56 protein-coding genes, 1 pseudogene and 1 other annotated feature (2 of these 58 cut by a window edge) are annotated in these 57671 nt (G+C 53.3%); of the genes and pseudogenes, 9 read left to right on the top strand and 48 right to left on the bottom strand.

What is annotated here, in order from left to right; all coding sequences use genetic code 11:
- From dnaG to ccpN, 4 genes are all read right to left on the bottom strand, one after another.
- Positions 1–626, bottom strand: the 5' portion of a protein-coding gene (gene dnaG / locus CHM34_RS09405; protein ID WP_094264357.1) for a DNA primase. 1204 nt of this gene lie to the left of the window's left edge; only the first 626 of its 1830 coding nucleotides appear in the window; its start codon is at positions 624–626; its stop codon lies beyond the left edge, outside the window.
- A 483-nt stretch (positions 627–1109) separates the two neighbouring features.
- The gene (gene ppdK, locus CHM34_RS09395; protein ID WP_094264355.1) at positions 1110–3785 is read right to left on the bottom strand and encodes a pyruvate, phosphate dikinase; all 2676 of its coding nucleotides are present in this window, start codon (positions 3783–3785) and stop codon (positions 1110–1112) included.
- Entirely contained in the window at positions 3782–4609 is an 828-nt protein-coding gene (locus CHM34_RS09390) for a pyruvate, water dikinase regulatory protein (protein ID WP_094264354.1), read from the bottom strand. Before CHM34_RS09390 ends, ppdK begins: the two co-directional genes overlap by 4 nt.
- 17 nt (positions 4610–4626) lie before the next feature.
- Positions 4627–5265, bottom strand: coding sequence for a transcriptional regulator CcpN (gene ccpN / locus CHM34_RS09385; RefSeq protein ID WP_094264353.1), 639 nt, complete (start codon positions 5263–5265; stop codon positions 4627–4629).
- A 245-nt stretch (positions 5266–5510) separates the two neighbouring features.
- Between ccpN and CHM34_RS09380 the strand changes: the two genes are divergently transcribed.
- A complete protein-coding gene (locus CHM34_RS09380; RefSeq protein ID WP_094264352.1) occupies positions 5511–6431 on the top strand; it encodes an apurinic/apyrimidinic endonuclease family protein in 921 nt (306 codons plus the stop codon).
- Between the two features lie 226 nt (positions 6432–6657).
- Here the strand turns inward: CHM34_RS09380 and CHM34_RS09375 are convergent, their stop codons facing one another.
- From CHM34_RS09375 to CHM34_RS09275, 21 genes are all read right to left on the bottom strand, one after another.
- Positions 6658–7233 (bottom strand): MerR family transcriptional regulator, encoded by a 576-nt coding sequence (locus CHM34_RS09375; protein WP_094264351.1) that lies wholly within the window; start codon positions 7231–7233, stop codon positions 6658–6660.
- 144 nt (positions 7234–7377) lie between these two features.
- Complete coding sequence (gene glyS, locus CHM34_RS09370; RefSeq protein ID WP_094264350.1) at positions 7378–9465, bottom strand: glycine--tRNA ligase subunit beta; 2088 nt, start codon at positions 9463–9465, stop codon at positions 7378–7380.
- Entirely contained in the window at positions 9462–10346 is an 885-nt protein-coding gene (glyQ, locus tag CHM34_RS09365) for a glycine--tRNA ligase subunit alpha (RefSeq protein ID WP_094264349.1), read from the bottom strand. The genes glyS and glyQ overlap by 4 nt, the downstream gene beginning before the upstream one ends.
- A 626-nt stretch (positions 10347–10972) precedes the next feature.
- A complete protein-coding gene (gene recO / locus CHM34_RS09360; RefSeq protein ID WP_094264348.1) occupies positions 10973–11719 on the bottom strand; it encodes a DNA repair protein RecO in 747 nt (248 codons plus the stop codon).
- A gap of 12 nt (positions 11720–11731) precedes the next feature.
- The gene (locus CHM34_RS09355) at positions 11732–11869 is read right to left on the bottom strand and encodes a YqzL family protein (protein ID WP_094264347.1); all 138 of its coding nucleotides are present in this window, start codon (positions 11867–11869) and stop codon (positions 11732–11734) included.
- Positions 11870–11961: 92 nt separating this feature from the next.
- Complete coding sequence (gene era, locus CHM34_RS09350; protein ID WP_094264346.1) at positions 11962–12861, bottom strand: GTPase Era; 900 nt, start codon at positions 12859–12861, stop codon at positions 11962–11964.
- Positions 12848–13303 carry a cytidine deaminase gene (locus CHM34_RS09345; RefSeq protein WP_276207693.1) on the bottom strand — a complete coding sequence of 152 codons (456 nt, stop codon included), beginning with the start codon at positions 13301–13303 and terminating at the stop codon, positions 12848–12850. Before CHM34_RS09345 ends, era begins: the two co-directional genes overlap by 14 nt.
- A gap of 33 nt (positions 13304–13336) precedes the next feature.
- On the bottom strand, positions 13337–14002 hold the full coding sequence (locus CHM34_RS09340) for a DUF502 domain-containing protein (protein ID WP_094264344.1): 666 nt from the start codon (positions 14000–14002) through the stop codon (positions 13337–13339).
- Positions 14003–14030: 28 nt separating this feature from the next.
- Positions 14031–14720: a diacylglycerol kinase family protein gene (locus tag CHM34_RS09335; RefSeq protein ID WP_094264343.1), complete on the bottom strand. Its 690-nt coding sequence runs from the start codon at positions 14718–14720 to the stop codon at positions 14031–14033.
- Positions 14721–14725: 5 nt separating this feature from the next.
- The gene (gene ybeY, locus CHM34_RS09330) at positions 14726–15175 is read right to left on the bottom strand and encodes an rRNA maturation RNase YbeY (protein ID WP_240511967.1); all 450 of its coding nucleotides are present in this window, start codon (positions 15173–15175) and stop codon (positions 14726–14728) included.
- 14 nt (positions 15176–15189) lie between these two features.
- On the bottom strand, positions 15190–17313 hold the full coding sequence (locus CHM34_RS09325; RefSeq protein ID WP_094264341.1) for an HD family phosphohydrolase: 2124 nt from the start codon (positions 17311–17313) through the stop codon (positions 15190–15192).
- A 28-nt stretch (positions 17314–17341) separates the two neighbouring features.
- Positions 17342–18301: a PhoH family protein gene (locus tag CHM34_RS09320; protein ID WP_439116319.1), complete on the bottom strand. Its 960-nt coding sequence runs from the start codon at positions 18299–18301 to the stop codon at positions 17342–17344.
- 5 nt (positions 18302–18306) lie between these two features.
- Positions 18307–19515 (bottom strand): sporulation protein YqfD, encoded by a 1209-nt coding sequence (gene yqfD, locus CHM34_RS09315; RefSeq protein ID WP_169713670.1) that lies wholly within the window; start codon positions 19513–19515, stop codon positions 18307–18309.
- A 13-nt stretch (positions 19516–19528) separates the two neighbouring features.
- On the bottom strand, positions 19529–19807 hold the full coding sequence (gene yqfC / locus CHM34_RS09310) for a sporulation protein YqfC (RefSeq protein ID WP_094264338.1): 279 nt from the start codon (positions 19805–19807) through the stop codon (positions 19529–19531).
- Between the two features lie 214 nt (positions 19808–20021).
- On the bottom strand, positions 20022–20222 hold the full coding sequence (locus CHM34_RS09305) for an alpha/beta-type small acid-soluble spore protein (protein WP_094264337.1): 201 nt from the start codon (positions 20220–20222) through the stop codon (positions 20022–20024).
- 432 nt (positions 20223–20654) lie between these two features.
- A complete protein-coding gene (locus tag CHM34_RS09300) occupies positions 20655–21080 on the bottom strand; it encodes a hypothetical protein (RefSeq protein ID WP_094264336.1) in 426 nt (141 codons plus the stop codon).
- Positions 21081–21114: 34 nt separating this feature from the next.
- The gene (gene floA, locus CHM34_RS09295) at positions 21115–22095 is read right to left on the bottom strand and encodes a flotillin-like protein FloA (protein WP_094264523.1); all 981 of its coding nucleotides are present in this window, start codon (positions 22093–22095) and stop codon (positions 21115–21117) included.
- Positions 22096–22155: 60 nt separating this feature from the next.
- Positions 22156–23502 (bottom strand): NfeD family protein, encoded by a 1347-nt coding sequence (locus CHM34_RS09290; RefSeq protein WP_094264335.1) that lies wholly within the window; start codon positions 23500–23502, stop codon positions 22156–22158.
- A gap of 112 nt (positions 23503–23614) precedes the next feature.
- Positions 23615–24058, bottom strand: coding sequence for a GatB/YqeY domain-containing protein (locus CHM34_RS09285; protein ID WP_094264334.1), 444 nt, complete (start codon positions 24056–24058; stop codon positions 23615–23617).
- A gap of 16 nt (positions 24059–24074) precedes the next feature.
- Complete coding sequence (gene rpsU / locus CHM34_RS09280) at positions 24075–24245, bottom strand: 30S ribosomal protein S21 (protein WP_094264333.1); 171 nt, start codon at positions 24243–24245, stop codon at positions 24075–24077.
- A gap of 246 nt (positions 24246–24491) precedes the next feature.
- Positions 24492–24836, bottom strand: coding sequence for a histidine triad nucleotide-binding protein (locus CHM34_RS09275; protein ID WP_094264332.1), 345 nt, complete (start codon positions 24834–24836; stop codon positions 24492–24494).
- Between the two features lie 156 nt (positions 24837–24992).
- Here CHM34_RS09275 and CHM34_RS09270 point away from each other — a divergent pair, with 156 nt between their 5' ends.
- Both CHM34_RS09270 and CHM34_RS09265 read left to right on the top strand, forming a co-directional pair.
- Complete coding sequence (locus CHM34_RS09270; protein WP_094264331.1) at positions 24993–25298, top strand: hypothetical protein; 306 nt, start codon at positions 24993–24995, stop codon at positions 25296–25298.
- A 106-nt stretch (positions 25299–25404) separates the two neighbouring features.
- Positions 25405–26391 (top strand): Na/Pi cotransporter family protein, encoded by a 987-nt coding sequence (locus CHM34_RS09265; protein WP_094264330.1) that lies wholly within the window; start codon positions 25405–25407, stop codon positions 26389–26391.
- Here the strand turns inward: CHM34_RS09265 and deoC are convergent.
- The 16 genes and pseudogenes from deoC to gpr all read right to left on the bottom strand — a co-directional run bounded on the left by deoC (position 26360) and on the right by gpr (position 44317).
- A complete protein-coding gene (deoC, locus tag CHM34_RS19820; protein ID WP_240511966.1) occupies positions 26360–27031 on the bottom strand; it encodes a deoxyribose-phosphate aldolase in 672 nt (223 codons plus the stop codon). The two genes, CHM34_RS09265 and deoC, sit on opposite strands and share 32 nt — an antisense overlap.
- Before the next feature lie 111 nt (positions 27032–27142).
- Positions 27143–27496, bottom strand: a pseudogene (locus CHM34_RS19815) (NUDIX hydrolase); the annotation flags it as partial.
- A 129-nt stretch (positions 27497–27625) separates the two neighbouring features.
- Positions 27626–28132: a hypothetical protein gene (locus tag CHM34_RS09255; protein WP_094264328.1), complete on the bottom strand. Its 507-nt coding sequence runs from the start codon at positions 28130–28132 to the stop codon at positions 27626–27628.
- A 209-nt stretch (positions 28133–28341) separates the two neighbouring features.
- Positions 28342–29685 carry a tRNA (N(6)-L-threonylcarbamoyladenosine(37)-C(2))-methylthiotransferase MtaB gene (mtaB, locus tag CHM34_RS09250; RefSeq protein ID WP_094264327.1) on the bottom strand — a complete coding sequence of 448 codons (1344 nt, stop codon included), beginning with the start codon at positions 29683–29685 and terminating at the stop codon, positions 28342–28344.
- The gene (locus tag CHM34_RS09245) at positions 29682–30428 is read right to left on the bottom strand and encodes a 16S rRNA (uracil(1498)-N(3))-methyltransferase (RefSeq protein WP_094264326.1); all 747 of its coding nucleotides are present in this window, start codon (positions 30426–30428) and stop codon (positions 29682–29684) included. Before CHM34_RS09245 ends, mtaB begins: the two co-directional genes overlap by 4 nt.
- A gap of 21 nt (positions 30429–30449) precedes the next feature.
- Positions 30450–31385, bottom strand: a complete 936-nt coding sequence (gene prmA, locus CHM34_RS09240) for a 50S ribosomal protein L11 methyltransferase (protein WP_094264325.1) — start codon at positions 31383–31385, stop codon at positions 30450–30452.
- 49 nt (positions 31386–31434) lie between these two features.
- The gene (dnaJ, locus tag CHM34_RS09235) at positions 31435–32568 is read right to left on the bottom strand and encodes a molecular chaperone DnaJ (RefSeq protein ID WP_094264324.1); all 1134 of its coding nucleotides are present in this window, start codon (positions 32566–32568) and stop codon (positions 31435–31437) included.
- Between the two features lie 100 nt (positions 32569–32668).
- Positions 32669–34519: a molecular chaperone DnaK gene (gene dnaK, locus CHM34_RS09230; protein WP_094264323.1), complete on the bottom strand. Its 1851-nt coding sequence runs from the start codon at positions 34517–34519 to the stop codon at positions 32669–32671.
- Positions 34520–34565: 46 nt separating this feature from the next.
- Positions 34566–35276: a nucleotide exchange factor GrpE gene (gene grpE / locus CHM34_RS09225; RefSeq protein WP_094264322.1), complete on the bottom strand. Its 711-nt coding sequence runs from the start codon at positions 35274–35276 to the stop codon at positions 34566–34568.
- Complete coding sequence (locus CHM34_RS09220; RefSeq protein ID WP_094264321.1) at positions 35273–36790, bottom strand: TCP-1/cpn60 chaperonin family protein; 1518 nt, start codon at positions 36788–36790, stop codon at positions 35273–35275. The genes grpE and CHM34_RS09220 overlap by 4 nt, the downstream gene beginning before the upstream one ends.
- A gap of 127 nt (positions 36791–36917) precedes the next feature.
- Positions 36918–37946: a heat-inducible transcriptional repressor HrcA gene (gene hrcA / locus CHM34_RS09215; RefSeq protein WP_094264320.1), complete on the bottom strand. Its 1029-nt coding sequence runs from the start codon at positions 37944–37946 to the stop codon at positions 36918–36920.
- Positions 37947–38047: 101 nt separating this feature from the next.
- Positions 38048–39196 carry a radical SAM family heme chaperone HemW gene (gene hemW / locus CHM34_RS09210; protein ID WP_094264522.1) on the bottom strand — a complete coding sequence of 383 codons (1149 nt, stop codon included), beginning with the start codon at positions 39194–39196 and terminating at the stop codon, positions 38048–38050.
- An 88-nt stretch (positions 39197–39284) separates the two neighbouring features.
- Positions 39285–41111 carry a translation elongation factor 4 gene (gene lepA, locus CHM34_RS09205; protein ID WP_094264319.1) on the bottom strand — a complete coding sequence of 609 codons (1827 nt, stop codon included), beginning with the start codon at positions 41109–41111 and terminating at the stop codon, positions 39285–39287.
- 251 nt (positions 41112–41362) lie between these two features.
- The gene (locus CHM34_RS09200) at positions 41363–41734 is read right to left on the bottom strand and encodes a DUF3679 domain-containing protein (protein WP_094264318.1); all 372 of its coding nucleotides are present in this window, start codon (positions 41732–41734) and stop codon (positions 41363–41365) included.
- Positions 41735–41772: 38 nt separating this feature from the next.
- On the bottom strand, positions 41773–42945 hold the full coding sequence (gene spoIIP, locus CHM34_RS09195) for a stage II sporulation protein P (RefSeq protein WP_094264317.1): 1173 nt from the start codon (positions 42943–42945) through the stop codon (positions 41773–41775).
- Positions 42946–43195: 250 nt separating this feature from the next.
- Positions 43196–44317, bottom strand: a complete 1122-nt coding sequence (gene gpr / locus CHM34_RS09190; RefSeq protein ID WP_094264316.1) for a GPR endopeptidase — start codon at positions 44315–44317, stop codon at positions 43196–43198.
- Between the two features lie 184 nt (positions 44318–44501).
- Between gpr and rpsT the strand changes: the two genes are divergently transcribed.
- The gene (gene rpsT, locus CHM34_RS09185) at positions 44502–44768 is read left to right on the top strand and encodes a 30S ribosomal protein S20 (RefSeq protein WP_094264315.1); all 267 of its coding nucleotides are present in this window, start codon (positions 44502–44504) and stop codon (positions 44766–44768) included.
- A 64-nt stretch (positions 44769–44832) separates the two neighbouring features.
- On the opposite strand, the gene trpS is transcribed toward rpsT, so the two are convergent.
- Positions 44833–45819 (bottom strand): tryptophan--tRNA ligase, encoded by a 987-nt coding sequence (gene trpS, locus CHM34_RS09180; protein WP_094264314.1) that lies wholly within the window; start codon positions 45817–45819, stop codon positions 44833–44835.
- 39 nt (positions 45820–45858) lie between these two features.
- Positions 45859–46080 (bottom strand) — a binding site (T-box leader).
- Between the two features lie 206 nt (positions 46081–46286).
- Here trpS and CHM34_RS09175 point away from each other — a divergent pair.
- Both CHM34_RS09175 and CHM34_RS09170 read left to right on the top strand, forming a co-directional pair.
- Positions 46287–46811 (top strand): CcdC family protein, encoded by a 525-nt coding sequence (locus tag CHM34_RS09175; protein WP_094264313.1) that lies wholly within the window; start codon positions 46287–46289, stop codon positions 46809–46811.
- A gap of 92 nt (positions 46812–46903) precedes the next feature.
- Entirely contained in the window at positions 46904–48046 is a 1143-nt protein-coding gene (locus CHM34_RS09170) for a M1 family metallopeptidase (protein ID WP_094264312.1), read from the top strand.
- Positions 48047–48430: 384 nt separating this feature from the next.
- Here CHM34_RS09170 and CHM34_RS09165 read toward each other — a convergent pair whose 3' ends face one another.
- Positions 48431–48880 carry a 2-thiouracil desulfurase family protein gene (locus CHM34_RS09165; RefSeq protein ID WP_094264311.1) on the bottom strand — a complete coding sequence of 150 codons (450 nt, stop codon included), beginning with the start codon at positions 48878–48880 and terminating at the stop codon, positions 48431–48433.
- 155 nt (positions 48881–49035) lie between these two features.
- Here CHM34_RS09165 and CHM34_RS09160 point away from each other — a divergent pair, with 155 nt between their 5' ends.
- Positions 49036–50328: a phytoene desaturase family protein gene (locus CHM34_RS09160; RefSeq protein WP_240511951.1), complete on the top strand. Its 1293-nt coding sequence runs from the start codon at positions 49036–49038 to the stop codon at positions 50326–50328.
- Positions 50329–50365: 37 nt separating this feature from the next.
- Here CHM34_RS09160 and holA read toward each other — a convergent pair whose 3' ends face one another.
- From holA to CHM34_RS09140, 4 genes are all read right to left on the bottom strand, one after another.
- Positions 50366–51421 carry a DNA polymerase III subunit delta gene (holA, locus tag CHM34_RS09155; protein ID WP_169713669.1) on the bottom strand — a complete coding sequence of 352 codons (1056 nt, stop codon included), beginning with the start codon at positions 51419–51421 and terminating at the stop codon, positions 50366–50368.
- 8 nt (positions 51422–51429) lie between these two features.
- Positions 51430–52203: a zf-HC2 domain-containing protein gene (locus CHM34_RS09150; RefSeq protein WP_094264308.1), complete on the bottom strand. Its 774-nt coding sequence runs from the start codon at positions 52201–52203 to the stop codon at positions 51430–51432.
- Positions 52200–52751 carry an RNA polymerase sigma factor gene (locus CHM34_RS09145; RefSeq protein WP_206093781.1) on the bottom strand — a complete coding sequence of 184 codons (552 nt, stop codon included), beginning with the start codon at positions 52749–52751 and terminating at the stop codon, positions 52200–52202. The genes CHM34_RS09150 and CHM34_RS09145 overlap by 4 nt, the downstream gene beginning before the upstream one ends.
- A 433-nt stretch (positions 52752–53184) precedes the next feature.
- The gene (locus tag CHM34_RS09140; protein WP_169713668.1) at positions 53185–54291 is read right to left on the bottom strand and encodes an ADP-ribosylglycohydrolase family protein; all 1107 of its coding nucleotides are present in this window, start codon (positions 54289–54291) and stop codon (positions 53185–53187) included.
- A gap of 338 nt (positions 54292–54629) precedes the next feature.
- Between CHM34_RS09140 and CHM34_RS09135 the strand changes: the two genes are divergently transcribed.
- Positions 54630–56864 carry an immune inhibitor A domain-containing protein gene (locus tag CHM34_RS09135; RefSeq protein ID WP_094264305.1) on the top strand — a complete coding sequence of 745 codons (2235 nt, stop codon included), beginning with the start codon at positions 54630–54632 and terminating at the stop codon, positions 56862–56864.
- A 219-nt stretch (positions 56865–57083) separates the two neighbouring features.
- Complete coding sequence (locus CHM34_RS09130) at positions 57084–57620, top strand: manganese efflux pump MntP (RefSeq protein ID WP_240511965.1); 537 nt, start codon at positions 57084–57086, stop codon at positions 57618–57620.
- Here the strand turns inward: CHM34_RS09130 and CHM34_RS09125 are convergent.
- Positions 57579–57671 carry the 3' end of a DNA internalization-related competence protein ComEC/Rec2 gene (locus tag CHM34_RS09125; protein ID WP_169713666.1) on the bottom strand. The gene runs 2349 nt beyond the window's last position, so 93 of the gene's 2442 nt are visible here — the last part of the coding sequence; its start codon lies beyond the right edge, outside the window; it ends in the stop codon at positions 57579–57581. The genes CHM34_RS09130 and CHM34_RS09125 overlap by 42 nt on opposite strands.

The following is a 57671-nucleotide window of genomic DNA, read 5'->3' as shown; positions in this document are numbered from 1 at the left end:
AACATGACACGTCGGCGAAACCGATCAAAATAAGAGGGCCGCCCCGTCGAATGCTCGCGTTCGGCGACCAATCCGGCTTCCATCAGCAACCTCTCGTCGTAACCTCTCCGTTTCATAAAACGGAGGAGAAAGTGATAGGAATCCGGTGCATATCCCAGTTGAAATTCCTCGATGGTTCGGTGCTCGATCCCCCTCTTTTGCAGATAATCCCGTGCCGCCTTCCCATACTCGGTACGGGTGAGCAGGTGGTGATACAAACGCGCGGCCAGATCCAAAACCTGTCGCAACCGCTGGCGGCGATCCTCCTCTTCACTCCCTTCCGCTCCTCCGGTTTGGGGGATTTCAATCCCCGCCTGCTCCGCCAGTTGAGTGACAGCTTCCACAAAAGAGAGTTGCTCCGCTTCCATCAAAAATTTAAAGACATTCCCCCCTGCCCCGCAGCCAAAACAATAGTAGATCTGTTTGTCGGGAGAAACGGAGAATGACGGGTTTTTTTCGGAATGAAACGGGCAGAGACCGAAATAATTTCGACCACTCTTCTTCAGTTGAACCGTTCGGCCGACGACGTCGACGATATCGTGATGTTCCCGGACCCGGTCGATGACTTCGTCGGGAATCCTCCCCATGAAATCACCGCCTCCCAGACATTGATTCCATCTCTTCACGGAACCCTGATATCCAACACGAATTCATTCGCCAATATTCGTCAAAATCCTTCAATCAGCCGGCGGATTTTTTTCTATAAATGTTGGAAATGCGTCAGGAACCTGAAGGTCTCAATAAACAACATATCTTCTAATTCTACAATAATCTCTCTACTCCTGCCACCTTCCAATTCGTTCGCTATTTCGCAACAATTGTCGAAAAGCAGGGGGGTCATCGCTCTTCTAAAGTATTATACGCGGGTTGCAAAAAAAAATCCTGCTTTTCCTTGACAAATTGATTATTTTCTATCTCAACTGTGTTTTAGGCATGGAAAAGCGCCCGGGGAAGTATCCCGCAGGCGCTTTTCTCGTGATTTCATTGGTTCCAGGGAAAAGCCGATTTGATGATCCATATCCTTCATTTGTCGATTTGTTTTCCTTTACTTTCTTTTAAAGGGAAAAACTTCAGACGCTTTCACCCACCGGTTCGGGTTCTTTGCGTTCCGCTACAGCGGCTTGAGCTGCAGCCAGCCGGGCCAGAGGAATACGGAAGGGAGAACAGCTGACGTAATCGAGACCGGTCTGATGGCAGAAGCGGATCGATTGCTTCTCACCTCCGTGTTCACCGCAAATCCCTGTTTTTAAGCCGGATTTGCTTTTACGTCCCAACTCCACTCCCATGGAAACCAGCTTACCGACCCCGTCGGTATCGAGAGTGACAAAGGGATTTTCAGGCAAAACCTTGTGATCGATATAATGATGGAGAAACTTTCCTTCCGCATCATCCCGGCTGTAGCCGAAGGTGGTCTGGGTGAGATCGTTGGTGCCGAAGGAGAAGAAATCCGCAACACTGGCGATTTCGTCCGCCGTCAAAGCCGCTCGGGGGACTTCAATCATCGTACCCACCGTGTAGGGAATCGCCCGTCCGGATTCCTCCTGCACTTCTGAGGCCACCTCGTCCACCAGCTTGCGCATCTCCTTCAGCTCATTGACATGGCCGACTAAAGGGATCATGATTTCCGGTTCCACTGTGACCCCTTCGGCCATTGCTTCGGCCGCTGCTTGGAAGAGTGCCTTCAGCTGCATGACGTAAATTTCCGGATGAATCAATCCCAACCGGCATCCCCGATGTCCCAGCATCGGGTTCATTTCGTGAAGGGAACGAACCTTTCGCAGCAACTGTTCCTTTTCCCGCAACTCCTGAGGGTCGGCATCGGGGTTCATCGAGAGGCGGGTCCACTCCGTCAACAGCTCTTCCATGTCGGGTAAAAACTCATGCAACGGCGGGTCCAACAGGCGTACCGTTACCGGCAGGTCATCCATGGTCCGGAAGATACCCCTGAAATCCTCTTTTTGCAAGGGTAACAGTTTCTCCAGGGCTTTCTGCCGTTCTTCCACCGTCTCCGCCAGGATCATAGCCTGGACTAGCGGTACCCGGTCCGCTTCCATAAACATGTGTTCTGTCCGGCAGAGGCCGATACCCTCTGCACCGAACTCCCGGGCTTTGGCGGCGTCGGCGGGATTATCGGCATTCGTGCGCACCGCCAGACGCCGATACTCATCCGCCCATTTCAGCAATAGCTGGAATTCTTCGGACAGTTCGGGATCGATCAAAGGGACACTCCCGCTGATCACATGACCGGTCCCTCCATCGATGGATATCTCGTCTCCTTCGCGAATCACTGTTTCCGCTACGCGAAACTCTTTTTGTTTCAAGTTGATCTCCATTTCACCGCAACCACAGATGCAGGGTTTACCCATCCCGCGGGCCACAACGGCGGCGTGACTGGTCATCCCGCCTCGACTGGTTACCACTCCCCTGGCGGCGACAATCCCGTGAATGTCCTCGGGAGTCGTTTCCGGGCGAATCAGGATCACCTTTTGCCCTTCATGGGACAAGCGCTCAGCGATATCCGCATCGAAAACAACCCGGCCTGAAGCGGCTCCGGGGGAAGCGGGCAGTCCTTTGGCCAGCACATCCAGCTCAGCCTCCGGATCGATCCTGCGATGAAGAATCTGATCCAACTGTTCCGGATCCACCCGCGTCAAAGCGGTTTCCCGGTCGATAATCTCTTCATTTACCAGGTCAACGGCGACTTTCACCGCCGCATGGGCGGTCCGCTTACCGGAACGTGTTTGCAAAATATACAGTTTGCCCCGTTCCACAGTAAACTCGATATCCTGCATATCCCGATAGTGATTCTCAAGACGGCGGCAAATGGACCGGAACTGCTCATAGATTCCGGGCATCCGCGAAGCCAGTGCCGCGATCGGTTCCGGAGTCCGGATTCCCGCTACAACGTCTTCCCCTTGGGCGTTGATCAGATATTCTCCGTACAAGGCCTTCTCCCCCGTCGAGGGATTGCGTGTAAAGGCGACTCCGGTCCCGGAATCATCCCCTGCATTTCCAAAAACCATCATTTGAACATTGACAGCCGTTCCCAAGCCGTCAGAAATTTTATGGACTTTTCGGTAAATACGGGCCCGTTGATTGTGCCAGGAATCAAACACGGCGAGAACCGCCCGGTGGAGTTGATCGACCGGATCTTGGGGGAACGGATTTCCGGTTTCCCGTTCTACCTCCTCTTTAAAGCGCTCGATCACCCACTTCCAATCCTCGGCTGACAACTCGGTGTCGGAAGTGGCTCCCCTTTCCTCTTTTCGGACCTCAATCGTCTCTTCAAAACGGTAGGGGGCCATTCCGAGCACCACATCGCCGAACATCTGGATGAATCGCCGGTAACAGTCATAAGCGAACCGGGGATCATCCGTCAAACCGGCCAGTCCTTCGACCGTCTCATCATTCAGCCCCAGATTGAGTACAGTATCCATCATACCGGGCATGGAGATGACAGAGCCGGAACGAACGGAAACCAAAAGAGGATCGCGGGGATCACCCAATTTTTTGCCTGCCTCCTGTTCCAATCCGGACAGAGCCATGGCGATTTCCCGCTTTCTCTCTTCAGTAAGGATACGACCGGCCTCAAAGTATTCCAGGCAGGCCGCCGTCGTTATCGTAAATCCCGGGGGAACGGGAAGGCCGGCCCGGGTCATTTCCCCCAGGTTCGCTCCCTTACCTCCCAGCAGATCTTTCATCTTCAGGCGCCCTTCATGAAACGGGATGACAAAAGGTCGGTTCACGCCTGACCGCCTCCTTTACGAAACATGTCCAAAATGATGTTGGCCGTCTCTTCCACCGCTTTGTTAGACACGTCGATCATCGGACATCCAACGCGTTTCATCACTTTTTCCGAATACTCCAGCTCCTGAAGGATCCGTTCCATATTCGCATAGTTGGCCCGGGCCGCAAGTCCAAGGGATTTCAAACGTTCCCGGCGGATCCCGTTCAGCTGATCCGGTTCGATGATCAGGCCGATGCATTTTTTCGCCGGCACCATGAACAACTCTTCCGGGGGTTCCACCTCGGGAACCAAGGGAACATTAGCCACTTTGATCCTTTTATGAGCCAGATACATCGATAAAGGGGTCTTTGACGTACGGGAAACCCCGATCAGAACGATATCCGCCCGAAGTAATCCCCGAGGGTCTTTCCCATCATCGTATTTGACAGCAAACTCAATCGCTTCCACTTTGCGGAAGTAGTCCTCGTCCAGCTTGCGGACCAGTCCCGGCTCCCGTTTGGGCTGACGGCGGAACAAACTGGATAACCCTTCCAGCATCGGCCCCATGATATCGACCACGGGAACGGACCAACGCCGGGCCTCCTCATGAAGATACTCCTGCAATTCAGTGATAACCATCGTAAAGGCGATCATCCCTTTGACTTCCGCCGCAGCCTGAACCGTTTCCGAAATGATCTTCTCATCATCAACATAGGGGATGCGGCGAACCTGTACATGACCGCCGTTAAATTGACTGGATGCGGCCCGGACGACGAACTCGGCGGTTTCGCCGACGGAATCCGACAAGATGAAAACAATGGGTTGATGATCTTCAGTTGAAATAGTTGCTCCCTCCCTGGTTATACATTCGACGCTCCTTCGCCCAGTTCGACAAATGCCCGGGTAATGGTGGTTTTTGTGATACGTCCCACAACTTCCATTCCTGTTCCGCTTTCCGCTTCCCGGACCACCGGCAGGGAATCCACTTGGTTACGAATCAGCTTGGTAGCGGCATCAAAAAGAGAATCCTCCGCCCTGCAAGTGACAATATTCGGCATCCGGCTCATGATGACACCGACAGGAATGGTTTGCAGATCCTGGTTCCCCATGGAACTTTTCAAAAGGTCCTTCCGGGAGACCACTCCAACGAGAAGCCCCCCCTCCTGTACGACATACAATGTCCCCACATCTTCCAGGAACATCGTGCAGATGGCATCATAAACCGAAGTTTCTTCCCGGCATACCACGGGAACCGATTTATAATCCTTGACCGGCAGTTTTTGAATATGTTCGCCTAAAAGCTGATTGCCGGTCTTCCCGGAATAAAAGTAACCGACTCTCGGTCGAGCGTCCAAAAAACCCGACATGGTCAGGATTGCGAGATCCGGCCGCAGAGTGGCCCGGGTCAGGTTCAACTTTTCGGCAATCCGTTCTCCAGTGATCGGCCCTTCATCTTTGACGATGTTCAGAATCTTTTCCTGGCGCTGAGATAACTCGATCGCTTGACACCCCCTTGGTCATCACCGACCCAGGCAATTATGTGTTATACTGTAATACAAACAACCTCATATAGTATATACTATATACTCATACCTTTTTCTGCAACCTTTTTTACAATCTTCCCGGTTCCACCTCTCTTTTCATAGCCGTCCCCGGCCGGCGGGCATACTGTAGTTATCAATTGTCAACCAAGGGGTTTCTCTATAGAATGGGTAAGGAACTTCCCAACTGGAGGAATTAAACCATGCTATTTTCCAACCCGCTAGTGGCCGCCTCGACGGCTGAGCTTCATGAATTGCATCAGATCTCAAACCAGGATATCAAAAGGACGGAACTACAACTTCCATCCACCCGATATACCCGGGAGGACCTTAAGGATCTATTCCGAACAACGGATACCGCTCCCGTAGCCTTCCGGGCACCGGAACACCTCGGATTGGGGAAAAGCCGCTTCTCTCCGGAGGAGTGGGAGAGCTGGTTTCATACGGTCGCCCCTCTCTTTTCCGGAGAGCCCGGTTATTTCGTCTGCCACGGGGCAACCGTAGCCCTTGGGGAAGTATTTGAGTTCCTGGATGAACGTCCCCGGGATTTTAACGCTCTTCACGACTACAAAACCCAATACGTGGAAAATATGATTGACCAGCTGCGCCGATTGGAAGAGATAGCGGAACCGCTGGGTATCCAACTCCTGTTGGAAAACACTCCGATCGGCGGAGACGAATATTTCGAACCGGGTAAAGAGCGCATCCATCCGGCCCTGCGCACACCCCGACACCTGCTGCGTGTCGCCGAGGCGACGGGGACCCGGGTCTGCTTCGACACCGCCCACGCCCGGATCACCTCTAACGTGTTCACATATATGCACCGATCCCGCAGTCTGTTCGCCGCGGCCACGGAAAAGGAAATTCTCAACGCGACCCGATCCTGGATCCAATTCTATGAATCGATCAAGGATATCACCGGTCTAGTCCGATTATCCTATGCCGTCAGTTGGGGGGACACACCGCAGACAGCCCATATCCCTTTTCCGGAAGCGGCTTACGCTGAACTACTGGATTTTGCCGAACAGATCGATCCCGAAACTCCTGTCATCCTGGCGGGGGGAAATTCGGAACACCGTTTAAAACAGATGTTGGAAACACTGAGGGAACTAAAAAAGCGATAACCCTGATAAAAAGCGAAGCCGTTCGATTCTCGGTCGGCTTCGCTTCTCCATATAAACCTCCCTTCTTTGAGTCGCCTCTTGAAACGCATCGATCCCTTCACCTGTTTTTGAAATTCTTCTGATACATACTCTCCTCCCCCAACAGGCTTATAAACCAAATCGAGTCCTTTGCAGCCGAACTTTTTTGCGCCTTTTATAACTTCCGATACCATTATATTATCGGTAGTTAGAAATGCCGGGCTCCTTCGCCTCGACCATTTTTCCCAGGAAGATCGAGGGCCGACCCCGATGGATTCACCCTCTTGACTTCAACACTCCGAATCCATGGATAACTGGCCGTTTTCTTCTCCACTTCCTCGACTCTTTCATTGCCGTAACGTCGTTTCGCTTCTTCAGAGTATTTCCTTTGGTGTTCCTCGATCGCTTTCATGCTGAAGGATGTGAACATCTCTTTTTTATCCATGGGAAATCCTCCTTCTACGGATCGGATGGTTTGCTCCACCGTGCGGATGATGCCTTCCAACCGTTCTTTTTTTCGAATGAGCAACTCCCGGTGCATCCGCAAGGCCTGTTTTTGATCAAATGCCGGATCGTCCAGTATTTCCTTGATCCTCTGAAGCGGGAAATCTAGTTCTTTGAAAAAGAGAACTTGTTGCAGTCGTTCCAAGTCCCGGTCGCTGTATATCCGGTATCCGGTCTCTGTGACGGAGCTGGGTTTCAGCAGCCCGATATGATCGTAATGGTGGAGAGTCCGGATACTGATCCCCACCCAATCAGCCACTTCCTTCACTTGATACCCCACGTCTTCACCTCCTGATTGAATCCTAATCTCTGACGTAACGTCAGGGTCAATGGTTCGATTGTGATTTTCCAAAGAAAAAAGAGACGGTTTCCCCGCAGGGGAAACCGTCTCTTTTTTCTTGTTAGGATGGAACATCTCTTCGGTTTATGCAAACACAATCTTCTTAAAGGCGGCGAAGCCGCTGACCAGATCGTCGATCCGGCGCAGAAGAGCAAGGCGGTTATGGCGGACGGTTTCATCGTCGGCCATGACCAGCACACGGTCAAAGAAATCGTGAATCACTGGGGCCAGGGTACTGATCGCCTCGTACATCCGTCGGGCATCATGTCGACTACGCCCCTGTTGAAAAGCCTCGGCAGCGGTGTGGACGGCGTTGAACAGCTCCTGCTCCGCCTGTTCCTGAAAATGGTCCGGGTTCACTTGAACCCCCTGCTTCCCTTTTTCCGCCAGGTTGGCGGCACGACTGAACCCTTCCACCACATGCTTGAACCCTTCCTGTTCGACTTGCGCAGACAACACTTTGGCTTTTTCCAGCACCAGTCGAGGGAAAGACGTATCTGAAGCCAACACCGCATCGATCAAATCGTAGCGGATCCCCTCTTCCTGTAAAACGGGTTTCAGGCGCATATTGAAGAAGGAAACCAATTCTTTTTTCACTTCTTCCCTCGGCCGTTTCAGCCAGCCGTCAGAATCCAGGCGCTCCAGTGCGATGGAGATGATATCATCCAGAGAGATCGATGTCCATCCTTTTTCCACCAGGATTTGCACGGCACCAGCGGCACGGCGGCGCAGTCCATAAGGGTCTTGGGAGCCGGTCGGCTGAATCCCGATGGAAAAGGCAGAAACGACGGCGTCCACCTTATCCGCCAAACTGATAAGAGCCCCCAGGGTGCTCGGAGGGAGGGTATCCCCCGAAAAACGAGGGTAGTGATGTTCCAAGATCGTTCGGGCTACAACCGGATCCTCCCCGGCCTTGCGGGCATATTCCTCTCCCATCACCCCAGACAACTCCGGAAACTCGTCCACCATATTCGTGGACAGGTCAAATTTGGCGATTTCCGCTGCCCGAAGAACCTGTTGCACCTCTCCGGCCTCCAGTCCCAATCGATAAGCCATCTGAAGGACGAGAGAACGTATCCGGCGCATCTGATCGCCGATCGTGCCGAGATCTTCGAAGTAGACCACATGGTCCAGCTTCTCCACCGCTTTCCGGATCGGCAGTTTCAAGTCCTCGTCGTAAAAAAAGCGGGCATCCGCCAACCGGGCGTCCAGCACCTTTTCATTTCCCTTGGCCACTTGATCCAAAGCGGTATCGTCCCCGTTGCGGACAGTCACAAAATAAGGCAGCAACTCTCCATCCGGTCCTTCCACCGGGAAATATCGCTGATGTTCTCGCATGGTTGTGATCAGAACCGCCGCCGGCAATTCTAGGAAAGATTCATCAAAGCTTCCATATAGAGCGGTGGGATATTCCACCAGGTGAGTCACTTCATCCAATAACCCTTCATCGATCGGGATGCGCCAGCCTTGTTCCCGTTCCATCTGGCTCAACTGCTTGCGAATCGCACTCCGCCGCTCCTCGATATCGGCAACCACCCACTGATCCCGCAGAGCATCCACGTAGCGATCAGGGGCAGTCACTACGGTCTCCTCGCCGAGGAAACGGTGACCCCGAGTCCGGTTACTGGCAGTGATACCGGCCCATTCCACCGGAACCGTCTCCTCACCGAATAAGCAAACCATCCAGCGAACCGGCCGGATAAAACGGGTCCGACGGCTTGACCAACGCATGGTTTTCGGAAAGTGAAGGGACTCAAACAGGGCGGGCAAACCCTCCCGGAGCAGGTCGACGGTCGGACGTCCCGCATGATGCTTCCGGGCGAAGATATACGTTTCTCCCTTCAACTCCTTCGACTGAAGATCATCGACACGGATCCCTTGCTTGCGGGCGAAACCTTCAGCGGCCTTGGTCCAGCCGCCGTCTTCGGAGACCGCAATCCGACGGGGAGGTCCCTTCACCTCCTCCTCCATATCCGTCTGTTTCTCCGCCACCCCTTGCACCACGATGGCCAAGCGGCGGGGAGTGGCATAAGTCCGGGCGAATCGGAAGGCGATCCGGTTCTGTTTCAGCCAAGCCGACAGCTTTTCCGACAACTGAGCCGCCGCCCCTTCCACAAACCGGGCGGGAATCTCTTCACAGCCGATTTCCAACAGCAGATCACGATCCGTCATGAGTTGTCCCCTCCCTGTTTCAACATCGGAAAACCGAGGCGCTCTCTTTCCTGCACAAAGGTCTTGGCACAGCGGCGGGCCAGATGACGAACCCGGCCCAGATAGCCGGTCCGTTCCGTTACACTGATCGCCCCCCGAGCTTCCAACAGATTGAACGTATGGGAACACTTCAAAGTATAATCATAGGCAGGGAAAACCAGATCTTCGTTCAGAGCCCGCTGAGCTTCCTCCTCATAGTGATCGAACCACTGAAAGAGCTTTTCCGGATCCGATACCTCAAAGGAATACTTGGAGTGTTCATATTCCGGCTGTTTAAAGATATCTCCATAGCGGACCCCTTCCACCCAGATCAGGTCGAAAATGTTCTCCTGGTCCTGGATATAGGAGGCGATGCGTTCCAACCCGTAGGTCAACTCGACGGAAACCGGATCGACTTCCAATCCGCCGACTTGTTGAAAATAAGTAAACTGGGTCACTTCCATTCCGTCCAGCCACACTTCCCAACCGAGGCCGGCGGCGCCCATCGCTGGATTTTCCCAGTTATCCTCGACAAATCGGATATCATGTTCCAGGGGATTGATTCCCAAAGCTTTCAGGCTGCCCAAATAGACCTCCTGGATATCGTCGGGAGAGGGCTTCATAATCACTTGAAACTGATGGTGTTGATAAACCCGGTTGGGATTTTCCCCGTATCGGCCGTCCGCCGGGCGCCGGGAAGGCTCCACATAGGCAACATTCCAAGGCTCCGGACCCAGAGAACGCAAAAAGGTCATCGGATTCATCGTTCCGGCCCCTTTTTCCACATCGTAAGGCTGGGCCAGAACACATCCCCGTGAGCTCCAGTAAGATTGCAACTGCAAGATCATCTGTTGCATGTTCAAGGCATTTGACACCTCCATAAATTAAAAAGAGGGCTAGCCAAGCCTGCAGGCATTGACTTCATCCAAGTCCAAAAGTGCAATAAAACCTCCCGCCCATACAGAAGATCCTCACTTCCATAGGGACGGGAGGCTTTCCCGCGGTTCCACCCTATTTGATCGGTCCAAAAACCGATCCCCTTGATTCACTCGCGCTCCAGACCGCCCTTCACCGGGTTTGTGTCCGGGCTCCCACCATCCCCGGCTCGCTTGGCGACAAATGATCCGGCTACTCCCTTCTATCATCGCGCATCTCGTATTTGTATTCCTGATCGTTTTCTGACGACAACGTATTTATACCAAAGAAATCAGCGGCATGTCAATGCATACGCCCTTTCAACCGCCAAAATAGCGCCGATGGCTCACCGGATTAGACGGAGAGACCCATTTAATGCTCCTTTTCTCCTACTTCGGTTTTTATAATGGATTGACGGATTGATTGATAACCGTTTCTTATGAATACAAGGGAAGGATCACAATACCTTTGTGGTTCACCTTAGAAAAACACCCCTTAAAAGTAGTTCCTTTCACAGGGGAGTTTTCCTGTGTCTACTTTAAGGGGTGCACATCATCAATCCGGAGGTGCTTTTTTATGGATCCTCTTTTCTTAACCGGTCTAAGAAAGGTCGGGATTTGAAGCGCAAATCGACATATTCGTCCATAAAGGAACGAATCACCCGTTCCATCTGATTTTTGGTTTCCTCTTTCACCTGTACTTGCCCCAGCCGGTCCGGAGTCACCCGCTGTAACAATTTCAAGATGCGCGCCGCAGGCGGGGAAAGAGGCAATGCCTGTGAATCATGGCGGGCATCCTCCAGACAGATCAGCCCTCCCTGAGATACACTAAACTTCATCGGCCCCTCCACCTTTCCGCAGACAGCGCATCCGTCAAGACGAGGGCGATAACCGACGGCCTCCAGCACTTTTAGTTCAAATATGCGGGACAAAATGTCCGGATCGGTCCCCTCCTCCAAATGGCTCAAAGTGGTAGCGAGAAGCTCATAAAGAAAGGGATGGGGTTCCTTATCCTCTGTCAATCTGTCCAAAAGTTCCGTCATATAAGCGGTATAAGCGGTTAAAAAAAGATCGGCTCGCAGAGGGTAGTGGGATTGAAGAATATCCGCTTGGGAGATCGTAGCCATACCGTTTCCGGCAAAACAGAGGTATTGGCCCAAGGTAAAAGGCTGGGTGGCGGCACCCACCCGGCTTTTCGGTTTTTTGGCTCCTCGGGCCATCGCCGCCAATTTCCCTCGATCCCGGGTGAACAGAATGACCACTTTGTTGCTTTCCCCATAATCCTGGGTCCGGATGACGATCCCCTCAATCTTTGACAACATGAGTCCTTCTCCTTAAGCTTCAACCTCCTCTTCTTTCTCCCGCTGAAGAATCTGGTCCGGAGCCTCCGACAACGCTTCCGTATCCTTATACAGAAGATAGGCATCGATGTTGCCGGTCATTGCAAAACAATTCCAGGAAAAGCTGCGCAATCGGGCATCATCCTTTCCTCGGCATGCTATACGGTTAGGATGACCCGGTTGAGCGGGAGTATGACGCCGGGAGGCTGTGATTTGTTTCCACTTCACTCTTCATCGCGATAACCGAACTGCTTTAACATAAACTCTTCATTGCGCCAATCCTTCTTTACCTTCACCCACAGATCGAGATAGACCTTGCTTCCCAGCAGACGCTCAATTTCCTCCCGGGCCCGTCGCCCCACTTCCCTCAGCATTGAGCCCTGCTTACCGATCAGAATTCCTTTTTGAGAAGCTCGTTCGGTATAGATGGTAGCATGAACCGTAACCAAGCCGCCGTCCCCTTCCCCGCTCATCTTTTCCACCGAAACCGCCACCGAGTGCGGAACTTCCTCCCGGGTCAGGTGAAGCACCTTTTCTCGGATCAGCTCACCGACAATAAACCGTTCCGGGTGGTCGGTCACATACTCCGGGGGATAATAGGGCGGGCCCTTAGGTAACTCCTCCATAATCAACCGGAGAAGGGTCGAGGTATTGTTGCCGTAAAGGGCAGAAATCGGAACCACTTCTTGAAATGCATACTGCTCCCGGTATTCGTCGATCAGAGGAAGAAGGCGGTCTGGGTGCACCTTGTCAATTTTGTTTACTACCAGGAATACCGGTGTCCGTGTTTCCTTCAGCTGTTCGATGATATACCGGTCTCCCGCCCCCATCCCCTCCTTGGCATCGACGAGAAAGAGGACCAGGTCCACTTCATTGAACGTTTCCCGGGCTGTACGGACCATCCAGTCCCCCAGACGGGATCTCGGTTTATGAATGCCCGGCGTGTCCAGAAAGATAATCTGTTCCGTTTCCGTCGTGTAGATGCCCTGAATCTTATTTCGGGTGGTTTGCGGCTTGTCTGACATAATTGCCACTTTTTGTCCCAAAACATGGTTTAACAACGTGGATTTACCCACGTTGGGGCGGCCGATCAAAGCGACAAATCCCGACTTATATTCGCTCATTCAGATCCTCCTTGTGAAAAGCGAAGGGCAACAAATCTCGAACCGTCGTCTCTGAGAACTCCCCTGAAAGATTTCCCAGGATCACCTTCATGTCAGGCGGACATAACTCAACTAACACCTGACGACAGGCTCCGCAGGGAGAGACCGGTTCCCGGGTATCGGCGGACACGGCCATAGCGACAAACTGTTTTTCCCCCTCAGAGACTGCTTTAAACAGGGCCGTCCGTTCCGCGCAATTGGTCAAACCATAGGATGCGTTTTCGATATTACAACCCTTATAGATCGTTCCGTCAGCCGTCAGCAATACCGCCCCGACTCCGAATTGAGAATAAGGGACATAAGCATGTTTTCTCGCTTCAACCGCTTCTTTCATCAATGCATGTGAATCCATCCTTGCTTTCACCTCCTGTTTCCCTTTCATGGATCTTTTGTTTTCAGGTATGTTCAGGTATGTTGATGAATCATCACTGGATCATCAGCCGTCTTCTTCCGGAGCAGGCGTTGTTAGCCGTTCGGGAACGACCACTCCACCGGAAATAATATATTTTAACCCATCCTCTACAGACATGTCCAAAAAAGTAACATCCTGTTCCGGGATCAATACCAGCCAACCGGACGTGGGATTGGGTGTCGACGGCAAAAAGACATTGAGTACCCGCTCCTCGGTTCGTTCCTGTACCTCTCCGTTTCCCTCTCCGGTGAAAAAACCCAGGGTATAAATCCCTTTGCGCGGGTATTCCACCAGGACCACCTGTTTGAAGCTGGATTGGTCGTGTGCGAAGGCGTTGGTAATCTGTTTGACTGTGGAATAGATACTGCGGGCCAAGGGGATCCGTGAAAAGAAGTACTCCGTGTAACGAAAGAGTTGCTTCCCGACTAGACTTCGGGCGATCACCCCAAACAGGATCAATAAGGCCAGAGTCAAAACAAAGCCGATACCGGGAATGTGGTCCTGAAAAACGATCCCGCCGAAAACCAGAGGAAAACGAACGATACCCAACCATTCGAGAATCTGGGATACGGCCATCCCCAGTGTCGGGTCGATCCAGCCGAAAAGAAGCCTCAGAATGTAAATCGTGGCTAGGGCGGGGAGAAGCGTAATAATCCCCAGAATGAGATGGGTCCTGATCCGTTTGAACATCCTGTGTAAGTGATCCCCTTTCTATCCGTTACATCAACTGAAAGCCGATCAAAGCGACTACAATCCCCAACAGGGCTCCGAAAACAACCGGCCTCTTCCGGGTTTTCATTCGAAAGCGGGTTCCTAACAGCAACACCGTCATCAACAGGACGAGAAGGGTGATTAATAAGTGACCGCTGATCAGGACGAGGGAGACCGCAACACAGGTAGCCAGGGAGGTGGTCATACTGGGTTCCCAATCCGGCATTTGCCGGTTGTGAAAAAAACCCTTGAGCGAAAGAGTGAGGAAAAAGTTGATGGCGATCAGGGCGGCCAGACTGATATTGGGTGGATAAGGTGAATGCTCAAAAGACTGGAGGGACCCAACATCTAAATAGGGATAAAAGATACTCACCCCTACGACCACTGCCACACCGGCACTGAGAAAAACTGCACCGGCGGCCACGTCCTTAGCCACTTTGGCCAAGGGATGGAACCCCTCCGTCACCATATCCACAACCGCCTCTACAGCGGTGTTGAACAGTTCCGCTACCAGGACCAACAGAATGCAAAGGAAAAGAAGGAGGACTTCCCACTTGTTGAGCGGAAAGTACAGACTCAACAGAAGTACACCCAAGGCAGTGAGGAAGTGGATCCGCATATTTCGCTGACTGACCCAAGTATACTTCAGACCTTCCAGAGCAAACCGAAAGCTTTGAAGCAATCTGTTGAACCACATGATGTTTACCTCTCCAGTCCGATTCGGGCCAAGATCTCTTCCTGACGGGTAAACATCGCTCGCTCTGCCTCCTCGGTCCCGTGATCATACCCGAGAAGATGAAGAAAACCGTGTACGGCCAAAAAACCCATTTCCCGATTCAGCGAGTGGCCGTATTTCTCCGCCTGTTCCCGCGCCCGGGGCAACGAGATCACGATATCCCCCAGGGGAACCGGTCCCCCCCCTTCCGTCACCGGATCCTCCTCCGGCTCCCACTGCGGAAAGGAGAGAACATCCGTCGGCCGGTCCACCCCGCGGTATTCCCTATTCAGACGATAGATTTTTTCATCGTCAACGATCAGAACTGACACTTCCGCATCCGGGAGCGACTCCGCCTCGGCTGCGGCGCGCAACGAGCGCTCCATCCAGGTGGATGCCCGCCGTTCCCCTTCCGTCAGGGTCGGTTGGATTTCCATTTCCACCGACAGGCTCATGCGGGTTTCACTCCTTTGCCCTGTACGTCCTCAGGGTATTCAATCCGCGAGTGAAAGATACCCTGCAACGTTTCACACATCGATCGGGCGATCAGGTCTAGTTCCTTCAAGGTGAGATGGCATTCGTCAAACTGTCCGTCTTCCAACCGGTCCTTAATAATCTTGCGAACCATGTTTTCAATCCGATCCGGAGTGGGACGGGACAGAGACCGGACAGCCGCTTCGACACTATCCGCAATTCCGACGATGGCCGCTTCCTTGAATTGGGCCTTCGGACCCGGGTAACGATAATCGGACTCCAACACCTGTCCCGCCGGATCCTGCTCTTTCGCCTTGAAATAAAAATATTTGAGCAGGGTTGTTCCGTGGTGCTGAGCGGCAATATCCAGGATTGGAGTGGGCAGATGGTACTCCTTCAACATTTTCACCCCATCCCGGGGGTGGGCGATAATAATCGATTTTGACAAGTTGGGCGAGATCTTATCGTGAGGATTTTCCGCCATCTGGTTTTCAATGAAAAATTGGGGACGCTTTGTTTTTCCCAAGTCATGATAGTAAGCCCCCACCCGGGCGAGCAATCCGCTGGCCCCTACCGCTTCGCAGGCGGCTTCGGCCAGATTCCCCACGATGACCGAATGATGATAGGTCCCCGGTGTTTTGATGAGCAGCCTTCTCAGCAGAGGGTGGTTCGGATTGGACAGTTCCAATAACCTTAACGGAGACAACATATCGAAAACGGTCTCAAAGTGCTGTAAAAATCCGATGGTCAACACCGCCGAAAACAAGGCACCGGCGGCACCGAAGCTCAGGGATTGGAGCAGCACCACCCAGTCACCGTCCACCGGAACCAAAAAATAGAGGGCGGCAACAGTAACAGCACTGGCAGCGGCGGCGATCAGTCCCGCCCGAAAGATGGACAACCGGCTGCGTACACCAGACAAGGCGAATGCTCCTGCCGATCCGCTGACCAAAGCCACCAATCCGTAACGAAAATCAAAGAGAAGATGGTTCTCCGAGTTGAATAACATCCCGGCGATAATACTGAACAGAACACCACACCACAGGGCCAAATGCAGATCCAATAAAAGCGTGATCAACATCGTCCCCAAGGCGGCCGGAGCCAGATAGCCGATCGTGCTCCATTCCAGATTTTGCCCTAAGGCGACCACCTTCATGCCTGTAACGGTCAGGAAGAAGACGGAGAGGAGCATGGTCGTCTTCACATTGTCCCGATGAACATCGGGCTGGTACCGATCCACGTAGATAAAAAGCAAACTCAACAAAAGGGATACGACGATCCCCAGCCCGAGGTAAGGCCAGAAATGGGTTTGATTTTTCAGGAATCCCAGTTCCTTCAACTTCCGGTACTGATCTTCGGTAATCACTTCGCCGGCGGCAACGATGGTTTCCCCTTTCTTGATCGGAACCGGCTCGACACTTTCCCGGGCCGCTTCTTTTAACTTTTCCGTCCGCTCTTCGTCATACAGCTCATTGGGAATAATCATCACCTGTGCCAATTCCCGCACAATCAAGCGGGCTTGGCTGTTCAGGGAGGATGTGACTAACGACCGGTCCACTTCATTCCGCTTTTTCTCGATCTCTTTCTTGCGGACCCCCTCCGATAAAATGTCCTGGACAATCTCACGGCTGACGATGCGCATCTCCGTCAGTTGGTCTACATCAACCTGGGACAGCTTGTCGTAAAATTCCTTTGACAGCTTGGCGGGGAGCACATCCTTAAGTTTGGAGATTTTCTCTTCATCGGAAAGGGATTGGTCGGACAGATTGCGGCGAATGTCGGAGAAAATCGTGTCGATTCGCTTGATTTGGCGATCCGTCAACTGGTCGTCGATCATATATTGCTTTCCCACCGAATCAGCCGCCTGTTTCCGGGCTTGCTCCGTGGCCGTCTGATCCACTTTGGTCACAGGAGAGACGATTGTCTCCGAACTGATGGAACCCGGCGACACATCGTACTGATGGGGAAGAACATCCCTCATCAGCAACAAGAAACATAAGACAGCCATTCCCGCATATAACAAAAACCGAACCCGGCCACTTGTTCTCCACTCGACAGGGAACTGAAACCAGGTTCTCCACTTCTTTTTCGATTCTTTCATCCGTCGACCGACTCCTTATGGGGAGGCGTTAATTCTCCTTGGCGTAGGCGTCAATCACTTTCTGCACCAGTGTATGACGCACAACATCCTCTTGAGTGAGATAAACGAATCGGATATCCTCTACCGGGCGAAGCACCCGCTCCGCCTCCTTGAGACCGGACTGGCGTCCTTTCGGAAGATCCATCTGGGTGACGTCTCCGGTCACTACCATTTTGGAGCCGAATCCTAACCGGGTTAGGAACATCTTCATCTGTTCGTTGGTCGTATTCTGAGCCTCATCCAGAATGACGAAGGAATCTTCCAGCGTCCGTCCGCGCATATAGGCTAACGGAGCAATCTCGATCATCCCCCGCTCCATCAGCTTATTTACTTGTTCCACACCCAACATTGTGTACAAACTGTCGTAAAGGGGACGGAGATAGGGATCCACCTTTTCCTGCAGGTCCCCCGGCAAAAAGCCGAGGCTCTCCCCCGCCTCCACGGCAGGACGAGTGAGGACAATCCGCTTGACCCGGTGAGCTTTTAAAGCGGTCACTGTCAGCACTACTGCCAAAAAAGTCTTGCCTGTACCGGCAGGACCGATTCCGAAAACAATGTCCGACTTCTCGATCGCGGATACATAATGTCGTTGACCAAGGGTTTTGACCCGGACCGGTTTTCCCTTGAAAGTGGTTCCAATCTGCTCGTCATACAGTTCCAATAGCTCGTCAGCTAGACCTTCCCGGGCCAGCCGTTCCGCATAGATGATATCCCGTTCCGTCAATTGAACCCCGCGTCGAATCAGGGTTAACAGCACGCGAAACAGGTGGCTGAGCACTTCCAATTCCTCCGAAGAACCGGAAATGGCCACCTCTTCCCCTCGTGCAACAATTTTTGCAGGTGTATGGTCATCGATCAATCTTAAAAATCCGTCTTGAGGGCCAAACAGGCTAAGTGCCTCGCTGGAGTCCTGCAGGCGGATTTTAATGGTTTTATCCTGTGACTGCAAATGGCTCATTCTCCTTGCAAAATCGGTTGTGGACGGGTGATATCCTCGACCGCGTCAAAGTGTATCTTCATAACAACTTTACCATGGTCCACGCGAGGGTGCAAAACTTTTTCCTCGAGAATCCGCCCCTCCTTCCCCAAGCGGCTCAACAAGTCTTCCTTTGCCCGCTCCTTCCCAATCGCTACCGCTTCTTTCATCGCCAGTTTCTTTTTCACGAACTCCATCTCCATCCGCTTCTCCTCCACCCATCCCAGAGGAAGGTGCCAATCCCGAATCCGGAGACCGTGAACGCGCTGGATCGTCTCGGCCCGGGAAAAGGACTCGGGATAAAGGAAAGGAATACGGATCACTCTGGATAAAACATAAGGATAGTATGCCTTTTCCCGGTTGCCGGTATAAATTTTCCGCTTTTGATACAGAGGAACTGATACTTCCGATTCATACCAAACCCGACCCATCACCCGTCCTTGAGCTCCTGCGATCCGTCCTTCATCCGGCGTTTCGGGATCGCCGTACCGTCCGGAGACCAAAAGCTCCCCTTTCTTAACCACATCGTTCACCTCAACAACAGCTCGTCCCTGCTTCACGTACATATCATAAATCAGAGCATCTTTACCGGCAACCAGATCGACGGGTCCCCGATCGTCCTCTTCTTCCTTTTTTTCTACCCGCTTTTTCTCGACGACAGTGACCACGGCCCGGGTCCCTTCCATGCGGAAGCCCACCCAGGTGGCTTGGGAAAGTTTGTCCGTCAGGCGGTTCTGAATTTCTTCATTAGAAGGGATGCGGTATTTGATCTGACCGATAAACACCCCTTCTTCCTTCAGCAGGTTACGGATCTCCCGCTCGGGAATTTTTTCATTCCCCTCCACTTCCACGGACCATACCAAAGAAGTCAATGAAAACAGAAGAATAATAAAGAGTAGAATTCCGCCGACAAAGAAACGGCGCTTCTCAAGACGGGCGAGTAAAAAAGGAACGCCGCGTTTTCCTACAATCCTGACTTTAGAACTCGTCTGCCGCAGGAGCGGTTTTAAACGATAAAAATCCGACACCGAAATCGTCAGGCGGATCCGGTCCTCCTCCACCCAGCGAATCCGGGAAATTTCGATCGATTGATTCAACGCTTCATTGATAAACATCGTCAGGCGAGAACCTGTCAATTCGATCCTCAGGTTTCCCCGGACCGTTTGCGGCCAGTGATTCTGCTGCAACGAACCTCTCCCCCTAGCCCAGGTACTTGACCTCGGAGATTTCACCCTCGATCCAGACTTCATCCGAATAAATCGCATAAATGACCAGCTTTTTCCCGCTGATATTCAAACTCCCGCGGGAAGTTTTCAGACGGATCTCCCCCTCGGTAAAACGTTCAACACCCTGGTGATTTTCCACATGGACCCGGTAGGGACCCACCATCAGTACCCGCGGCATATTTTCGGCCACATCCTGCGGAATGTCCAGCCAATCCGAAGCGACTCTCTTTAATTTCCCCCCGAAATTCCGCATGGAACAAGCCCTCCATTTTCTTTAGTACCCTTATGCACAAGCCGGTGGATTTATGATAGGCGGGCGGAAAGCCTTCCCCGTTCGTGTTCACCGAACTCCCATCCTGGGAATATGAATCAAAAAAGTGTATGTGGGAACCCTGTTATCGATGAAAAAAACATGTAAAAAGCGATGCAGACGAGAACTGCATCGCTTCCCACCATCCTTATTTTGATTACCGCTGGTTGTTCTGTTGCTCTTGTGCCTGACGGACCAGTTGTTTCGTAATCTCGCCGCCGACGGATCCGTTGGCGCGGGCCGTGCTTTCACTGCCCAAGTTGACACCGAAATCAGCCGCGATTTCTTCTTTAAACTGTTGGATCGCTCCGGCGGAACCCGGAACCAACAACCGATTGGTGTTACGGGAACGGGGCATGTTTGATCACCTCCTATCCCCTAGTTTGGGTTGAAAATCAAAAACCATGAACCGCACTTGTTTCCATGGAAATCCGTGAGATAAGCCGTCCTCGAAACGTCGGGAATGGGGTGCCTTTTAGCGGGTCGGGGACTGAAGGAACTTTTTAATAACACTTCCTAGAAACGTTATGACAAAAGCTCCTGTTCGGGAGGGTGGGGTCACACGGAGTACCTTTGGCTTGTCAGAACAACGAAACGGCGTGTGGAACCCCACCCCGACCCACCAAGGATGTGCTAAAATCACAACGCCTCTAGGACCCCATGTCACAACGGGGGAAGCGATAAGACGGCGAAGATCCTCTGTGCTCAGGGGAGCACAAGTCTTCCTGTTCGCTTTGCTCCCAGATACTAAAAAACGGCTGCCAATACGTGGCAGCCGTTTTTTCTTCTTTTACCGATATCCGCGGAAACCTTGCCGGGGACGCCGGGAGCGGGGAGCATCGAGAATTTCCTTCAGAATAATCCCCCGCTTCCACTCTTCCTTGGGCAGGTTACCAAAGGGTGAGCCCTTCCGTTTCCGCCGGGGAACGCCCTCCGTTCCGTCACCTGAGGGATCGACAGCGTCGGGGGTACGATCCGGCCGGTTTCGGTCGGGGATCAACGCCGATTCCTTGTAGATTTCCGGGTCGTAATCGCGAGCTTCGGATGCTTTCCGATATTCTTCATAGGTTTCGTTATGATCGTCGTTCCACGGGTTGATCCACGGACGGGGCTCCTCCGGGGACCGTCCGGGAGAACCGGAATCATCGGCCGCTTTTTTACGCAACTGGGACAGCCCCAAGATCAAAAGGACGATGATGGTGATCACAGCTTCCATTTCAGCACCTCCTCCGCTGTTGGAAGGGACTCACCTACTTGTCCTCTTCCTCATCCGTACCGGAGATGGATTTACGCATATCCGTATCCGCCATGATGTTCTGCATATTGTAATAATCCATCACACCCAGTTTCCCGGCCTTGAGAGCTTCGGCCATGGCCTGAGGCACTTTGGCTTCCTCCTCGATCACTTTGGCCCGCATTTCTTCTACCCGGGCGCGCATTTCCTGTTCTTTGGCCACAGCCATCGCTCGACGCTCCTCGGCTTTGGCCTGAGCGATGTTTTTGTCCGCTTCCGCTTGGTCGGTTTGCAATTCGGCTCCGATGTTTTTACCGACATCCACATCCGCGATATCGATCGAAAGAATTTCAAACGCAGTTCCTGCATCCAATCCTTTTTCCAACACCGTACTGGAGATGAGATCCGGATTTTCCAGCACCTCTTTGTGGCTGCCAGCGGAACCGTTGGTGGTTACGATTCCTTCGCCCACCCGGGCGATGATCGTTTCTTCCCCGGCACCCCCCACCAGGCGATCGATGTTGGCGCGAACAGTCACCCGCGCCCGCACCTTGACTTCAATCCCGTCTTTGGCCACAGCGGAGACAACCGGGGTTTCAATCACTTTCGGGTTGACGCTCATCTGTACCGCTTCGAGCACATCGCGTCCGGCCAGGTCAATCGCGGCGGCCCGTTCGAACAACAAGTCAATGTCTGCCCGTTGTGCGGCGATCAGGGCGTCCACTACCCGATCCACATTACCGCCAGCCAGATAGTGGGTTTCCAACTGTTCGATCGTTACCGTCAAACCCGCTTTACGCGCTTTAATCAACGGATTGATAATCCGCGCGGGAATGATTCGGCGCAATCGCATCCCGATCAGTGTGGTTAAGCCGACATAAACGCCGGAGGCCATAGCGGAAATCCACAACATGACCGGAACGAAGGTAAACAAAATAGACAACACCACAATCACAATCACCGCGATAAACACAAAGCTAAGCACTGCGGAGTCCATCACAAATCCCCTTTCTTTCATAAAAAGTAAGCTGAACACCGGGATCAAATCGATAATCCTTCATTGAACGGAACCTTCATTCGCTACCGGTCGTACCACCACCCGTACTCCTTCGGTATCCACCACTTCCACGGAGGTGTCCGGGGGTATAAATTCTCCACGGCTGACGACATCCTGGCGAACGCCTTCGATTTCGGCTGTTCCGGCCGGTCGCAGGGGAGTGACCGTCTTCCCCTGTTTCCCGATCAAGTCGTAACGTTCCTGCTGGTTGGAGGTATAGCCGGTTTTATTGTTTTGAGCCGCGGAAAGGACAAAACGACGCCAAATTCCCTTGGCACCGAAATATTTGATAGCGACCCCAGCTCCAACTCCGGTAACCACCATGGCGATTAAAAGGGAAACGAGGCTGAAAATCTTGTCATATGCCGCGCTGACAACTGCGGCCCCCAAAGCCACAAGACCGAGAATCCCGAAGATCCCGAAGCCCGGGACGAAAATTTCAATGATCATCAGCAAAATCCCGGCCACAAACAGGACGATCGTCTCCGACCCGGCAAATCCGGCGAGATAATGACCGAAAAAGTAGAGGCCGAAGGCGGACAAACCGATGGCCCCCGGAAGGCCAAAGCCCGGGGAAAACACTTCAATGGCGATCCCCGCCAAACCAATCGTAAAGAGGATGGGGATGACGACGGGGCTGGTGATAAACCGAGCCAACCGTTCGCCCCAGGTCATCTCAGCCCGGATCACATCGGAGGAATCCGCTTTCAGGAAGCGAAGAACTTCACCCTCATTTTGGACGATTTGATCCGCCATGTCCAACTTGACCGCCTGTTCCGCCGACAGGCTGATCAGTTCCCCTTTTTTCTTCAGTCCTTGGATCTCGATGTTCCGGTCCACCATTCCGGCGGCGATCTCTGGATCCCGGTTTTGGGATTCAGCCGCCGCACTCATATTGGACCGCCAAAAGGCGACAGTCTTAGGATCCGCTTTCTCGCCGCCCAATGTCCGTGGCTCCGCCGCCCCCATGGCGCTTCCCGGGGCCATCAGAATATGATCGGTGTTGAGAGCGATATACGAACCCGCCGAGATCGCTTCTCCTTTGATGTATACGGTGACGGGAATGGAGGAATGACGGATCAGCTTCCCGATCTCCAGGGCGGCATTGACCTCACCGCCGAGGGTGTCCATCTCCAATACGATCTCTCCGGCATCCGCCTGTTCAGCCTCTTGAAAGGCCCGTTTTAGAAACTGGGTTAATCCCCTTTCCACTTCCTCTTCCAAAGGGACCCAATAAACAGCGCGTCCCTTCACAGCGTCTTCCGCCGAGACGGGCTCCACCGGCTGCAACCCTGCCACCCATCCCAAGCATAGGATCCAAACCAGGAAGAACCCCGCTCGTTTCACCTCGGCTTCACTCCCTTGAGATTCATACGTTAAAAAGGTTTCACTTCAGTCATCTATTTTTTTCAATAAAAGCTGAAAAAACACAGCGCATAAAACGCTGTGTTCCTTTGGGTCACTGCAAAGCTTCCTGAACCAAACGGTTCACCATCTTGCCGTCAGCCCGCCCTTTGACGCGGGGGATCACGATTTTCATCACTTGACCCATATCCGCTTTGGAGGTAGCGCCGGACTCCTGAATCGCCTCCCGAACGATTCCCCGAACCTCCTCTTCGGTAAGGGGTTCCGGGAGATACTCCTGCAGGACGGCGATATCGGCACGGGCTTTTTCGGCCAGATCCTTACGATCCGCCTGTTCAAATTCATTCAGAGAATCCTTTTGTTGCTTGAGCTCCCTGGATATGACATTTAGAGCATCCTCCTCGGTGAGAGGACGATTCAGCTTGATTTCCTCATTTTTTAACGAGGAGCGTACCATCCGTATGACGGAAAGTTTCGTTTTATCTTTATTTTTCATTGCGGTCTTCATATCGCTATTCAACCGCTCCATCAAGGTCACTGGGAACGCCACCTCACTATCTCCGCTTGCGTGCCGCATCAGACTTCTTTTTCCGCCGGACACTGGGCTTTTCATAGTGTTTACGCTTTTTCACTTCCCTCAGCGTCCCATCCTTAGCGATGGATTTCTTGAAGCGACGCAGTGCTTTATCCAATGTTTCGTTTTTACGAACATGAATTTCCGCCATGTTTTATCCCCCCCTCCGCGGGCCATTGAACCGCCCGGGCTGAAACCGCCGGGATCCTGAGATCCCCGGGGCTTGTGATGCAAGCAAACGGTTCTGTCCCATGGAGAGGGACGAGACGCACCTGCACCTCTTTTGCTTTTCTCCACCCCGATTGATGCAGATCGGCATACTATTACAACCGGGGGACAAAAACAAACTCAACGAACATTATACAATATACAAAAAAGATATGTCAAAACCCTTCAATCAACCGGGAGGCCAGGTGAGGGAGCGGCCGCCCAACAGGTGAAAGTGCACATGGTGCACCGTTTGCCCCCCCTCTTCTCCGCAGTTGTTAACGATCCGATAACCCCGGTCGGCCAAGCCGTGTTCCTTCGCCAAACGGTTGATCGTCGAAAAGATGCGGGCAAGCAACTCTCCGCTCTCTTCTTCCACTTCTTGAATGGAAGGGATGTGTTCTTTGGGAATCACCAGGACATGCACCGGAGCCTGAGCATGAATGTCCCGAAAGGCCACAACCATTTCATCTTCGTACAATTTTTCAGAAGGGATGGTTCCGTCCACGATTCCGCAAAAAATGCAATCGGCCATCTTTCATCACCCACTTTTCAGGTTGAAATCCAACACAAAATCCGTATTTTTGTGCATCTGACCATTTTAGGACCGGTTCACACCATTCGATCGGGACGCATAAGATACATCACAAATGCCCACCAACAGCGATTTCGCTAAAGGAGTGACCCCCACTTGCCGAAACCAAAGAACACCGACGGTCAGCTTCGCCGGATCGTCCGGCGGATCATCCGCGAAGAACTGGCCCGCGCACAGGAAGAAGGACTTCCGCCGCCGGAACCCGATTTCTCTCCGGAACCCCGTCCCGACCGGGAGGAGCGTCCAGAGGGGCCGCCCCCGCCCTGGGCCGTTTTCGGGTCCCCCGAGCCCGTTTCCGAACGCTCGGAAGGGAAGCGACACCGGGATTGGAAGGGCCCCTATGAACCGGATTGGGAATTGGATCCTCCGCCGTTCATGCCCCGTAAAATCGACAGGGATTAGGCTAAAGGCCCCTCACAATGCGGCGGGGGCTTTTTGTTTCCCTTTCTCCGTCATGCCTGTCCCCTCTCCGCCATATAGATGGAAATAGGCGAAGGAGGCGTGACAGGTGAAAGAAATCGTAATTCCCTTTGCAACGGGATTGGCCATATTTTTGTTCGGGATGCAACTGCTGCGGTATGGGCTGGAATCCTTGGCCGCCCATCGACTGCAAACGGTTTTGCTCCGGTTTACACGAACTCCCGTTCGCGGTTTTTGGACAGGCCTGATCGTCACCGCCTTCCTTCAGAGCAGTAGCGCCGTTACGGTTTTAACCATCGGTTTTGTTAACGCCGAACTCCTCACTTTCGCCCAAACCGTAGGGATTATCCTGGGAAGCAATATCGGGACCACCGTCACTACTGAAATTCTCGCTTTAAAAGTGGAGGATTTCGCAGTCCCCCTCATTCTGGCGGGAGGAGCCCTTTATCTCCTTCCCTGGAAAAGAATTTCCCGCCTGGGGCTGGTGATCGGCGGATTCGGATGTATCTTTCTCGGAATGGAAGCCATGCAGTGGATCGCACAACCTCTCAAAACACGGGGATGGATCACTTGGATGCTTGAGGGAACGGGGAACCACGTGCTGGCGGGTATCGTTGCAGGAGCGGTTATTACCGCCCTCGTTCAGAGCAGCGGTGCCGTCATCGCCATCACGATGGGTTTTTTCGCATCGGGGATCATCCCCCTCCCCTTCGCTGTCGCCGTCGTTCTGGGAAGTAACGTCGGCACCTGTATCACGGGGTTTCTGGCTTCGATCGGAACCAGTCGGGCCGGTAAACAGGTGGCAATGGCCCACCTTCTTCTCAACGCCGGAGGAATCCTTCTATTTGTTCCCCTCGTCGGCGCTATGGCCGAAGTGGTGGGATACCTTTCTCCCTATCCGGCGACACAGATCGCCCATATCCAGGTCCTTTACAACGTCATCTGTTCCCTGCTCGTCCTTCCCGTTGCCGGTGTCTTTGCCAACTTTGTCACCCGGATCCTTCCCGATGAAACCCTGTCTTGGTCATGGAAAAACCAATCCTTCAGTAAGAGCCGGTCCCTTTCCCGCCGGTGACAATGGCCACACTGGCGCTGGCGCCTATACGGTTGGCGCCGGCGGCCACCATTTTGTCGGCTGTTTCCCGGTCGCGAATCCCTCCGGAAGCTTTCACACCCATGTCAGGGCCGACTGTTTCCCGCATCAGCCTGACCGCTTCCTCCGTGGCCCCTCCTTGACCGAATCCCGTAGAGGTTTTGACAAAATGGGCTCCCGCCGCTTTTGCCTTCTCCGAAGCCACACGGATTTCCTCCTGATTCAGAAGCCCCGTCTCCAAAATGACTTTGACTGGCGCTTTCTCCGCGGCTTGGACTACTTCTTCGATATCTTGTCGAAAATAATCCAGATCGCCGGATTTGAGGGCATCAATATTCATCACCATATCGATCTCGCTGGCTCCGTTTTGAATGGCCTGGCGCGTTTCGAAGGCTTTCACTTCACGGGTCGTCGCTCCCAGGGGGAAACCGACAACCGTGGCCACTTTCACGCCGGTTCCCTTCAATCGTTCCGCCGCACGGGCCACCCAGTCAGGGTTGATACAAACAGCGGCGAACCGGTGTTCCACCGCCTCCCGACACAGCTTGTCAATCTGCTCCGAAGTCGTCCCCGGCTTTAATAACGTATGGTCAATCATGGATGCTAACGATGCATGGTTCATAGAGAATACTCCTTCCTGCGACGGTATCGAATCCGAATCCTCCACGGATAACCCCAGTCTCCGGTAAGCGTTGTCCAATACACTTCGATTGTTATCATAACCTTCCCGGCATTGCAGCTTCCAAGCTTCCCGGAAGGGAAACCAATCAGCCGAGGTGATTTCCGCCCATTGAGGGGTCACCTCATCCGATTCCGCCCGAACCAAAAAGTAGTGAACTGTTTTAAATACATCTTTACGGTCGGGATCAAAGTATGTGTATTGGATCGTCTCCAAGGGGCTTTCCACTCGTCCCCGGACGCCCGTTTCCTCCAGGATTTCCCTTAATGCGGTTTCTTTAATCGTTTCATCAGGTTCTTTTTTTCCCTTGGGCAGTGTCCAGCGGGAATACCGATCTTCGATCAGAAGGATCTCCACGGATCCTTCCCGGCGGCGATAAACAACGCCTCCCGCAGAAACTTCTTTCACGGAAGCAGCACTCCTTTCATGCCGTCACAGGTCTATAGACCGAAACGACAGCGGATTGAGTCAAGCATATCACAACCGTTATCCGGGAGGAGAAAAATGATCCTCGCCCGGATGACTGCGATCACCCGGTCACCCGTCCCTCATCTCCTCCACCGCCGCTTCGACAGCACACTGCGGAGAACAAAATTCAACCTCTTTCCTTTCCTCATCCAGATAGATTCCCTCGATGCCCAGCTCTTTGCGGGCAGAATCTTCCGGATCGAAATGGAATCCGCAATAGCTGCATTCCTTCATTTGAGGAGCCGCCTCTACAATTTGAAGAAGTGCCTGCAATTGCTCCTCGTCAAAATTAAATTCTTCGACAACAAAATGAAAAAAGTGCTGTCCAGTTTCAAAGTAGCGAACATCTTCCTGTACATAGTTGCCTTCGTTCCAAAACGCCCATCTCCCGTCAGCCAGATGAATCAGAAAATACCCTTCCCCCAGGGATTCAGCGGCCTGTTTCAGTTGTTCATATGCCGGAAATTTCAACTCAGTAGCCAAATTCTCCAACAATTCTCCGTCAACCTCTTCTAGAATTTCACTCCAGTCGATCTCGTCCAATGCGGATTCCCAATCATCACGGGAAGCACTCATCGCTGATCCCTCCATTCTGCGGTTGTTTCCCGGCCAAGAGTTTCCTGGGGCTGTAAAACCCTTCCCTCAATAGATGCTTCTCCATTGTGAACGATTTGCCGGATGGATGACAAGACTCTTTGCTTACGAAACACCGGGACTTCATGAGCCCTCACACAAATACCCCCGCGCTCCCGTGGAACGCGGGGGTATCCATCGCTTTCCTCCCGTCAAACGGCCCGAGAGGAGTGGAGGTCATCCATCACGCGGACAAAGGACCCCTTGCAGTACTCGGAACCGGGTTCATCCAGGCGGACGCGGCAAACTTTACCCACCAAGTCCTCGTTACCCGGGAAGACCAGTTGCAGATAATTATCGGAGTGGCCCATGTAAAACCCGCTTCCGGAAGCCTCTTTATATGGACTTTCCGGGATGACATCCAATACCTCACCGACGAATCTGGACGAGTAATCCAGAGAAAGACGGTTGGACAGATCGATGAGTCGTTGGACCCGTTCCTGTTTGACTTCCGAATCCACCTGATCGTCCATTCGAGCGGCGGGCGTACCGGTTCGTTTGGAATAAGGGAATACATGGAGCTCCGAGAATTTCAACTCTTCGATGAAGCGATAACCGTTCTCAAACATTTCCTCTGTCTCGCCGGGAAAACCGACGATCACATCGGTGGTAATCGCTACGTCGGGCATTGCCTGATGGATATGCTCAATTTTCCGGCGATACTCGTCTACGGTATAGCGGCGCTTCATCCGTTTCAGCACCGCATCATCCCCGGCCTGAAGGGGGATATGAAGATGACGGCACATTTTGTTGGAACGGTTCAGCACCTCGATCACCCGATCGTCGATCTGACTGGCTTCGATGGAGCTGATACGGATCCGCTGGAGCCCCTCGACCCGATCCAGATCCCACAGCAGATCGGACAGTTTGTAGTCCTCCATGTCCTCTCCGTAACCGCCGGTATGAATCCCGGTGAGGACGATCTCCTTGTAGCCGGCGGCCACCAGCTGGCGTGCCTGATGGAGTACGCTCTCCGGCTTCCGGCTGCGCAGGAGACCCCGGGCCCAGGGAATGATACAGAAGGTACAAAAGTTATTGCATCCTTCCTGGATCTTCAAAGAAGCCCGGGTTCGCTCAGAGAAGGCCGGGACGTCCAAATCTTCGAATTCCCGGGTTTTCATGATGCTTTTCACCGCATTGACCGGCTCCCGGGTGCGCCGGTACTCCTCAATATAATCCGGAAGCTTCTCCCGGCCCTGCGTTCCGACCACGACATCGACACCCGGGATTTGCATGATCTCCCCGGGAGACGTCTGGGCATAGCAACCAGTCACCGCAATGACGGCATCAGGGTTCCGGCGGATCGCCCGCCGGATCATCTGGCGACTTTTCCGGTCTCCCGTGTTGGTCACCGTACAGGTGTTGATCACATAGACATCGGCATTTTGATCAAAGTTAACTTTATGGTAACCGCGCTTTTGAAACAGCTGCCAGATGGCTTCTGTTTCATAGGCATTCACTTTACATCCCAAAGTGTGGAATGCCACCGTACTCACAGTGGCTCACCTCCCATCTCTCCGTTCGAATACAACAGACAAGCCAACAGGGCCAAAGGAGCCGTCTCCGCCCGCAAAATCCTCGGTCCCAGATGGATGGAGACCGCCCCCGCCGCCTTCGCCTCTTCCGCTTCACTCTCCGGAAAACCGCCCTCCGGGCCGATGACGAGCAGAAGGGACGCGTCAGAAGGGAATTTAGCGACTTCCTTCAACGGATGACCGCCTTTTTCGTAAGCGAAAAAAACGCGGTCATAGGCGGTAAAGCTTTGCAGCAATCCGTTCCAGTCGAGGAGGGGCTCTACGACGGGAATCCGGCCCCGATGGGCTTGCTCAGCCGCCTCCTTGGCGATTCGCCGCCAACGTTCCCGCCGCTTGGAAGCCTTTTTCCCATCCAGTTTAACCACCGTCCGAGCGGAGGTGAACGGTTGAAAGCGGTCAGCTCCGAGTTCAGTTCCTTTCTGAATCACCCACTCCATCTTTTCCCTCTTGGGTAAGGACTGGGCAACAGTGATGCGGAGCTTCGGCTCGCCTTCGGAAAGGAATCGCTCCTCTATCCGACAGAGGATTCGGTGGTCCTCCACCTGTTGGATCCGGACCCGGTAATCGATTCCTTCCCCGTCGCAACAAATGATGCAATCGCCAGCGGACAGCCGCATGACGTTTTTCACGTGATGTATATCGTCTCCGTAGATCTCGATTTGCCCGTCGGAAACTTGATCCGGGTTGATAAAATAACGTTGCATTTGTCCACTCCTACTATTTTATCACGCTCTTATGGCCAATGCCACCCAATCCTTTTCCTGAATCCTTTCCATCACGTCCCATCCCATTTCCACCAAGGCTTTTTCCACTAGGGATTCTTTATCGGAGATGATCCCCGACGCGATAAAGATACCGCCGGGTTTAAGCACCCTGGGTAGATCGCCGGTCAAGCGAAGGATGATTTCCGCCAAAATGTTGGAAACGACAAGATCGCAAGGGGTTTCCACTTCCTGAAGCAAATCCCCTCTCCGTACATGAACCTGTGTTTCCACCCCGTTCATCCGAACATTTTCTGCGGCATGGTCCACGGCAACGGGATCCAGATCGACTGCCAGCACCCCTTTTGCTCCCAGTTTGGCCGCCGCAATGGCCAAAATGCCGCTACCACAACCGACATCGATCACTCTTCCCTCCGAAGGCATCCACCGCTCCATCAGTTTCATGCTCAGTCGCGTCGTCGGGTGGGTGCCCGTACCGAAGGCCATTCCCGGGTCCAACTCGATCACCCGCTCCCCGGCACCAACCGGCTGATAAGGCTCCCACCGGGGTTTTACGGTCAGTTTTTCGCTGATGCGTACCGGTTTGTAATAGGCTTTCCAAGCGCGTGACCAGGATTCCTCGGAAACCTTTCTCACCCTTACTTCCGCAGGCCCCGGATCAAGACCGTAGTTTCCCAATTCCGCTGTCGCCTTCCGAATGTGATCTACCGAGGACTGACTAAAGGAGGATTCCGGAATGTATCCGCTGATCCACACCCCCTCCGACGGAAACTCCGCTTCAGACAGGGATATGATTTCACCGTAGGGCGTTTTGAAGTCCCGGTTCAAAACGGCGGAATCAGCCACAGCCACCCCTGTCGCTCCTGATTCCCGGAGCAGGAAACTGACTGCTTCCTCCGCTTCGGAGCTGGTATGAACCCGTATCTCGATCCAATTCATCGACGACCACACCTCCGCACAAAAAAACGGGCATCAAAGCCCGTTATGATTATTCTCCCGTAAACGCTTTTTTCATTTTATCAAAGAAACTGCTGTGCTGCTCGGAAATGTAATCGCCGCTGATTCGGCCGAATTCCCGCATCACTTTTTTCTGTTCCTCTGTCAGCCGGGTCGGGGTGATCACTTTGACCTTGACCCGCTGATCCCCTTGGCCTCGGCCGTAGAGACGGGGGACTCCTTTGCCCCGAAGCCGGAATTCAGCACCGGTCTGCGTACCGGCAGGAACTTTAATCTTGGCCCGGCCGTCCAAGGTCGGTACAACGACTTCGTCTCCAAGGGCCGCCTGCACAAAGGTGATCGGCAGTTCACAAACGATATCATCCCCGTGGCGACGGAAAAACTCGTGAGGCTTGATCTGAACCAGAATGAACAGATCCCCCGGCGGTCCGCCGTTACTGCCGGGTTCTCCTTCACCGGAGACCCGAAGCTGTTTTCCTTCGTCGATCCCTGACGGGATCTTGATGTGGATCTTTCTCCTTTTCTTCACACTGCCCGTTCCGCCGCAGTCGGCACACTTCTCCCGGATCACTTTGCCGCGTCCGCCGCACTGCTGACAGATCCGCTTATTGACAATACGGCCGAAGGGAGTATTTTGAACCGTTTCAGCTTGACCGGTTCCTTTACAGTTGGAACACGTTTCCGGATGGGTTCCGGGTCGGGCCCCGCTCCCTTGACAGGTATCGCAGGTTTCCGTCCGCGGAATGACAATGTCCATTTCCTTGCCGAAAATGGCATCCTTAAAATCCACTGTCAACCGATATTCCAAGTCGGCTCCCTGGCGGGGGGCATTGGGATTGCTGCGCCGCCCGCCGCCAAAGAACATATCGAAAATATCCCCGAATCCAAAGTCGGCAGCACCGCCACCGAAACCGCCAAAACCGCCGGCTCCCGCTCCTGCGGCACCGGGATCCGCGTGACCGAACTGATCATAATTGGCCTTTTTCTGGGGATCTCGTAGCACTTCGTAGGCCTCGGCGACCTCTTTAAATTTCTGTTCCGCATCCGGTGATTGGTTGACATCGGGGTGATACTTGCGCGCCAGTTTTCGGTAAGCCTTGCGAATTTCCTCCGCGGAAGCGTTTCGATCGACTCCAAGCACTTCATAGTAATCTCGATTGCCCACCGGATCACCTCCCTAACACAAAATATGACAGCGGGAGAAAAAGGGAAAAGCCAAAGCCAGAGGCTTCGGCCCCGGCTTTGACTTCACTGGAGGAGGGACCTTATTTCTCCTCTTTCTTGTCCTCTTCATCCATCATTTTGTAGTCGGCGTCTACAACATCGTCCCGGTCGTCGGCACCTTTTTCCTCTTTGGACGGATCACCGCCCTGTGCTTGTTCACCTTGTTGTTGGTACAGCTTGACGGACAATTGCTGCACCACCTGCTCCAACTCTTCGGTAGCCGACTTGATTGCATCCAGGTCGGTTCCTTCCATCGCCTTTTTCAGCTTATCCTTGGCTTCGTTGGCTTGATCGATCTCCGATTGGTCCACTTTGTCACCGAGATCCTTCAGTGTCTTCTCGGTGGTGAAGACCAGCTGATCCGCTTTGTTGCGGATTTCCACCTCTTCTTTTTTCTTTTTATCCTCTTCCGCGTGTTCTTCCGCTTCTTTCACCATGCGGTCAATTTCATCGTCACTCAAACCGCTGGAGGACTGGATCGTGATATTCTGGCTTTTGCCAGTGGCTTTATCCTTCGCGGTCACATTCACGATCCCGTTGGCATCGATCTTAAACGTAACTTCGATCTGCGGTACGCCCCGAGGAGCCGGCGGGATGTCCTGCAACTGGAACCGTCCCAGGGTTTTGTTGTCGGAAGCCATCTCCCGTTCCCCTTGCAACACATGGATATCGACCACGGTCTGGTTATCGGCGGCGGTGGAAAAGATCTGAGATTTTTCCGTCGGGATCGTGGTGTTCCGTTCAATCAGCTTGGTCGTAACGCCTCCCAGGGTCTCGATCCCCAGGGAAAGGGGCGTAACATCCAACAGAACGACATCTTTCACATCGCCGGCGAGTACGCCCGCTTGGATCGCGGCACCCATCGCTACGACTTCGTCGGGATTCACTCCTTTACTCGGTTCCTTGCCGGTCAGCTTCTTGATCGCCTCTTGCACTGCCGGAATCCGGGTGGAGCCCCCAACGAGAATGACGCGGTCGACTTGTCCGGGTTCGATACCGGCATCCCTCATCGCCTGCCGGGTCGGTTGCATAGTCCGCTCTACCAAATCGGCGGACAACTCTTCGAATTTAGCCCGGGTCAGGGTGACTTCCAAGTGTTTCGGACCGCTGGCGTCGGCTGTGAGGAAGGGCAGAGAAACCGTGGTTGTCAATACACCGGAAAGGTCTTTTTTCGCTTTTTCGGCGGCATCCTTCAACCGTTGCAGAGCCATGCGATCATTGGAAAGATCGATACCATGTTCCTTTTTGAACTCACTGACCAGATAATCGATAATCACTTGGTCGAAGTCATCGCCGCCCAGCTTGTTGTCCCCGCTGGTCGCTTTCACTTCGAACAGACCGTCGCCCATCTCCATAAGGGAGACGTCAAAGGTTCCGCCCCCCAAGTCAAAGACGAGAATCGTCTGATCATCGTCTTTATCCAATCCGTAGGCCAAAGCGGCGGCCGTCGGCTCGTTGATGATCCGGAGAACGTCGAGCCCGGCGATTTTGCCGGCGTCCTTGGTAGCTTGACGCTGACTGTCATTAAAATAGGCGGGTACCGTGATCACTGCTTGAGAGACGGCTTCACCCAGATAGGCCTCCGCATCGGACTTCAGCTTCTGCAGAATCATTGCGGAAATTTCCTGGGGTGTATATTGCTTGTCACCGATGGTCTCTTTATGGTCCGTACCCATGTACCGCTTGACGGAACTGATGGTCCGATCGGGATTGGTAATCGCCTGACGCTTGGCGGCATCCCCGACCAAACGCTCATCCGTTTTGGAAAAGCCGACGACGGACGGGGTGGTACGCCCTCCCTCCGCGTTGGGGATCACCGTCGCTTCGCTTCCTTCCATAAAAGCGACGCAAGAGTTTGTCGTTCCTAAGTCAATTCCGATTACTTTTGCCATGTTCGTTAAACCCCCTCATCAAAATCAAATTTCCTTGTTCCTTCGATTATGAGCTGACTTTCACCATGGAAGGCCGGATCACCCGTTCTTTGAACCGGTAGCCCTTTTGGAGCTCCTGAATGACGATGCCCGACTCCACTTCATCATTTTCCTCTTCCATCACTGCATTGTGTTCATGGGGATTGAAGGGCTCCCCTTCCGCTTTGATTTCGGAAAGCCCTTGATCTGTCAAAGCCTGGAGGAGTTGACGATACACCATGTCCACTCCCTGATAGAGGGCCTCGCTGTCGTCGCCTTCACCCCCGGCGGCCAGAGCCCGCTCCAGGTTATCCAGGACGGGAAGCAGGGATTCCACCAGGGAAACGGCAGCATATTTGGCGGTCTCCTCCTTATCCTTTCGGGCCCGCCGACGGAAATTTTCCAGATCCGCCCGAGCCTTTAACAGGAGATCATTGTTTTCTTCCGCCTTTTGCTTCCATTGCTCCACTTCCCGGAGCAATTCCTCCTCCCGGGGATAAACGGCCGCCTCCTCTGCCGGCGAATCTCCCGGGTCTTCCCGTTTCGGCGATTCCTGCTGCTGGGCCTCCGGCTGCTCCGGAGCAGCCGGTTCAGCGTTATGTAACGCACCTTCCTCCGTAGCAGCTTTCTTTTCCGCTTGCTCCTTGGCCCTCTCCTCCGCTTCTTTGGCTTTCCGAAGTTCCCGAGCGGTGATGGGGCGCTTGTTGGCGGACGTTTCCTTCGAATCCTTGGATGTCATAGTTTCACCTCAAACTTTCCACCACTGGTACTGTCCATTTTGACCACCGTGTGGATTCTTAAAATGGCTGTACTCACTTCACAGGCGGCTTGCAGAGCATGGTATTTAACCGGCAGGGGATCGACAACCCCCATATCCACCATGTCATAGATCGCGCCGCGGTCGCAGTCGACCCCCAGGGAAGCGGATTGGCGTTTCCATTGCAACGCTTTGACTTCCTCCACCTTCTCCAAGGGATTGAACCCGGCATTGGCCACCACCTGGCTCATCGGCCGGTGAAGGGATTCCGCCACGGCAGCGACACCGAAGGCCTCCATTCCCTGAACGGTATCCCGGTATTTTTCTACGTCACGGGCCAGAGCCAACTCAGCCGCTCCTCCTCCGGGGAGGAAACCTCCGCGGATAGCCGCTTGAACCGCCGCAGCGGCGTCTTTGGTGATCCGTTCCCGCTCACCGACCACTTCTTCCGTGGAAGCTCCCACATGAATCGTGGCGTAAGCTTTGCCGATACCCTCGAGCAACCGTATAAACCCGTGATCCACTTCGTCTTCCACCTCTTCACAATAACCGAGCACACTGCTGAGATCCTGCTCCGATTTAAAGAGGCCGGCGCGGTTGATCAACTTAGCTCCCGTATGTTCGGCAAGCCGAAACAGATCCCGGGTCCCTAGATTTTGAACCACCATAATGTCCGCATTAGTCAGTTCATCGAGAGCGATATCTGCCGTTTCGCCCTCCACCGCCAAGAGACCGACGTCTAACTGTATCATGTTCTGCAATACCTGTCTAAAATCGCTGTCGTCGGTGTCGGGGCCGGGGTGCAAATCCCCGCTGACGGCCATGACGTGTACACTCTCTTTCAGCGACGGAACATGGAGATTGGCGCGGTTTTGTTGAAGCAAAAGGCCGGCGAAGATACTGTTGCTCACCCGAGGATGGGCGACAACCGCCTCGGAGAGTTTAAAATGCTTCTCCAACAACTTCTCCCGACCCACCATATGCGTCGCTTCCATCACCAGTTCCGTGATGTCCTCCTGTTCACGCCCGGCGGTATAGGCGATACGTTGCAACCATTCGTCCTCCAGGTCCCAGATCGGATGGGCTTTTTCCTGCATCCGTTCCAGGGCAAAACGAACTCCGCGCCGAATGCCGGCAATCACTTTTGCCACCGGTACGCCGCGATTGACCTGCTTTACGCCTTCATCAACCAGGGATGCCGCCAACAGGGTGGCCGTCGTCGTCCCGTCCCCCACTTCCTCCTGCTGAGCCCGAGCGATGTTGGCCACCATTCGGGCGGCGGGGTGTTGGATCTCCATGCGGCTCAGGATGGTGACACCGTCATTGGTGACGATCACCTCTCCGTCGTCATTCACCAGCATCGTATCCAACCCTTTGGGCCCCAAAGTGCCCTCCACCGCCGACGCGATGGCGCGAACCGCCTCCGCGTTGGCCTGGAGGGCTCCTAAAGACTTATTCCGGTTTTCCGGGGCTACGGATTCGTTCTGACCTTCCATTCGGAGACCGACCTCACCTTCTGTGTAAAACGTAGATAGAGGGGGCAGTCACCCCCCGAGTACATCTCTCCATGATCATGATCGCCGGATCGTCTGCCCCGTAATGATACCTGAGCCCTTTGTGGAATCAGCCGTACCGACGCCGAAGGTATTCGGAAAAGTCTTCGACCAAAACCTCCAACAGGCTGACGACTTTCCGATAATTCATCCGGGTCGGTCCCAACACCCCGATCCTGCCCAGGGACCGTCCATTCAGGGAAAAGGACGCGGAGACGATGCTACAGTTATTTACTGCCTCCAAATGGTTCTCCTGACCGATTTTCACTTGAATGCCCATATCATGGTCGGTCGTAAACAATCTCGCCACCGCATCACTCTGTTCGAACAGATCCATCAGTGCCTTCACCTTCTCCACATCGCGGAACTCCGGCTGGGTCAATATATTCGTCGTTCCGCTGAAGAAAAGGCGGCCGTCCAGGTCGTCGACCAGGATCTGATCGATCATCGACAACAGACTCTCATAATGTTCGACATGGCGGCTCAACTCCGAATACAGCTCCCGATACACCCTCCCTTTCAGACGATGTAGAGGAATACCGGAGAGTTTGGTGTTCAGAAGGTTGACCATCTGTTCGACGGAGGAAAGGGATACACCCTCCGGAACCCGAATCCGCCGCTGATCGACGTGTCCGGTGTCGGTAACAATGAGAGACACTGCGACCCGGTCCGTCAACGGGACCACCTGCAAGTGTTTCAGTTTATTATCATACAATTCCGGACCTAGCAGAATGGAAGTATAGTTGGTGATCCGCGACAGAATCGAAACCGTCTGCTGAATCGTCTGTTCCAGTGCATCCATCTGTGAAGCAAACAAGCGTCGGACCGCCAACAGTTCCGATCGGTCGATCCGTTGGGGCCCCATCAGATAATCGACATAATAGCGGTATCCGGATTGACTCGGCATCCGGCCGGCAGATGTGTGCGGCTGTTCCAGAAAGCCCATCTCCTCCAGATCGGCCATTTCATTGCGGATGGTTGCCGCACTGAAGCCGATATCCTCGCGTTTGGAAACCGTCCGCGAACCCACGGGATCCGCATGAACGATATACTCCTCGACGAGGGCCCGAAGAATCTGTTCTTGCCGCTCCGTCAACATCCGCCCCACCCCCTTGTTAGCACTCCTAAGCCCTGAGTGCTAAAACCTTATGTTTAAAGTACCAAACCCCTCCAGCGTTGTCAACGATCTTCCCGGAACCTTCAGATCACCGCCTCTCCCAAAAAAGAGGCGAAGACTTCGTTTCCGAAGAGAAGGCCCGTCTCCGTAAGGGCCAGACGTTCACCTTCAGTGTGAAGGAATCCCCGCCGGAGCAAATCATCCACCACCGGGCCGAAGACATCGCCCAGATCGCGCCCGTACCGCCGACGAAAAACCCGGGTATCCAACCCGTCCAGGAGCCTCAGCCCCAGGATCAGATGATTTTCCATCTCTTCCACGAAAGGAACGCGGTGAGAGTCGGCAATCGGTCTTTTTTCACGGGTGAGCCGGATATACTCGCTGACCCCCTTGACATTTTGATGGCGCCATCCTCCGACATATCCGTGAGCTCCGGCTCCCAGCCCGTAATAAGGCTCATTCAGCCAATAGGTGGCGTTATGTTTGCTCTCCATCCCGGGACGGCTGAAATTACTCACTTCATATTGATGGTAACCAGCCGCTTCCAACCGCCGCCGGGTCAGCTGGTACATTTCCAACTCATCATCTTCCGTCGGAAGAGGTAATTCCCCTTGCAACCACTGTTTATGAAAAACCGTTCCCTGCTCTACTTTCAAACTGTAAACAGAAAAGTGAGCCGGCTCCAACTCCAGGCTTCGGTCCAGAGCGACCTCCATATCCGCCACCCGCTGCTCCGGCAGACCGAACATCAAATCCAGGGACAAGTTGTCGATCCCGGCGGCCCGAGCTTGTTCAACACTGTGACCGATATCGTCCACGGTATGGACCCGGCCGATTTTGGTCAACAGATCCGGGCGAAACGTCTGGGCTCCAAAGCTGAGCCGATTGACTCCGCCTTCCCTCATTACCGCCAGCTTCGACGGGTCCGTCGTCCCCGGATTGGCTTCCACGGTAAATTCAATCCCCGGTGCGCGATCGGGAAAATGGCGGCGAATATCGTTGAAAAGCTTCTCCAACTGCTGAGGCTCCAGTACAGTAGGGGTCCCGCCTCCGATAAAGATTGAATGAATCCTTCCCGGGGGAACCTCGGCCGCCGTCCGAGCCATCTCCCGTTCCAGGGCGTCCAGATAATCATCCACCGGTTGACCGCCGACAACATAGGCGGTGAAATCACAGTAATGACATTTATGCGTGCAAAAGGGGATATGAATATAAACGGCCCCCGGAGTCATATCCCTTCCCTCCTCTGTGCACTTTTTGAAAAACCGCAAGCGTTCACCCCGCTCGCGGTCCTGTACCGCAGCCGGTATGCCCAGCCGCTCATTTTTTATCGTCATCCATCTGAAGCACCGCCATAAAAGCCTCCTGGGGAACCTCCACATTACCGACGGCTTTCATGCGCCTTTTCCCTTCTTTTTGTTTCTCCAACAACTTCCGCTTTCGGCTGATATCCCCGCCGTAGCATTTGGCTAGTACATTTTTACGCTGAGCGCGGATCGTCTCCCGGGCAACCACTTTGTTACCGATAGTGGCCTGAACCGGCACCTCGAACATCTGACGGGGGATCAGCTCTTTCAGCTTCTCCACCAGTGCCCGGCCCCGGTGATAGGCTTTGTCCCGGTGAACGATGAAAGAGAGGGCGTCCACCGGCTCCCCATTGAGGAGGATATCCATCTTCACCAGGTTGGAGGACTTGTAACCGATCAGTTCATAGTCGAAGGAGGCATACCCCTTCGTCCCGGATTTCAGCTGGTCAAAAAAGTCATAGACAATCTCCGCCAAAGGGAGATCATAAACGATGTTGACTCGGTTGGCATCCAGATACTGCATATCCCGATAGTTCCCCCGCTTGGACTGGCACAATTCCATCACAGCACCGACAAAGTCATTGGGCACCATGATCGCCGCTTGGACATAGGGCTCCTCCACATTCTCAATCTCCTGCTGCGGAGGCATATGAGTCGGATTTTCGATTTCCACCCGCGTCCCGTCGGTCTTGTAGACATGAAAGATGACACTGGGGGCGGTGGTGATGAGAGGAATGCCAAACTCCCGCTCAATCCGCTCCTGGATGATTTCCATGTGCAACAGCCCCAGAAACCCGCACCGGAAACCGAATCCCAGAGCACCGGAGGTCTCCGGCTCGTAGCGCAGGGAAGCATCGTTCAATTCCAGCTTCTCCAATGCCTCCCGGAGATCGCCGTAATCCGCAGAGTTGACAGGGTACATGCCGGAAAACACCATCGGATTGATCGGCTGGTACCCGGGCAGGGGCTCAGATGCCGGATGGACGGCGTCGGTGATGGTATCTCCGACCCGGGTGTCCTTGACATTTTTAATGGAGGCGACCATAAACCCGACTTCTCCGACGGTAAGCTCCTCCCTCCGAATCGGTCCGGGAGCGAATACGCCGACCTCCGTCACCTCAAATTCCTTACCCGTAGCCATCATCCGGATCTTCATGCCCTTTTTGATGGAACCGTCCACCACCCGGATATAAGTGATGACTCCTCTATAGGCATCGTAGATGGAATCATAGATCAAGGCTTTCAGAGGGGAATCGGGATCTCCCTCCGGCGGAGGAATCTCATTGACGATTTTCTCCAAAATCTCCTCCGTTCCGATTCCCGCTTTGGCGGAAGCCATGACCGCCTCAGAGGCATCGAGTCCGATCACTTCTTCGATCTCTTCCCGGACTCGTTCCGGCTCGGCGCTGGGCAGATCCACTTTATTGATCACCGGAAGGATTTCCAGATCATTATCCAGAGCCAGGTAGACGTTGGCCAGAGTCTGAGCCTCCACCCCCTGGGATGCATCCACCACCAGGAGTGCTCCCTCGCAAGCGGCCAGACTGCGGGAAACTTCATAGGAAAAGTCGACATGGCCCGGGGTGTCGATCAGATTGAGGATATATTCCTTTCCGTCCTTGGCTCGATAGGGTAGACGGACGGACTGCAGCTTGATCGTAATCCCCCGCTCCCGCTCCAAATCCATGGAATCGAGAAACTGTTCCTGTTTTTCTCTGTTGGAGAGCGCCCCGGTATACTCGAGAATGCGGTCGGCCAGGGTCGACTTTCCGTGGTCGATGTGAGCGATAATGGAGAAATTTCGAATCATCGCCTGCTGTTGTCGTTTCGGTTCACTCATTCGGTTCCCTCCTGCGTGGAAAAAGGCGCACGAAACTACATCTTATTTATTATAGCAATCAGAAGAAGGCACGGCAACGAAGGAGCTCATTCAGCAAAAATCCGGACAGGATGATCGGTTCCTGTCCGGTCCATTTCCGGTAAACAGCCAAACGCCATAACTGGGTGGGGAACCGATTTCCGATGAGTGCAAACGTCGCTACACTGGAAATCGGCGTCCAGCAACTTTCGGCGATTGATCAGCCCCCTAGCCTACTCCATCAGCCCCACGACATAATCCAGCACTTTTCTACTCACCTTTCGCATCCCGGTTCCAGTCTGGTTGCCGGCTTCAGCCAACCAGTTGTCGCTTTCGACCTGTTCCCGCTCCGTACTTTCCGCTTTTTCTTCTTTTTCTCCGCTGTCCACTTCCTCCGGTTCTTCCGGGGGAGTCTCCGTCTCGTAGACATGACCCAGCACAGCGATTTCCACCCGTCCTTCATCATTGGGCGTAATCTGGACGGCGCGGGTGGCCCCCTGACTTCCCTGGATATTCTGGATATTGCGTTCCGCTGTGTCGATGCCCAGGAAAATACCGAACATCAACACCAGCATCAAGGCAAAAACCCGGATCATCAACTGCATGCCTTTCACCCGCTTTCTTCGTCATCGTTCCACCGCCCTCAATCCCCTTGTCCATCCTCTCCGCCTTTCGGTTGAGCATCCACCGGAGTCGCTTGGAAGTGAATCTCGGCGATGGCTCGAGCCAGGGCATCCGCCGTCCGGTAAGTCTCTTGAAAGGTATTGTCCACGCCCCCGATTTCAACCAAAACACTTTGCGGAGAAAGAGATTGATTATACTCGCCGTTACCCATCGCCCGACTCTTGCGAAATACGCCTTTGGACAGACCCGGGTAAAGTTCATCCAGTTTCTTGTGGAGCTTTAAAGCGAACTGTTCATTCTTCTCCCAGTTCTTGTGGGCCGTCCCGACGACAAAAGCAATCCGGGCATAGTTCTCCCCATCGATCTTTTTCGTTGTTTTGTTCCGCCGCTGGGAGTCCCGATGCACATCGATCAGGTAAGATAAATCCTCATACTCCTTCATCGCCGCTACCGCCCGCTTTCGGGAGGCCTGATAAAGCCGGTTCCATTCTGCATCATATCCCTCGGTGGAGACTCGGGATCCGATCCCCAGCTTCTCCAGGGACTTCCCGAGGCGGGTTCCCACCTTTGTGATATTCTTCTCGTTATCATAGGCTCGGTTGGGTTGGTCCGAATTCTTTAATTCCGGGAGATAGGATTCAGTGAAGTGTGTATGATAGATGAAAACCCGATCCTTACCGGGTGCGGAATCATCTTTTTCCTCTTTTTTCTCTTCATGATCTTCTTTCTTTTTTTCGCTCTCCTTCAGCTTTTGTTCCAGGTCGGGAGGCGGAGGGGATTCGATGGGAACCGAGGTGTAGTCCACCCCTTCACCGGCCACGACGATTTCTGTATCGAAAAGGGCAAAGCCCGGCAGTTCACTCCCTAAGAAACTGCGGGGATCCTGGGGGTCAACACTGGTCATCAGTTCGAAAAACATCCGGGAAAACCGGGGTTCTTTATCGGCGATCGCCTTCATGGAAGAAAGATAAGGAATCTCTCCCCCCATCCAATAGAGCAGGGTTTCTGTTGAAAAATGAGCGGTAATTTTCCCCAGATCCGAAGAGTGGGCACTCCGTTCCGCTTGAACCATAGCGAAAAGACCGGTCAAAATGAAAATCACAGCCGTGCCCAAAATAAGTAGAACGAACAACTGGCGCACCCTGGGAGTCGACATATTGACCGTCGTAAACCCTCGATACCGGTTCCGCATTCCTTCCCCTCCCAGCTTGTCTCTCTGATTTCACTTCCATCCTATGAAGGGAAAAGAAAGAGTAGAACCGATCTCGTACAGGGAAAAAAACCGAACCATAGAAACGGACTTCGTACAACCGGCGGAGGCCCTCGGCAAACGGGTCGTGATCCAGAGCCCGATCACCGACCTCTTCTATGAAATAAAGGAAAGGTCCGCTCTCGCATTAGAGAATTCCGCAGTCGGATCCGATGAGGCTTTACCGGGGCGGTCAATTGACATGGGAGGAAACATTTTCCGGAGTGACCGCCTGGTGAAGTGCACAGTTGATCCCGTCGGCCACCAGTTTCCCCATATCGCCGACAAAAGCATCCACTTCCTTGGGGGTGACGATCAGATTTTGTCCCAAGGGTTCCAGTACTTCCCGGATTAATTGTTTTTTCTCCCGGGGCTCGAGCTGCCCGACGATCCCCATCATTTTCTGACCGGTTTCCGGGGAGATCTGCTGGGACTGGATTTCCTTTACATCCGGACGATTGAGGGGATCCAAAGGGTTCGTCGGCTGTTGTTGGTTCATCTCCCGGTTCAGATGTCCCAGGACAAAGTCAATGCTGTCATGAGCGATGGTGGCGGCATCCACCACAGTGGGAATTCCGATGGCGATCACCGGGATGCCCAAGGTTTCCCGGTTGAGAGCCTTCCGTTTGTTTCCCACCCCAGAACCGGGATTAATCCCTGTATCCGCCACCTGAATCGTTGTATAGACACGACTGAGAGCCCGGGATGCCAGAGCATCGATGGCGATAATCACATCCGGCTTCGTTTTTTCCACCACCGCAAACACAATCTCGCTGGTTTCCATCCCCGTGGTTCCCAAAACGCCCGGAGAGATCGCACTGACGGGACGATACCCTTCTTCCACCCGCTCCGGCATCAGCTGGAACAAGTGCCGGGTCACCAAGGTATGTTTCACGACGAAGGGACCCAGGGCATCCGGGGTCACATTTTTGTTCCCCAATCCGACAATCAACACCTTGGCGTTTACATCGACCCCCACTTGTTGGAGATAGTTTTGAAACTCCCGGGAAAAGTGATCCGCCACCCGTTGCTGAAGCTCAGAATCCTGGCGACGTAGAGAGGGAATTTCGAGAGTCAAGTATAAACCCGCTTGTTTCCCGATCTCCTGGGCTCCCCGGTCATCCTCGATCCGAATCCAACTGGTGGTGATTCCGTTCTCTTCATACTCATCCATCCGCACCCCGGGAACGCCGGCGTCGTCTCCCCGGTCTTGCACCGCCATATCATGGGCTTCTCGAGCCAGATCCGTTCGAATTGAAAAGGCGCCTGAATCCAATCTCTGTTCATCCTGCGGTTGCCAGTCTTCGGAAGCCATATCCGTCCCAACCCTTCTTTTATCGTTCTCCACTCCATTTTCTCCAACAACCGCTCCTCTTTATACTTTGCCGGAAAAACAGCCGGTACCGTAATCCCGTCTTGCTTTTTCAAAAACCCCGTGATAGAATTTAGCATGTTGTAGGGATGAGCGTGATTTTTGAAACATATGAGGAGGTGAAATCATGCCCAACATTAAAGCCGCTGTCAAACGAACCAAAACCATCGAAAAACGGCGCCAACAACGGATCGCTCAAAAATCCGCGATGCGCACCTCCGTCAAGAAATTCTTGACCGCCGTCGACCGACAGGAGCAAGAGCAAGCCGCCGCGTTGCTGCGGGAAGCCAAGCGAGATTTGGACAAAGCCGCGACGAAAGGCTTGATCCATAAAAATGCTGCCGCTCGCCAGAAATCGCGCCTGGAAAAGAAATATCAAGCCCTGAACGGCTAATCTCATGAAAAAACGACCCATTTCGGGTCGCTTTTTATTTTCATGGAGAATAGACTTTATCGCGTTATCGGCGGGGAATCAACCCCATCGCTTTTTTCATTTCAGCCAAGGTCGCCTCCGTAACGGCTCGAGCCCGTTCGGCGCCGTCGGCAAGCACTTTCTCCACTTCCCCGCTTTGGACGAGCTTGTGATATCGATCCTGGATCGGCTTTAATTCTTCGATCACTGCCTCAGCCGTATCCAGTTTCAGGTGACCGTATCCCTTTCCCTGATACTCCTCTTCCAGGGTGGAAATCGGTTTGTCGGTCAGGACGCTCAAGATGGACAGGAGGTTGCTCACTCCGGGCTTCTGATCCGGATCGAAGCGGATCTCGTTGCCCGAGTCCGTCACCGCTCGTTTAAACTTTTTCACAATGGAGTCCGGGTGTTCCAATACCGTAATATAGTTGGCCTCGGAAGCGGCACTCTTGCTCATCTTTCTCTCCGGCTGGTCCAGGCCCATAATTCGGGCCCCCGTCTTCCCGATTTGGGGTTCCGGAATGCGGAAGGTTTCGCCGTACGTCCGGTTGAATCGATCCGCCAGATCCCGGGTTAGCTCCAAGTGCTGCTTCTGATCCTCACCCACGGGAACGAGATCCGTCTGATACAACAGGACATCCCCCGCCATCAAAGCCGGGTACGTAAACAGGCCGGCAGAGACGGAATCGGAACCCTTTCCCTTGTCTTTGAACTGGGTCATCCGCTTCAACTCTCCGATTCGGGCGACACACTGCAGCAACCAAGCCGCTTCTGCATGGTCCGGATTATGAGATTGCACAAACAGTGTCGCCTTTTCGGGATCCAGCCCCGCCGCCAGATAAAGACCCGCCAGTTCCACCGTCTTTTTTTGCAATTCCTCCGGATCCCGGGGAACAGTGAGAGCGTGTAGGTTGACCACACAGAAATAGCAATCCGCTTCCTCCTGCAACGGTATAAAGTGTTTCAATGCTCCGAGATAATTGCCCAAATGCAACACCCCGGTCGGCTGCATACCTGAAAAAACCCGCTTCATCTTGTCTCACTCCTTTTTCAATAAAAAAATCCCGTCCCGAAAAGGGACGAGAAAATCTCGCGGTACCACCCCGATTCGCCTTGCAAAAGGCGCACTCTGTCCGGATATCGACCGGATCGACCGGTCCTGTCCTTTACCGGAGGGTATTTTGGACAGGACAGCTCCGGAGCCCATTCACACGGTGTTCCGTCCGGCTTGCACCCACCGCCGGCTCTCTGGCGCGAAACGATCCGTGTTACTCTTCTCCATCTTCGCTTTCCTATAGTCGGCCCGTCACGCTGCTTCGGACGGGTTTGTCTCGATCATTGAATTTTATCATACCATCGAATCGAAGAAAATCCAATGCTCTTAACTCCTCTTTCATCTTTCCCGCAGAAAAGAGTATAATACAGAATGACAGGCCCGGAGCAGCGGAAACGGAAGTTTCCCGCTTCCCGGAGAATCAACTTGTAAAGGGAGGCCGATCCATGGGGCATCCAATGCCGATCAATCTGCACCTGACCGTCACGCTGGGAACGCTTATGATGGCGGTGGCCTTCGCCTTGATTCGCCTCCGTTCGGCGAAAAAACCGACGAATGCGAAAAAGATCATGATCCCGCCCCTGGGAATGAGTACCGGCTTTATGATGTTTTTATACCCGTCGGCACAAATTCCCTGGACCTGGGCGATCGCCGCGTTTTTAACGGGTGCAGCCTTCTTTTCCTATCCCCTGATCCGAACCTCCCGATTCCAGGTGCAGGAAGGAAAGATCTATCTAAAGCGTTCAAAGGCGTTCATTCTCATATTGTTCGTGCTGCTAGCGGTTCGAATGTTGGCCCACAACTATGTGGAACATCTGATCTCCCTTCCCCAGACCGGCGGTATCTTTTTTATCCTCGCCTTCGGTATGATTCTGCCCTGGCGCGTAGCCATGTACCTTCAGTACAAAAAACTTCAACACTTGTCGTACCAAAAAATCCGACCAAAAAGGGAAGAGCGAACCTCTCACTGATTGCACCGCCGTCTTCCGCCCGCTTTCGGTGTCGGACGGCCTTTTCCGCTATAAATTTTTTATTTTTTCCTATTTATTAAAAGGATGTTTCCTTGTTTCTCGAATCAAATGGAGATGAGGACCCCTGTACCAACACCATGGAGGTTATTTATGAAGAAAACCGTTTTTGGACTGCTCTCTTTTTTTATCCTTTTATCTGTGGTAAGGAGCATCATGAGGATACAGACTCCCCGAACATCACCCAAACGGATTACGGTCCCGCTGGAGCCCATTATAAACTGGATGTCTTTTACGATTCTCGAAAACATCAAATCAAAGGCACCCTGTCTGTCGATTTTGTCAACAACATCGACAAAACTCTGAACGATCTTCATTTCAACCTGTGGGGCAACGCCGAGATATTCCGCCAATCAGGCGGCCGCATGAAGGCGGATAACATCAAGGTGAATGGTCACAAAGCCGATTTTACAATCAAAGAAACCGACCTTCACATCCGGGGACTTTCCCTGAAACCGGAAAAGAAAGCCACGGCGGCAATGGATTTTACCGTCCACATTCCCCAAAAACAAGATCGTTTCGGTTGGGATGGAACGACTGTCTCTCTGGGTAACTGGTTCCCCATTCTGGCGGTACACGACAGAAAAGGCTGGACAATCAACCCTTATTATGATGGAGGGGACTCTTTCTACTCTTTAAACAGTGACTTTGATGTCACCGTTACGACTGATCAATCCCAGGTGATCGCCACAACCGGTACCGAAGTGGGTCCGGCAAAAATCGAGGGGGATCAGGCAACCCACCGGTACCAAGCCCTCAATGTACGCGATTTTGCCATGGAAATGGACCCCACCTATAAAGTGAAAAGCGATAAGATCGGTGATGTGAAGGTGAACGTTTTTTACAAGGATGAACACACCCGATTCGCCGACGCCATGCTGAAATACGGAACCGAAAGCATCGAGCTATTCAGCGAAAAGTTCGGGGCGTATCCCTGGCCGGAATTGGACATCGTCACCATGAAGGGATGGTTCGGAGGAATGGAGTACCCGCAGTTAGTCATGGTTTCGGTATCCCCCCAGACAGACCAAAACCTGCTGAAGACGGTGACTTCCCATGAAATCGGACATCAATGGTTTTACGGGGTTATCGGTAATGAAATTCGGCATTTCGACAACAAAAGATTTCATCGCAATCATGGAAAAAACGAGCGGCATGGACTTGTCCGAGTTCTTTGAGAAACACCGAGTGAACCCGTCGGATCAGGAATAAGCAAATCAACCGGATCAACCAAACCCGGCACCCTTTTACAGGTGCCGGGTTTTTTCATCCGTCCCCGCCAAACCTTTGCACTTAGGGCGTGTCTGATAATTAATGATAACTGAGTGCGGGAGCCGATTTCCGACTCCGCGCCGGGTTGCCCTCCCGCAGATGTGAAACCGTCCGCGACCTTTTCTCCGGACCGAACCAGCATTCATGCGGAAAAGCAAAGTGGCCGCTAAACGGTTCGATCCTCCGAAAACTCCGCTAGGTTGTCGGGCAAAGGTCGCTACGCTGGAAATCGGCATCCAGCTATTTTCGGCTATTTAGCAGACACGCCCTAGCCAACCCCCGCTGTGCCTTTATTTTTCCCAGGTTTCCTCGGAAGCGACGCGGATGCCGTGACGGCGGAGAAGAGCGGCGGTGACGCCGACTCCCGACTTTTTTGACTTGCTAAACGTGCCGTCATAAATGGTACAGCTCCCGCAAGATGGACTGCGCTCCTTTAGAATCGCCTCATCCGCCTCCACGGACTGAGCCATAGCCAATGCCTCCCGGGCTCCGGCTAAAAACGCCTCTGTCACATCATGGCCCTGATGATCGATCACCCGGGCTTTTCCGTCCAATACATCGTCACCATCCCCGCCGACAATTTCCGCCGGATTGCGGGGGGTGGGTAATCCGCCCATCTGTTCCGGACAAACCGGTACGGCTCTCCCCTCCTGAACCAGTTGACGGATCTCCTCGATTCGATTGTGTTTTTGGTCATAACGGCAGGCAATTCCCGCAAAACAGCCGCTTACGATCTTCACTGCAACTCCCTCCGTTCTTTATCCAGCATACCACATTCAAACCACCGACGGATTTTTCACCTTCCTCAAAAAACTTCCATACTCATCCGAACTGCATCCTGCTACAATGGTTGAGGTGTACCATCGAAGCCAGACCGATGAGGAGCGTGTTGAAGGTGTCAGAGAATGTGGTTGTCGTCGGCGGCGGCCTGGCGGGCCTCAGTTCAGCGGCGCGCCTAGCAAAAAAAGGATTTCGTGTTCAATTGATTGAAAAGGCTCCCAAATTAGGGGGAAGAGCGATTACCATCCCGTTGAAGGGATTTAATTTCAACTTCGGCGCCCATGCGATTTACGGACGGGACCACTCCGTCCTGCGCCGGTATGAAAACGAGCTCGGTTTATCGGTTGAATGGAAAGATTTTTCTCCCAAGAAAGCGTTTTATGACTTAGGCTCTTTTACCACCCCCATGCCTTCGACCTTGGAACGCCTGTTCCGCACGAAAATCCTGGATGCGGAAAACAAACTCCGTTTCGGGTACGAAATCATAAAAACACTTACCTCTCTGGAACGAGGCGAAGAAGGGGTTCGGATCGGCGACTACCTGAAAAAGGAACCCGATCAGGTACGGGATTTGTTCCTTACCTTGGCCTCCTCCAACTTTTTTAGTAACGAACCGGAAGAGATCCCTTCCCCGTTGTTTTTTCAGTATTATAAACGCCTCTTTTCCACTCACACCCCGGTGTCCTATATCGGGGGCGGTTGGCAATCCGTCGTCAATCGCTTCGAAAAGATGATCAAGGAAAACGGTGGAGAGATCATCAATAAGGAAAAGATCCGTAAAGTGGAGATGGACGAACGCCGTGTGAGTGCCGTCTATGGAAAAGAATCCGTCTATACCGCGGACCGCTTCATTTTTTGCATCCCGCCGAAGGCACTGGTTTCCCTGTTTGCGGACACCCCCTATCACCACCTGTTTGAGGAATACAACCGGTACAGCCCGAACCAGGTGGTCGTTTACGATGTCGGTCTGAAAGAACGCATCCCCAGCCCTTACACTTATATCTACCACAAAGGGGAACGAATTTTTATCACCGATATCTCTTACTATGATACCACCTGCACGCCGGAAGGCGGTCAACTGATGCAGGCAATCGCCTATATGAATGAGGAAGAAATGGAGCAGGATCGAGGAAAAGAAAAAATCGCCACGATCGAATCGGTGTATGATAAGCATTATCCCGGATGGAGAGATCTCCTGGTAGCGAAGCGCATCTCCAAAAAAGCCACGGTACAGGAGATTAAATGTGTCGAAGACCAGCGGTTAATGCCGGTCCAGTTTTACAGCCTGGATCACGCCTATTTTGCCGGCGACTGGTGTCAAGGGGAAGGTCAGCTGTCGGAACTCTCCTTTAGTTCCGCCTATGAAGTCAGCCGCCGTATTTTGGACGATTCGAACCAAGGACACTGATATTTGAATCGGCACCACGAAAACGCGCCCCCTGCTCTCACGACAGGGGGCGCGTTTTTGTTTCTAAAGCGGCGTTGCTCAGCGTTCCAACGGACAAAAGCAGTCGTTCCACCGCCAAGGTCTTTTCCACCCGGCCGGATTTGATCGCCTGGTCCGTATCGATCGACCGGGCGAGTAACGTCCGGAGCGTCTTCTCCGGATAAGATTTTCCCTGTCGCAAAGCCAATTTGACCGGATAGGGGTGCACCTTGAGCAGCGCGGCCATTTCCCGTTCCGACTTCCCTTGCTTGGCCAGCACCTTAACCTGGAGCATCAATCGAAATTGCCGGATAATCAGGGATAAAATCCGAATCGGCTCTTCCCGGTTGTACACCAGATCGTAAAAGACAGACAATGCCTGTCCGGTTTGTCGCCGGACCACCCGGTCTACCAGTTTAAACACATCCTGCTCCAGGGTTCGGGGGACCAAATCCGATACGGTTTCGGGTGTGATGGTTCCCTCTTTTCCCGCATAGGCCGCCATCTTCTCAATCTCCATATGGAGGAGCCGCAAATCATTACCCACCAACTGAATCAACCGCTCTCCCGTCCGGGGATGGACCTTTACCCCAGTACTCTTCAGACGTTGGGTGACCCAAGAAACTAGCTCTTTCCCCTCCAGGGCATGAAAAGCGACTTCCCGAACCTTTTTTTTCAATTCTTTGACCGTTTTTTTACGGCTGTCCAGTTTTTCGGCGGGAGCGACGAGAATCAAGACGTTCTCTGGCAAGGGATCTTCCGCATATCGCAACAGTTCCTCCGGTCGGTGGTTCACCTTTTCCTTCCCCCGGGAGGCCGTCAGAAACCAGGCGTTTTTTCCAATCACGACCCTTCTTTCTCCAAAGAAGGACGGAGTCTCCGCTTCCTGCACCAACTCTTGAATCGTCGTCTCCTCCAAGTCCATCACCGACTCATTCCACGACGAGTGATCGGAGGGGAGAACCTGGTTCCGAATCCGCTGACACGCATCTTCGATCAAAAAGGTTTCCGACCCATAAAAAAGGTAGACGGGGTGAACCGTCCCCTGCCGTAATTCCTGGTATAATTTGCGCATGGTTCCAATCATCCTCCGGTCTGTTCCCCTAAAGGTTGTTGTATTTCCTCACCGGATACGGGGTCGATCAATAAAACCTCTCCGCTCCTCTCTCCGGACTTCGACTTCCGGTGAATCTCCACCCGCAGGGATCGGTCGGAGCGCCATTCCAACTTGACATCGGAAGCCGGTTTCCAAGAAGAGGAACGATAAACCTCCTCCCCCTGATCCCGGACCACCACCCGGTTCCCTTCCACTGCGGCCAAAAACTGACCACTGGGAGAGGCCGTGCTGTCACCGGAGGGAGAGTCCGATTTCCCTTTTTGATCCGATTCGGGTAGTCCGGTTTCATTGGACTGAATCGTTCCCGTTCCCTTTTCAGACGGATCCGGACCACTTTCCTGCGCTGGTTTCGTAGACGACGGGACTGAGGATGTCTCCCATTCTGACGGGAAAATCGGCACCAACCAGATCGCCATCAGCAGCGAAGCAGCTGTTCCCGCCGCCCCGATCCACCACCACCGGACCTTCTTGTTCCACAGCTCCGGTTCCGCTTTTTTTGACGATCCTTCCCGATCCGGGGAAGGTTGCTCCAAGTGCGGCAAAAGTTCATCGACGAGTCCGGCGGGGGGCGACACCCGGGGCAGGCGCTCCAATTCCCAGGAGATCCGCTTCATAGCATCATACTTCTTCATACAATCCGGACAATCAGCCAGATGTTCATATAGCGCCTCCTCCTCCCGGGGATTCAGTTCATTGTCCATGTCCCGCTGGATCCATTCCTGAACCGTTTCACAGTTCACGGGATGACACCCCCTTCCTTGTAATCCGCCAGCCACTCCCGAAGTTTTTTTCGTCCCCGAAACAAATGAGACTTCACTGTGTTCAGGGGCAGATCCATCGCTTCGGCGATTTCATCGTAAGTATAATCCTGGAGATAACGCAGGATGACTGCAGTACGCTGAGATTCCGGCAACCGCCGGATCGCCTGACGAATATCGGAGGCGATTCCCGATCGCTCCACGGAACTTCCCAGACCTCGATCCAGCTTGGCACCGGCTTCTTCCGCCAAAGGCAATGTCCGTGTTCTTTTCCGGGTGAGATCGATGGCCGCGCGGATCGCGATCCGTTGTGCCCAGGTTTCAACTTTGGAATCCCCTCGAAATGTGGAAAAACGCCGGTAAATACGCAACAGGGCATCCTGTGACGCATCCTTGGCATCCTGCTCATCGCCGAGGATGTAGTAAGCCGTGCGGTAAACCGGGGCCTCCACCTTCCGAAGCAGCCGGATCAGGGCTTTGCGATCCCCTTCCTGTGCGCGCCGGACCCACGACTCTTCGATCACACCCATCCCTCCTGTTATATATAGACGCCATGATCATCCAATTGGTTGCAATCTTTTGATGAGACGCGTGTTGATTTAACCCGATTTTTAGACAGGGAGCTCGTGTTCTACCACGTTCCGGTTGTACCCAAAAGCGCACAAGTCACGCATGGGGTCGCTTCCCGGTCGCGCTATGCCATCCAGCAAGGGAAGTAAAGTCTGTCCGCTCCGAAGCTACCAGCAAGTAGGGGCAAAGCCATTCGGAAGGATCACAAAGAAGAATATGGCCCCTAAACGCCCTCCCTCCAGCTTCTCCGCTTAAGCAGGATGGCAAAGGTCGCTTAGCTAGAACACGACACCCTATCGATGCCCATTATTAGTTCATTCAACAATCCTGAAATGAGACAATGGTCCCTTCCACGGTTCATTGTATCATAGGGAACCTTAGCCGTTCTCATGATCAAATCGCCTGAAACTCCAACGCCTCCCGGGTAAGCTGCCGCTCTCGCCGGATGAAGGTATCCATGGTCTCCGGCACCTCTCGGGTGAACAATGACTCGGCGTACCCACCGATTCGCTCCTTGTCTACCAAACGATGGTCCGGAACCCAGTCGACTCCAAAACGGGCCCCGAGAACCGTGCCGGCGATGGCAGCCACGGTATCGGTATCAAACCCTTCACGAATGATGGATAGGAGCGTTTCCCGGGGATCTGCCTCCCTTCGATGAGCCATCAGAAGACCGTGAAGTCCGCCGAGAAGAACGAACCCCTGATTGGGATGAGCCCGGGTAAACCCTTTTTGTAACTGGGGGCGGGCCCGATTGGAGATGTTTTCTCTCATCGTCTCCACCGGCTCGTCCGCCCATTGGATCGCTTCCCGCAACGGACCGGACAGGAGCATCGTGCTATTCTCCACCTTCCACCCTTCCTGTTTCAGGAGGGTGACGAAGGCTTCCGCCTCCTCCGCATAGCGGGGAAGGGATTTCAAACTTTCCTCCCGCGACTCTCCCCGAACAAATCCGGCCACCGCCCCGGCCACGACCGCGGCGAAGATCGCCGCCCGGCCATCGGCATGCGTAGCCAAGGAAGACTCCAACACCGACCGGAGCAACCTCTCCTGCTCCTCCGGTTTACAAAATAGCGCCCCCAGCGGACCGACCCGCATAGCCGCTCCCATCCCCGCTGAGGGACTGCCCGCCACCTTCACCTTCCGCCCCTTGGCCATCTGCTGAACCGCCCGGACAAAATTGCGTCCCACCCCGCGCCAGGCTTCTCTCTTCCACCCCTGTACCAGCATCTCTTTCCATGCCAGTCGGTTCCAACCACGATGAGAAAGGCAGACCTGCAACAACGCCAACGCCTGCTGCGTATCATCGGAATGAAGTCCTGGAGGACGGAGCTTTCTCTTCTTTCTCTCCGGAATGACAGACAGCGGATATGTATCGGGAAGGTCGGTAAAGAGTCCATACACGGATCGGATTTCGTGCTTCCGCCATGTCTCCACCGGACACCCCAGAACATCCCCCCAAGCCAATCCCAGTAACGCGCCTTTTTTACGGTCGTTCATCTGTTCCGCCCCCGCATCCATTTTTCTTCATCATAACAGACATCCACCTCTCCATCGATCTTACAGTCCCTTATTTCAACAAACCATTCGAAACGGTTTCACAAAACTATTTCCTATGACATCGTTTTCTTATAAAATGTTCATATCGCCCTTGTCGGCAGAAGAGAGAATCTGCCCGGGTGTAAGGAGGGGATAGAAAGGTATATGTAAAAGGTTCGGAAAAATGGCATTATTCTCTTGGTATGGAATCCTTGAAACTTTCAATCCGACTCCAATAACGGGAGAGAGTTATTCCATCCAAAAGGAATGAATAATCGATCCGGAAAGGATGAAACAAGTTGAAACTGGGGAAAACAGCCGCCGGAGTATTATCCTTTACCCTCGCGTTGGGGATGATGGCTGAAGCATCGTCCGTCTCCGCCGAAATGGAAGCGGATTCAACGCCGGCCCGCGGGGAACACGTCGACTGGGCCACCATTAACTACGACCGACTGTCGAAAGCATTGATCCAACAGGGGAAAATCGATAAGAATGCCTCACCTGAAGAAGTGGAACAAGCGGTTCAAAAATACGTGACAAACCGGCATATCCCTCACGAGATCGACACTTCGACTCAAGCCGGGAAAAAAGCGAAAAAAGGCCTCGACCGCGTGCAAAAGAAAGGGGCTGAAAAGGCGCGAAAAAAGAAGATGAAATCAAAGTCCAACTCCCATCAAGACAATCTGGTGATGGCATTAATCGAATTTCCCGATTATAAACACAATCAGCTGGAGCCGCAGGAAGACTTTCTGTATACGAAAGACTTCAGCCCTGAGCATTACGAAAAGATGCTCTTTGGCGAGAATACTTATCAAACACCCGAAGGATTGAAGCTGACCACGATGAACCAATGGTATCAACAACAATCCCGAGGAAGCTGGTCCATCGACGGAACCGTAACCCCGTGGATGGAAGCGAAACATGAAGCCGCCTACTATGGCGGAAATGATTCCTCCAACTCCGATCGAAACCCCCGTGCGTTGGTTGTGGAAACGTTGGACCGGGTGGGGGATTCCATCCAAGGAAAAGAGGACATGTACGATCAGCGGGACCCCTATGATCTCGACGGTGACGGCAATGTCATGGAGCCTGACGGTCTGCTGGACAACCTCATGCTGATTCATTCCGGTACCGGCGAGGAAGCCGGAGGCGGAGACCTCAGGGAAGATGCCATCTGGTCTCATCGCTGGACCTTGAAAGAGCCGGTAAACATCCCGGGAACCGACCTGAAAGCCTATGACTACATGATTCAGCCCGAAGACGGCGCAACCGGGGTATTCGTCCATGAGTACGGTCACAACCTCGGGCTGCCGGACTTATACGACACCACCTATCAAGGACTCGGCTCCCCTGTCGGCCGCTGGTCCGTCATGGCCGGCGGGAGCTGGACCGGTAAAGTCGGCGGGACGGAACCGGTCGGTTTCGACCCATGGTCCAAGCTGTACCTGCAAGCCACCTTCGGCGGAAGCTGGCTTCAACCGACTGAAGTCGACTTGAAAGACCTCAAAAAGAATTACAAACTGGATGAAGCAGTCGGCCCCAAACCGACGAATAAAGCCTTAAAAATCAATCTGCCGAACGTTGAAAAAGAACCCCCGACCCAGCCAAAGAGTGGAGGGAAAGCTTACTTTTCCGACATGGGCAACAACTTGAACAACAAAATGACCTCCGGTGTCATCGATCTGACAGATGCAAAAAGTGCCGTTCTCCGCTTTGATTCCTGGAGAGAAATTGAAGCCGGATACGATTATCTTTACGTCAAAGTGGTCGATCCGGAAACAAAGGAAGAAAAGGTCGTCAAAAAGTACGACGACAACACTAAAGGACAATGGGTCCAAGATGCGATCGACCTCTCCGATTTCACCGGTAAAAGCGTGCAGATTCAGTTCCATTATGCGACGGATGCCGGTCTCGCTCTGGAAGGATTCTACGTGGATAACATCGCAGTCGATGCCGATGGCCAAACCGTATTCCGTGACGATGCCGAAGGAGATCCGAAGTTTGAACTGGACGGCTTTTCCCAGTTTAACGGTCAAGGGAAAATGTACCCCAACTACTACCTCGTCGAGTGGCGGACTCACAACGGTGTGGATCGGGGATTGACTCACGCCTCCTACGGTAATGACCAGTTGGTCTATGACGAGGGGATGGTCGTCTGGTACTATGACGGCCGTTACCTGGACAATAACACCGGTTCGCATCCCGGATACGGACTTGTCGGCGTCGTCGACTCCCACCAGAACCTGATCAACTGGAACAACGATCCCGATCATCCGGCTTCGGCCAAAGTCCAAATGGCGGATGCCGCCTTCGGATTGAAAAAGACTTCTCCGATCCGCATCGAAGGTTTGGAAGGTAACATCTCTTTTCCAGGTGCGAAAGGAGTTTCCACTTTCGACGACAGCCGGGATTACTCCCATCCCGGAGGGGAAACGATCGGTAAAATCCTTCCTCAACAAGGCTTGAAAATCGAAGTGAAAAAAGAAGGCAAAAAAGGAACTCGGGGATTCCTCCGCGTTTCCCAATCGAAGTAAAACGGAATCCTTTTCAACCCATGGAGATTTTCAAACAGGACCGATTTTTTCGGTCCTGTTTTTTTGGCTTCCGCCTGTTTTTATATATTTGGGATCTTATCACGGTTCGTTACCGGACGATGGACATACATTATCATGTGTCGCATCTCAATTGGATGCCTTTCGCCGTTTTCTCGTATTTTTGCTATCATCTCAAAGCTGAGGGTGATCCCGGTGAATATGGAGAGTCTGATCCCCCTGTTCTTGATCGCGTTGTCTGCCAACGTCGACAATATCGGAGTCGGCCTGGTTTATGGATTGAAAAACAGGCGGATCCCTTACACCGCCTTGTGGGCCGTCACTGCTATCGGCGGTATCTCCTCCGGTTTGGCCGTGGAAGGCAGCGAATGGATGAGACAGTGGCTTCCCGCTTTTTTGGAAAAAGGCATCGCCGGCGGGATTCTCATCCTGATCGGTCTTCACTCCTGGACCTTCTCCGGCATTAAAACCGCCTATTACAACGCTCTTATGGAAAAAGAATGGTGGTTTCTCGCTGTCGGTTTGTCCCTCAATAACTTGGGGATGGGAATGAGTGGCGGATTTTTAGGTTATTCCTCCCTCGTCTTCGGCCTATTGATCGGTCTGGCCAGCGGTTGCACCCTGTACCTCGGTTGTCACTTCGGCCAACACTTCAATACCACTTGGCAAAAATGGATACACCCGGTCGGCGCCTGTTTACTGATCGCGATGGGAGTCTATCAATTTTGGGGCGGATAACCGTGTTTCGCCCCCCTCCAACATCGTCTCCACCTTCCATCCGTCCAGCTC

Origin of the sequence: Paludifilum halophilum (genome assembly GCF_002245355.1) — a bacterium.
Classification (GTDB): Bacteria; Bacillota; Bacilli; order Thermoactinomycetales; family DSM-45169; genus Paludifilum; species Paludifilum halophilum.
The sequence above is the reverse complement of the archived record's forward strand: the minus strand, read 5'-3'. Positions and strand labels throughout refer to the sequence as shown.

Bases quoted from the DNA above. Each gene is read 5' to 3' on its own strand.
- CHM34_RS09380 (WP_094264352.1), top strand. From the start codon at position 5,511: ATGCTATTTTCCAACCCGCTAGTGGCCGCCTCGACGGCTGAGCTTCAT.
- glyS (WP_094264350.1), bottom strand. From the start codon at position 9,465: ATGACGGATCGTGATCTGCTGTTGGAAATCGGCTGTGAAGAGATTCCC.
- recO (WP_094264348.1), bottom strand. From the start codon at position 11,719: ATGTTGTCAAAGATTGAGGGGATCGTCATCCGGACCCAGGATTATGGG.
- era (WP_094264346.1), bottom strand. From the start codon at position 12,861: ATGAGCGAATATAAGTCGGGATTTGTCGCTTTGATCGGCCGCCCCAAC.
- CHM34_RS09340 (WP_094264344.1), bottom strand. From the start codon at position 14,002: ATGTTCAAACGGATCAGGACCCATCTCATTCTGGGGATTATTACGCTT.
- CHM34_RS09335 (WP_094264343.1), bottom strand. From the start codon at position 14,720: ATGTGGTTCAACAGATTGCTTCAAAGCTTTCGGTTTGCTCTGGAAGGT.
- ybeY (WP_240511967.1), bottom strand. From the start codon at position 15,175: ATGGAAATCCAACCGACCCTGACGGAAGGGGAACGGCGGGCATCCACC.
- CHM34_RS09325 (WP_094264341.1), bottom strand. From the start codon at position 17,313: ATGAAAGAATCGAAAAAGAAGTGGAGAACCTGGTTTCAGTTCCCTGTC.
- yqfC (WP_094264338.1), bottom strand. From the start codon at position 19,807: ATGCGGAATTTCGGGGGGAAATTAAAGAGAGTCGCTTCGGATTGGCTG.
- CHM34_RS09305 (WP_094264337.1), bottom strand. From the start codon at position 20,222: ATGCCCCGTTCCCGTAACACCAATCGGTTGTTGGTTCCGGGTTCCGCC.
- CHM34_RS09300 (WP_094264336.1), bottom strand. From the start codon at position 21,080: ATGGAAGCTGTGATCACCATCATCGTCCTTTTGATCTTGGGGCTGTCC.
- floA (WP_094264523.1), bottom strand. From the start codon at position 22,095: ATGGACTCCGCAGTGCTTAGCTTTGTGTTTATCGCGGTGATTGTGATT.
- rpsU (WP_094264333.1), bottom strand. From the start codon at position 24,245: ATGGCGGAAATTCATGTTCGTAAAAACGAAACATTGGATAAAGCACTG.
- CHM34_RS09275 (WP_094264332.1), bottom strand. From the start codon at position 24,836: ATGGCCGATTGCATTTTTTGCGGAATCGTGGACGGAACCATCCCTTCT.
- deoC (WP_240511966.1), bottom strand. From the start codon at position 27,031: ATGAACCATGCATCGTTAGCATCCATGATTGACCATACGTTATTAAAG.
- CHM34_RS09255 (WP_094264328.1), bottom strand. From the start codon at position 28,132: ATGAGTGCTTCCCGTGATGATTGGGAATCCGCATTGGACGAGATCGAC.
- CHM34_RS09245 (WP_094264326.1), bottom strand. From the start codon at position 30,428: ATGCAACGTTATTTTATCAACCCGGATCAAGTTTCCGACGGGCAAATC.
- prmA (WP_094264325.1), bottom strand. From the start codon at position 31,385: ATGAATTGGATCGAGATACGGGTTCATACCAGCTCCGAAGCGGAGGAA.
- dnaK (WP_094264323.1), bottom strand. From the start codon at position 34,519: ATGGCAAAAGTAATCGGAATTGACTTAGGAACGACAAACTCTTGCGTC.
- grpE (WP_094264322.1), bottom strand. From the start codon at position 35,276: ATGACATCCAAGGATTCGAAGGAAACGTCCGCCAACAAGCGCCCCATC.
- CHM34_RS09220 (WP_094264321.1), bottom strand. From the start codon at position 36,790: ATGGAAGGTCAGAACGAATCCGTAGCCCCGGAAAACCGGAATAAGTCT.
- hrcA (WP_094264320.1), bottom strand. From the start codon at position 37,946: ATGTTGACGGAGCGGCAAGAACAGATTCTTCGGGCCCTCGTCGAGGAG.
- hemW (WP_094264522.1), bottom strand. From the start codon at position 39,196: ATGACTCCGGGGGCCGTTTATATTCATATCCCCTTTTGCACGCATAAA.
- lepA (WP_094264319.1), bottom strand. From the start codon at position 41,111: ATGAGTGAACCGAAACGACAACAGCAGGCGATGATTCGAAATTTCTCC.
- CHM34_RS09200 (WP_094264318.1), bottom strand. From the start codon at position 41,734: ATGCAGTTGATGATCCGGGTTTTTGCCTTGATGCTGGTGTTGATGTTC.
- spoIIP (WP_094264317.1), bottom strand. From the start codon at position 42,945: ATGCGGAACCGGTATCGAGGGTTTACGACGGTCAATATGTCGACTCCC.
- gpr (WP_094264316.1), bottom strand. From the start codon at position 44,317: ATGGCTTCCGAAGACTGGCAACCGCAGGATGAACAGAGATTGGATTCA.
- rpsT (WP_094264315.1), top strand. From the start codon at position 44,502: ATGCCCAACATTAAAGCCGCTGTCAAACGAACCAAAACCATCGAAAAA.
- trpS (WP_094264314.1), bottom strand. From the start codon at position 45,819: ATGAAGCGGGTTTTTTCAGGTATGCAGCCGACCGGGGTGTTGCATTTG.
- CHM34_RS09175 (WP_094264313.1), top strand. From the start codon at position 46,287: ATGGGGCATCCAATGCCGATCAATCTGCACCTGACCGTCACGCTGGGA.
- holA (WP_169713669.1), bottom strand. From the start codon at position 51,421: ATGCGCAAATTATACCAGGAATTACGGCAGGGGACGGTTCACCCCGTC.
- CHM34_RS09145 (WP_206093781.1), bottom strand. From the start codon at position 52,751: ATGGGTGTGATCGAAGAGTCGTGGGTCCGGCGCGCACAGGAAGGGGAT.
- CHM34_RS09140 (WP_169713668.1), bottom strand. From the start codon at position 54,291: ATGAACGACCGTAAAAAAGGCGCGTTACTGGGATTGGCTTGGGGGGAT.
- CHM34_RS09130 (WP_240511965.1), top strand. From the start codon at position 57,084: ATGGAGAGTCTGATCCCCCTGTTCTTGATCGCGTTGTCTGCCAACGTC.